We start from the raw sequence: 54,222 nt of genomic DNA, 5'->3' as shown, positions 1-54,222 counted from the left end.
GGCAGCGGCGTCGAATACCTCTATGGCGACTCGATCGCGGCGCTCCACCAGGACGGTCAGGGGGTCCAGGTGACGTTCGAGAGCGGCGTGCGGCGGCGCTTCGACTACGTGGTCGGCGCCGACGGCCTGCACTCGAACGTGCGCGGGCTGGTGTTCGGCGAGGAGTCGCAATTCATCCACCACTTGGGCATGTACGTGGCGATCTACAGCGCGGACAACTTCCTCGACCTGGACCGCTGGCAGGTGTGGCACCGCGAGGGCGACGCCGGGTTCGGCCTCTACACCGCCCCCGGCAACGCCTCGATCCGGGTCAACATCGGCTTCGGCGGCGAGGACGTCGCCTACGACTACCGCGACGTCGAGCAGCAGAAGCGGCTCATCGAGGAGCGCTGCTCCGAGCTGGGCTGGGAGACGCCCCGGCTACTGAAGGCGATGTGGGCGGCCGACGACTTCTACTTCGACGCGATGGCGCAGATCCGGATGGAGCGCTGGTCCGAGGGCCGGGTGACGCTGCTCGGCGACGCCGGCTACTGCGCCTCACCGCTGTCGGGCCAGGGCACCAGCCTGGCGATGGTGGGCGCGTACGTACTGGCTCAGGAGCTCTCCAGGGACCCGCACGGCGCGTTCGACCGCTATGAGGCGCGGATGCGGCCGTTCGCCGAGGTCAACCAGGCCCTCGCCTTGGAGAACCCCGGCCAGGGCGCGGCTCCGGAGAACGTCCAGCGGGCCGCCAACAGCATCGCGCTCGACTGATCCAGCCTGGTCAGGAGACGCCCGTACTCCTCCAAGGAGGACGAACCGCTACGATGTGCCGCCATGACGGGTATCAGGCGCACGCTGGCCATACTGGGGGCCGTCGCTCTGTCGCTGACCGCCGTCCCCGCCACGGCGGCGGCCGGGATCACCGACGAGGTGACCATGAGCCTCGCCAAGAACGGCACACTGCACGTGGTCGAGAAGATCAGCGGCGGCTCGGGGGAGCTCAAGCGGACGTTCCTCACCAGGACCCGCTTCGACGACGACAACGACCGGCTGTACCAGATCTCGAACGTCAAGGGCGGCACGCTCGCCGGCGACGTGCTGACTATGAAGGGACCCGGCACCGTCGAGTACGACGTCAAGGGGGCCGTGACGCCCGCGGGCGCCATCGAGGAGCTGCGCTGGTTCGCGGTGAACGGCTGGAGCGAGCCGGTCACCAAGGCGACGGTCAAGGTGAGCGGTCCCGGCCAGATGCAGAACCTGTCGTGCTTCGCCGGTGAGCTGACCTCGGCCATCGGCTGTACGTCCGCCTCCATGGACCACGGCGCCACCGAGGCCGCCTTCGAGCAGCAGAACGTGGGCCCCGGCCAGGCACTGACCGTGGTCGTCGGCTACGCCAAGGGCTCCACCAGCGGCGCACCGATCCTGGAGCGGCGCTTCTCGCTGGCCGGCGCGTTCACGCTGAACGGCGTCACCGGCGGCGCGCTCGCCGCCCTGCTGGTCCTCCTGCTCGGCGGCGTCGGCCTGCTCTACTGGACGCGCGGACGCGACTCCAGGGCCGCGGGCCACGAGCGCAACTCGGTCGCCCCCGTACAGAACGGGCACTTCTCCCCGCCCGACGGCGTCCGGCCCGGCCAGATCGGCACACTGGTGGACGAACAGGCCGACGTGGTCGACGTCACCGCGACGATCGTAGACCTCGCGGTCCGCGGCTACCTGCGCATCGACGAGCAGCCGCGGCAGACCTACGACGCGCCCGACTGGACGCTGGTCAGGCTGCCGAACGCGCCGGTCAACACGCTGCTGCCGTACGAGCGGGCGCTGTACGACGCCATCTTCGACGGGCGCGACATGGTGCTGCTGTCTCAGATGTCCGGCTCGTTCGCCAGTCACCTGGGCAAGGTCCGCGACGCCCTCTACGCCGACGTGGTGACGCAGGGCTGGTTCGCCCGCCGTCCCGACACCGAGCGGACCCGCTGGACGGTCATCGGCGTGCTGCTCATCGGCGTGGGCCTGCTGGCCACGGTGGCGCTCGCCTGGTTCACCACGTACGGCCTGCTGGGCCTGGCGCTGATCATCGCCGGTGGCGCCCTGGCTGTCGGCGGCCAGTACATGCCCGCCAAGACCGCCAAGGGCTCGGCCGCGCTGGCGCACACGATGGGTTTCCGCGAGTACCTGTTCTCTGGTGACCTCGGGGAGGTGCCCGAACAGCACCGGGTGGAGCTGTTCTCCCGTTATCTCCCGTACGCGGTGATCTTCGATGGCGTGGAGCACTGGTCCCGGGTCGTCGCCTCGGTCACCGGCAACGGGCCCCAGTCCGACAACCTGTACTGGTATCACGGCCCGGCCGAGTGGGACCTGTCCAAGTTCGCCGGGTCGATGCGGACGTTCACCACGACGACCTCGGGCGCCATCTCGGCCAGTCGCCAGTTCCGCACCCTGTAGCGGCCCGGCGCCCCCAGCCGTTCAGCGGAGGCGCCGCTCAGTGGAGGCGTGACTCAGCGGAGGCGCAGTTCGCCCACGGCGCGTCCGCCGCCCATCAGCGGCGGGCGGGCCATCGTGTCCAGTTCCGGGGCGTCCAGGCCGAGCGAGCGCAGCGCCGTCACCGTGGCGGGTGTGCGGGCCCGCTGCGCGCCGTCCTCGACCTTGACGGTGCCCGCCCGCCCGTCCTCGAACACGAACGCGTTGAACCCCTCCGCGCCCACCTTGACCATCAGCCCCGGCAGGGCCCGCATCAGCTCGGCCTCCGGCCTGATCGTGCCGGAGGTCCACTCCGGATGCGCGCGCATGGTGTCGAAGATCCGCCGCTCGTACGAGCCCGCCTCCCCCAGAGCCAGCGCGCGGAAGGCCCGCGTCACGCCCACCATCGAGACGAAGAACAGCGGCGCGCCGCACCCGTCCACGCCCGAGGCCGCGACCCGCTCGCCCGTCAGCTCCTCCACCGTGCGGCGGATCGTCCGCTGCAGCGGGTGCGTCGGCTCCAGGTAGGTAGTGAGCGGCCAGTCGTTCAGCACACAGGTGGCGAGCATGGCGGCGTGCTTGCCCGAGCAGTTCATGTAGACGCGGCCCAGGTCGGTCGCCGCCCGGTCGGAGGGATAGTCCTCGGGGCAGAGCAGCGCCGACTCTGTCAGCCCGGCCTCCGCCAGGATCTTCCGCACGCCGTCCACGTGGTACGGCTCACCGGAGTGGGAGGCGCAGGCCAGCGCGAGGAGTTCACCGTCGAGCGCGAGCCCGGCGCGGAGCATGCCGACCGCCTGGAACGGCTTCATGGCCGAGCGCGGCGAGGCCGGCACGTGCACCGCGCCATGCACCGCGACCGGATCGCCCGCGGCGTCCACGGTGAGCATGCGCACGTGATGGGTCGACTCCACGAACCCGGACCGGACAACCTCGACAACCAGCGACATTCGCCTCCCCTTTCGGCATGAGTCTACGAAGCCTTTTGACCTGGGCCAGAATGAGGTCTTATGCGAGCAGTCGTACAGCGAGTCAGCACCGCGTCGGTGGTGGTCGACGGGGTGACCGTCGGAGCGATCGACGAGCCGGGCCTGCTCGTGCTGGTCGGCGTCACGCACCCGGACACCCGCGCCGAGGCGCGCAAGCTCGCCGCCAAGCTCTGGGGGCTGCGCATCCTGCACGGCGAGAAGTCCTGCTCCGACGTGTCGGCGCCGCTCCTGGTGATCAGCCAGTTCACCCTCTACGGCGACGCCCGCAAGGGCAGGCGGCCCACCTGGCAGGCCGCCGCTCCAGGACCGGTCGCCGAGCCACTGGTGGACGCCGTGGTCGACGAACTCCGGGCGCTGGGAGCCCACGTGGAGACGGGCCGGTTCGGCGCGGACATGAAGGTGTCCCTGGTCAACGACGGCCCGATCACGCTCGTGGTGGACGTGTGAACATAGTCTCCGCCGACGACCTCGAGCCCTCCTACGCGATCGGCAAGAAGGCCAAGCCGGTTCAGCGGAGGCGGCGGCGCATCGCCGGGTCGATGGTGACGTTGCGGCCCGCGTCCGGGGGGACGATGACCTCTTGGGCGGCGGCGACGCCGCCCGCGAGCAGGGGCGCGTCGACCGGCACCGTCCGCTTGACCGTGGCCAGCGCGATCGGGCCCAGTTCGTGGTGGCGGGCGGCGGAGCCGACGACGCCCACCTCCTGGCTCTCGAAAATCACCGGTGCGCCGTGCGCCGGCAGCGTGTCGACGCTGCCGTCAAGGTGCAGGAACACCAGCCGCCGCGGCGGATGCCCCAGATTGTGGACGCGGGCGACCGTCTCCTGGCCCCGGTAACAGCCCTTGGTGAGGTGTACGGCGGTGCCGATCCAGCCCACTTCGTGCGGGATCGTCTTGTGGTCGGTGTCGAAGCCGAGCCGGGGCCGGTGCTCCTCGATGCGGAGCGCCTCGTACGCCCAGAGCCCGGCCAGCGGCCTGCCCAGATGGTCGGGCAGCTCGGCGCGCGGCACCAGGAAGTCCTCGGTCGCGGACGAGAGCACCGCCAGGTCGTCGGCGCGCGAGACCTCGACGCGGAGCATGAACCGCATCCGGTCGAGATAGGCGACCAGGCTGTCGGCGGTGCCCGGCTCGACGTGCGCCAGCACGGACTCGCCGTCGTCGACCAGCGTCAGGTGGTGCAGGACCCGGCCCTGGAGATCGAGGTCGAGCGTCTGCGTCCACTCGCCGGGCGTCAGCGTGTCGAGCTTCTGCGAGGTCAGGTCGTTGAGCCATTTCAGCCGGTCGGCTCCGGAGACGCGGACCACCTCGCGGTTGCTGCGGTCGACCACCGCCTCGCCCTTGACGAGCGCCCGTTGTTCGGCGAACAGGTCACCGTAGTGGGCGGCCACGTCGGAGTCGGGGCCGTCGGCGGGAACGGCACCGGGGAGATCGAGCAGAGGGCTGCGCATGCCTTCCAGGTTATCGGCAGTTGCGACAGCGACCGAAGACGGCTGCGGTAACGTCCGAAGACGGTGCTATCGGCACTTGCTGCAGCGGCCGAAGACGGTCAGGTGGCGTACGTCGGCCACGAAGCCCATCTCGCTGTCCAGCCCCTTGACCAGCCCGTCCGCGAGCTCGGGGCGCACCTCGCCGACCTCACCGCAGCCCCGGCAGACCAGGTGCAGATGGTCGGCGTCCGCCGCCAGGTGGTAGGTGGGGGCGCCGTGGCTCAGATGGGTGTGGGTGACCATGCCGAGCTCTTCGAGCAGCTCCAGCGTGCGGTAGACGGTCGAGATGTTGACGCCACGGGCAGTCTCGCGCACCTTGACGGAGATCTCTTCCGGCGTGGCGTGCTCAAGCGACTTGACCGCCTCCAGCACGAGCTGTCGCTGAGGGGTCACCCGGTAGCCCTTGGCGCGGAGTTCCTCGTGCCACTGCGTCTCCGTCATGCCCCCGAGTCTACGACCGAGTATTAATCACTTGCCCCCTCCGCGACCGAGCACATAGCTTCTGGGGTACGCCGAAAGGAGGTGGTCCAAACAATGGTGATTCATAGTTGGACTAGCGAGGTGGTTGTCCGCTGACGACGCGGACTGTTGTCTCGCGTCTACTTGGCGAATACGAGGCAACCACCGGGGCCCCTGGCAGTCGGAGGACGGGGATGGTTTTCCTGTCCATGGTCCATCCGACCCGCTCGATCACGAGCGGAACGACGCCTGGGGCCCTTTTCATGCCCTCGATTTCATGCCCTCGCTTCCCGCGCGCGGTCAGTGCGCGCCGCGGGGCGGGAGGCCCAGCTTGTCGCAGGCTTCGCGATAGAGGCGGACGACCGCCATGCGCACCTGGGGGCGTTCGGTCAGCGTCTCTCCCCACGGCACCCTGACCAGCTCGCCGCCGTCGATCGTGAACTCGATCGCCTCGGCGTCGACCCCGCTGGTGGCCGCCGTCGTCGCGGCGGGCCGGCCGCCCAGCCCCCGCACGATGATCAGCGCGTCGCCTGAGTGGTCGTCGTTCATGTGCCGCTTGATCGCCTCGACCGCCTCGGCGGTGAACGGGGTGCTCATATGGATCAAGCTACCTTCTTCAGCTCCGCCGACATGTGCGACGTGAGCGGGTGCCCGACCGCGGCCATGTCATAGGCCCACATGAGGTTGCCCTTGACCAGCCCGTACAGGCGGGTGGCCGCGGTGTATTCCTTGGCCGAGGCGGTGCGCGCCACCACGTCGGTGCGCAGCTCGATCTTGTGGAAGACGACCTCGCCGATGTAGATCTCCACGATGCCCGTCGGGTGGGCCAGCAGCACCTCGAGCTGCCGGTCGGGCTGCGGCCGCCAGTAGCCGGACTCGGTGGCGAGCGGCCGGACCCGGTTGCCGTCCTCGTCGAGCAGCCAGGTGCGGCTCACGTACGACAGGAACGGTTTGCCGTTGTGGCTGAACTCGATCTCCTGACCGAAGTTGAAGCTCTCGATCGTCGGATATCCCCCGACACCGGCGCCCTCCCAGCGGCCGATCAGGAACGCGATGTGCTCCAGATCGGGATGCACCGGCACCTGGACCTCAGCATCTTCCATGGCACCAAACTGTACTGGCCGCCCGCGGTGAAGACGTCCGGCGGGAAGAGGTTTAGGGTGACGGACATGGCACGATCTCTGGTGATCAAGGTGACCGCCGGCGCCGAGGCCCCGGAGCGCTGCAACCAGGCGTTCACGGTCGCGGCCGCCGCGCTGGCGAGCGGCGTTCCGGTCTCTCTCTGGCTGACCGGCGAGTCCTCCTGGTTCGCGGTGCCGGGCAGGGCCAAGGAGTTCAACCTGGCCCACGCCGCTCCGCTCACGGACCTGCTGGACGCCGTCCTGGCGGGCGGCCGGGTGACGGTGTGCACCCAGTGCGCGGCCCGGCGTGACCTCACGGTCGACGATCTCATCGACGGCGTCCGCATCGCCGGCGCCTCCACCTTCGTCGAGGAGGCCGTGGCGAAGGACGCGCAGGCTCTCGTGTACTGACCGCGGAAACCTCCAGCGCGCGTGTCCGGGGTGGCGCGGTGGTTCCGACGTCTCTGGTGTACGGCACCGGGAGCGGTGCCGGCCGAGAGGAGAAATCGTGAAGTACATGATCATGATGAGCGGCACGCAGCGCGACTACGACAATCTGTCCGGAAAGCCGGACAACCCGGTCTGGTCCGGGGAGGACGTCGCGGCGCTGCACGCCTTCATGGAGGCGTGGAACCACGCCCTGGTCGAGTCCGGGGAGTTCGTCGACGCCCAGGGCCTGAGCGCGCCCGTGCTCGCCAGGAGGGTCGAACTGAAGGACGGGGTTCCGGTCGTGACCGACGGGCCCTACTCCGAGACGCAGGAGGTCCTGGCCGGTTACACGATCGTCGAGTGCGAGAGCTTCGACCGGGCCACCGAGATCGCCGCGCAACTGGCCGACACTCCCCACCCCGCGAACGCGACCCTGATCCACGACTGGCACGTGGACATACGGCCGATCGCCGGAGGCTACGAGGAGCTGTGACCGGCGGCGAGGTCTTGTTGTGACTGGCGGCCAGATCGAGGACCTGCTGCGCGGGCTGGCGCCGCAGGTTCTCGGCGCGCTGGTACGGCGTTACGGGCACTTCGCCACAGCCGAGGACGCGACGCAGGAGGCACTGCTCGCGGCCGCCCTCCAGTGGCCCGGAGAGGGCCTGCCGGACAACCCGCGCGGCTGGCTGATCACCGTCGCCTCACGCCGGCTGACCGACCTGCTGCGCGGCGAGCAGGCCCGCCGGCACCGCGAGGACACCGTCTCGCGCTGGGCACTGCCCGACCAGTGGCTGGCCCCCGCCGCGGACAGGCCGGCGTCGGAGTCCGACGACACGCTGATCCTGCTGTTCATGTGCTGCCACCCCTCACTGTCGCCCGCGTCACAGATCGCGCTCACCCTGCGGGCCGTCGGCGGCCTGACCACCGCGGAGATCGCCAGAGCGTTCCTGGTCCCGGAAGCGACCATGACCCGGCGCATAACCAGGGCCAAACACCGCATCAAGGAGAGCGGCCTCCCCTTCGGCATGCCCTCCGGCCAGGACCGCGCGGAACGGCTCGCGGCGGTCCTGCACGTCCTCTACCTGATCTTCAACGAGGGCTACGCCAGCACCTCGGGCCCGGCCCTCCACCGCACCGAACTGACCACCGAGGCGATCCGCCTGACCCGCCTGGTCAACCGGCTGCTGCCGGACGACTCCGAGGTGGCGGGCCTGCTGGCCCTCATGCTCCTCACCGACGCCCGCAGACCGGCGCGTACGGGCCCGGACGGCTCCCTGATCCCCATGGCCGAACAGGACCGAACCCTCTGGAACCCGGCCTACATCACCGAAGGCATAGCCCTCATCACCGGAGCCCTCCCCTGCGGCCCAACCGGCCCCTACCAGCTCCAGGCGGCGATCGCCGCCCTGCACGACGAGGCGCCGACCGCGGCGACGACCGACTGGCCCCAGATCAAGGCCCTGTACGAGGTGCTGATGCGCCTGTCCGACAACCCGGTGGTAACGCTCAACCACACCGTCGCGGCCGCCATGGTCGACGGCCCGGAAGCGGGGCTGGCCCTGCTGGAAAAGCTGGCACACGACGCCCGGATAGCCGAAGACCACCGGCTGCACGCGGTCCGGGCCCACCTGCTGGAGCTGTCCGGCGACCACGGAGCGGCCCGGGCGTCTTACGAGACGGCCGCACAGCGAACAAACAGCCTCCAACAGCAGCGCTACCTGCACGCCAAGGCCGGCGCACTGACCACGCGACGACCAAGAACCTGACCACGCGGGTGGCCAGGAACTTGACCACGCGGGCGGCTAAGAAGACGTCGTAACGGCGCCCGGCCCTGTGCGGGCTCAGCGGCCGTATCCCTGGAGGCGCCCAGCCATGGTCGGCGGCTGGGGCCCACCGTGCTGTGCCGTAAAACCGACTGGTTGTGAAAACCGTAGAAGTCAGCTGCCGAGTACGGCGGCCAGACGCTCTCGCCGGAGCTGCTCGTAGCGGGTGTCGTCGAGCGGGGCCAGGTCGCCCGCGCGCCAGGAGAGCAGCAGGTCGGCGAGCGCCGGGTTGCGCGCCAGCGCCGGCCCGTGCAGGTAGGTCCCGACGATGTGCCCCGCGTAACACCCCTCGAAGCCGTCCCCGTTGCCCACCCCCACGGTCGTCCGGGACAGCGCCTTGACGCCCGGTCCCAGGCGGGTGACTCCCATGTGGTTCTCGAAGCCGGTCAGCGTCGGCAGCCCCAGCTCGGCGTCCACCTCGGCGACCAGTTCGCCGACCGCCCGGGAAGGGCCGCGGGAGCTGGCGATGTCGAGCACGCCGATGCCGTCGACCGGCTGGCCCTCCTCGCCGCCGAACGTACTGCCCATGATCTGGTAGCCGGCGCAGACCGCGAGCATCGCCGCGCCCCGCGCGATCGCGCGGTGCAGGCCACCGTCCTTGCGCAGCCGCTCCGCCGCGAGGATCTGCGGGCGGTCCTCGCCGCCGCCGATGAGGTAGATGTCGCCGCTCTCCGGCACTGGGTCGGCCGAGCGCACGTAGATGGTCTCGGTCTCGATCCCCCTGCGCTGGGCGCGCTGCTCCAGGACGAGCACGTTGCCCTGGTCACCGTACGTGCTCAGCAGGTCAGGATAGATCCAGACGATGCGAAGGGCGCTGTCAGACGGCACGACCGAACTCCGATCGGATCTGCTGGAAGGCGGTGTAGTTGGCGATCACGTCGACCCGGCCCGGCGGCTGCATGGCCAGCGCTTCGTTGAACGTGCCGCAGATTGAGAACGGCACGTCGGCCACGTCGAGCCGGAGCGCCAGGTCCAGCCGCCGCTCACCGGTGACGAACACCGGGCGACCGCGCAGGATCCGGTAGTCGACGTCCCACAGCCAGGAGGTGTCACGCCCGTCGGGCCCCTGCGCGTTGACCGAGAGGATGATCGGCTGCTGGGGATCGGAGACGTCGAACGCCTCCAGCCAGCCCGCCGGGTTCTTGGCCAGCAGCAGCCGCGCGTGGCGGCCGTCGCGCTCGACCGTGGTGTAGCGGCCCGCGACCGAGGTGACCTCGCGCAGCCGGGGCAGCGCCCGCTCGACCGGCAGCCCGAACGCCTCGGCCACCGCCAGTGCCATCGCGGCGTTGGACCGGTTGGCCAGGCCGGGCAGCTGGATGTCGAGCAGCCACCGCTGCCCGCGCGGATCGACCACCGCGTCGTCGTCGAGAACCCACTGCGGCTCCGGCCGATGGAAGGTGCACTCGCGGCACGCCCAGTCGGCGTCCTTACGATCGAGCGGCCCGCCGCACTCCGGGCAGCACCAGGAGTCTTCCTTCCAGCGCTGACCGCCCGCGACCCAGGTCACCTTGGCCGCGGTCGAGGCGCCCCAGGTGACGAGCGGGTCGTCGCAGTTGGCGATGACGTGCGTCGGCTTGCCGGACAGCGCCCTGCGCCACTTCTGCGCGAGCAGCCAGATCTCGGCCGCGCGGTCCATCTGGTCGCGGCTGAGGTTCATCAGGCAGACGACGCCGGCGCCGGTGGTGTCGAGCACCTCGGGCAGGTATTTCTCGTCGACCTCCAGCACGCCGTAGGGGGCGTCCTTGTGCGTGGAGAGCGCCGAGACGTGCCCCGCGGGCATGTTGGCGCCGAACGCGTTGGTGGCCACCTCCCCCAGCTCCAGCAGCGCCGAGGTGATCAGCCGGGTCGTGGTGGTCTTACCGTTGGTCGCGCTGACCAGGGCCAGCCTGCGGTCACGGGCGAGCTGCCGGAGCAGGTCGGGCTCGAGCATCAGGCCGACCCGACCGCCGATGACCGAGCCGTCGCCGCGCCCGGTCATCCTCGACAGCGTGGCGGCACTGCGGCCCAGGGCGCTCGCGAGCTGAGCCCGCAGTGGAAGCTGGGTCATGGCACAGGATCCTAGTCGGCGTTGGGCTCTACTCTGGTGGGGCACACGAAAACGCGGCCCGGTTCGGTAGCCCGGGGCTGGAGATCGTCCAGGACGGCGAACTGCGGGCCGCCAAACTGGCCGCGCGGGCGGCGGCTCGGGTCTCTTCGAGGAGTACGGCCGCGCAGGAGGCCATGCGGCTGGAGCTGGAGAGCCGCAAGCAGGAGGCCACCGGCGACCGCAAGGACCGCCGCGAGGCCGTGGCCCGGCACAAGCGCGAAGTCGCCCATCGCAAACGCGCCGAACGCCGGCGCGGGCGTTGAGTCGTGCGGTGGGCGTGCGCGGCCCATGAGATAATCGTTCGTACGGAGCCCTCTCGGCCTCGGGTCCAGCGACCCAGGCGGGAGGGTTTTTTCATGCCCGAAATCGCAGTGACGCGTCATCCTGCGGCAGGCATTCCCCGATCAAGGAGCATTCGATGAAACTCGGTCTGACCTGCCCTCGCTTCATCTGGCCCGGCGGCGACACCGCCATCGCCAAGAGGTTCGCGGCCGTCGCCCGCGGCGCCGACGAAGCGGGGCTGCACAGCCTGTGGGTGATGGACCATTTCTTCCAGATCCCCAACTTCGGCGCCGTCGAGGATCCGATGCTGGAGGCGTACGGCGCGCTGTCCTATGCCGCCGCCCTCACCCGCCGGGTCACCCTCGGCACCCTCGTCACCGGCGCCGTCTACCGTGCGCCCGGGTTTCTGGTGAAGCAGGTCAGCACGCTCGACGCGCTCTCCGGCGGCCGCGCCGTCCTCGGCATCGGCGCGGGCTGGTACGAGCAGGAGGCCCGGGGTCTCGGCCTCCGCTTCCCTGCCCTTGCCGAACGGTTCGAGCGGCTGGAGGAGACGCTCCAGATCGCCAAACAGATGTGGAGCGACGAGGACAAGCCGTACGAGGGCACCCACTACCAGCTGGAGCGCACGCTCAACTCCCCCCAAGCCCGCCCACGGATCCTGATCGGCGGCAGCGGGGAGAAGAAGACCCTCCGGCTCGTCGCCGAGTACGCCGACGCCTGTAACTTCCTGCACGGCGCCGATGTACGGCACAAGCTCGGCGTACTGCGCGGCCATTGCGAACGCCTGGGACGGCCGTACGAGGAGATCGAGAAGACCCTCCACATGCGCATCGCCGACGGCGAGAGCGTCGAAGAGAGCGTCCAGCGCTGCGGCGACCTGGCCGCTCTGGGCATCGACCACGTCATCGTCGCCGTCCCCGACGCCGCCGCCGACTCCTCACTCGCGCACCTGGCGGCGCTCGCCACGCACATTTCCGCCATCACCCCGGCCGGACGCTGAGCACCTGCCCAGGGCGTTCCCGCCCCTGCCTGGACCTCGGTGGGCGATGATGTCCAGGTGCGGAGAGTAATCAAATCACGACGCTCAGTGCTGCTCTGGGTGAGCGGTGCGGCGTTTCTGATCGCCGTGGCCGCAGTGCTCGTGTTCTTTCTCCTTGGTTCGCCCGATCGGCTGGAGAAGGCCGACAAGCTCGCCAGTGTCGGCAGCCTGTTGTTCGGCGCGGTCTCGCTGCTGGTGTCCGTGGCCGCTCTGGGATGGGGGGCCGCAGCACCACGGCGCGACGGCGCCGCCTCCCCGGCGGACGAGGCTCGGTCGCTGGATCCGTGGGTGGCCCGGCTGGCGGACCGGATTCGCGGCCAGTGGACCGAGGAGGCGGCGATGCGGACGCTGGGCCGGCCGGATCCGCTGCAGTTGCGCTGGTCGTCCTCGGGCCGCCCCGGCGCCTCCCCGATCGCGGTGCTGGGCAAGGGGACGATACCGGGGCGGCCCACGCGTCTGCGGCTGCACGGCAGCCTGAGCGACGTGGTGGCGGCGTTCCGGAAGCTCCCGCGCAAGCAACTGATGGTCCTGGGAGAGCACGCGGCCGGCAAGACCGTACTGGCGCTGCTGTTCACCCTCGGCATGCTCCGAACCCGCGAGCCGGCCGAGCCGGTGCCCGTCCTGCTGACCGCGTCCTCATGGGACCCGGCCCAGGAACGGCTCGACGTCTGGTTCGCCAGGCGGCTGCGTGAGGAGTACCCGTTTCTGGCGGACCGGGACGTCCACGGCACCGACGTGGCATCGCGGCTGGTCCACAGCGCACGGGTGATGCTCGTCCTCGACGGCTTGGACGAGATGCCGGGCGGACTGCACCCGACGGCGATCAAAGCGATCAATCGAGCCGTCCTCGACGAGCGCCCGCTGGTGATCACCTGTCGCGGCGCTGAGTACGCCGCCGCAGTCGCGGCGGAGGGCCAGCCGCTCGCCCACGCGGCGGTCGTGGAGATCGAACCGGTCAAACCCGAGGACGCCGTCGACCACCTGCGCGCCGCCCTTCCCACCGGCGACGACCGCTGGGGGCCGATGTTCGATCATCTCCTCGCCTGCCCCGACGGTCCACTCGCCCGATCGCTGTCGTCTCCGCTGATGGTCTCCCTCACGCGCTCGGCGTACGCGCCTCCTGGCACCGACCCGTCCGACCTGCTCGACCTCGGCAGGTTCCCGGACCGCTCCGCGATCGAACACCACCTGCTCGACGCGTTCCTTCCCACGGTCTATCCGGTGCGTTCGCTGCCGCCGCCGGACCGTCCCGGATCTCCCGCGACGCCCATCCGCGCGTACGAGCACGACCAGGCTCGGGCCTGGCTCGCGCACCTCGCCCGGCATCTGAGAGCACTCGGCACCCGTGATCTCGGCTGGTGGGAGCTGCACCGGACCCTCCCCCGGGGCGGTTTCGAGCTCATGGCCGGCCTGGCCGCCGGACTGACGGCGGGGCCTGTGATGGGGTTGGTGGCGGGGCTCGTGTTCGGGCGATCGTTCCTGACCGTCGCCGGGTGCGGGACCGGGCTCGGCGTCGGCGTCGGGGCGGCGCTGGTGTCCGGATTCGGGAGAAGGCCGTCGCCTTCCCGGGTCCGGCTCCCGATCAAGGGCCGCCGCCGCCAGGTCCTCCGGGGAGTGCTCGTGGGAGTGGCCGTCGGGGTGTTCTCCGGCCTGGTGTTCGGGGTGGTCTTCTGGTTCATGACGGGCGGCTCGGGCATCGGGCTCATGGCCGGCGTGGTGGCCGGAGTCACCGGAGGGATCGGTGTCGGGCTGGGCGCGGGCCTGACCGCGCCGGTCGGGCCCGAGGAGAACATCAGCCCCCGCTCGCTCCTCGACCTGGATCGCGCCACCGCGCTGACCCAGGCGTTCGGCGGCGGGCTCGGCGCGGGGCTGATGGTCGGCGTCGCGGCGGCCATGCTCGCCCACCCTGCGGCCAGACTGGGCGCCGCGCTGGTGGCCGGCGCCGGGGTCGGCATCGGGGTCACCCTGGTCGCGGTGAGCAGCACCGCGTGGGGGCGGTGGATGCTGATTCGCTCCTGGCTGGTGTTCAGGAAGAAACTGCCCTGGCGGGTGATGGATTTCCTGGACCATGCCCACCGTCACGGCGTGCTACGGCAGGTAGGCGGCAGTTATCAGTTCCGCCACGCCCGTCTGCAAGATCACCTGATCGACTTCCCGGCGATCGGCGGAGACCGGGATTTCGCGGCCGGTCTCCGCTCGACGGGCATCGATCCATGCCCCGGTTGATCAGCTCCGCGTGCCGGTTCAGCGGCAGACTCCGACGTACCACGCATGTGCGGGGCCCGCCGCGCGATGTCGCGGGCACGCGCCCTGAGCTCCGGGAAGCCGCTGATCTCCGGCTCGATGTCCTGGCAGAGGATCGCCCGATAGGCCGAGGTCATCGCGGGGTTGTCCAGAGCCTCTGCCCGGATCTGCCCGAAGGTGACCGCGTCGCCCCGCTCCGGTCCGGCACCCTGACGTCGTGCTGCCAGCCTCAACAGGGAGGTTCACCGGCCCCGTAGGGCAAACGTTGCCCGTCATCGCGCTAACTCCCCGCCGGCGGCTGTCCCTCCGGGCCGCCGTTGTCGTCCCAATCCGGGCTGTCGACGACGACGCACGGGCCGACCTTGCCGGGGATCATCAGCGTCGCGAGTGTCCACCACGTCTTCGGCGGCTTCGCTCCGGGAACCTCCTCCTCGCTCCCGGCGAACTCCAGGACCAGCGTCTTGTCCTCATCGAGGAGCCGGGGATCGATGTCCAGCCCGCCCTCCCGCATGTGAATGGCCCCTTCCGCCAGAAGGGTGCTCGCTCCTCTGTCCTTCTCGCACTGCTTGCGGGACGGGAGATACGTGACGTCCGCTCTGACACCCGCCGCCTTCAGGTCCCGCTCCAACTTGTCGGCATCTTTGAACTCGCGGATTTCGACCCCCACCGTGCCGTCGGCTCTCTTGCTCACGGCGTACGCGGGCGACTCCGTCCCCGTCAGCAGCGGCACCGCGAACGCCGCCGCGGCGGCCAAGGCAGCCACCACGCCCCCGGCGTACAGCCTGCGGGTGACGCGGCGTCGTAGTTGGCCGCGGTGCGCGATCTCGGCTTTGAGTTCCATCAGTAACTGCTCCTCGTAGCTCATCCTGGTGCTCCATCCATGACGAAGGGCAGGCTCCGCAGTGTCCGGCGGGCGCGGTGCAGGCGTACCTTGGCGGTCCCCTGACGGATGCCGAGGGCGAGCGCCGCCTCCGCGACCGTGAGCTGGTCGATGACGACCAGCTCCAGCACGGCACGTTCACCCTCCGGCAGCCCCGCCATGGCCTCGAAGGCCCGCCTGGCGTGCCGCTCGGCATCGATGCGCTCCTCGATCCTGGCGACGTCGTCGGTGGCCAGCGTGCGCCGCCCGCTCACCCGGTCCGTCAGCTTGAGCTGCTTGTACGCTCGCCGCCGCTCTGCCAAGATCGTCTTACGGGCCACGCCGTAGAGCCACGCGATCTCGGTCCCCAACTCGGCCCGGTAGGTGTGGGCCGAGTCGAGCACCGCCACGAACACCTCAGCCACCAGATCGGCGACCGTATGCGGGTCGTCAACGCGACGTGCGAGAAAACGGGTGACCGCATCGACATGCCTTCGATAGAAGGCCTCGAAAGCCACAGGATCTGTGGCGATCTCCGCCTGTTTTCGACGCACCGGCCATGCTCCCTTCGTCGATTCGCACCCCTACTTGGCGGGAACCGGCGCAAAAGGTTACAAGCGCAGCTCATGCGTGCTTGCCGACCACCGAGACCTCCTTGGCCCAGCGGCAACCGACTGTTCGATGTTCCATTCGAGAATGTTGTGCGCCTCGGACCCGGCGGTGCGGTGGAGCCTGCCGTCAGAGGTCCTGGGTGGGGAAGACCTCGTCGACGGCATGGCGCAGCGTTTCGCGGACGATGGCCGCGTCGTCGAGTTCCGCGCCGGAAGGCGCCGTCGTGCAGCATGACGAGGACTCAACCACGAGACCAGGCTCGGTTTCCGAACCTTCGCCACCGTAGTAGAGGAAGGTCTGCCACTCGAATTCGTCATTCGTCCGCAGACGTTGCTCTGCGGGCCAGACCGCGGCCAGTAGCGCCTGGACAGACGGCGGAACCGGATATTCGCCCACGGGCGTGGTCACGACCGCTCGCGCGGCTCGAAGTCCTCGGGGATGTGGCCATGCAGCCGCTTGAGCTGGGTAAGAACGCCTGAAGACAGGTATTCGACCGGGGAGTCAGCGTCGCCCGACATCGCGCGCCTTTCACAGGGGAAGATCAACTGGGGGTGCAGGCTAGCAGCGGGCAACGACAAGGGGCCGCGTTTCCAGACTTGCTCTTGATCAACGATGCCGCCATCCCGATTCGTACCGGGCGACGACACCTTTTGCCGCAACAAGGGGTGCCGGTAGAAACGTGTCATGAGCCCCAAACGAGCGGCTCGTCGGCCCGAAGCCCTCTCCAGGGCCTGCTTTGATCTTGTGCGAAATCGATCGATACCTCCACGTCCTCCGGGCGCCCACCGGCCCTGGACGCGCACGGTGTGGGGATGGCTCGCGCGTTGTACGAGATGACGGGTGACGGCGGCAAGGTCCACGCGACGCAGCCAGATCTGTGAAGTTGCTCGACTGGGGCCGTGCCTGTGATGTCCGTCACTCCTCCGCCGGGTCGAGAACCTTGCCATGGGGTGCGGGAGACAGCAGGGTGACCGACCGACCTTAAGGAGGGCCGTTGACCGTTGAGACGGCCGAGATCGACGACGCCGAGCTGATCAGGCGATCTGTCGGTGACCCGGAGCAGTTCGCCGCGCTGTTCGACCGGTACGCACGGCAGATCCACCTGTACGCCGCGCGGCGCATCGGCACGCAGGCCGCCGACGACATCGTGGCCGAGACATTCCTGGCCGCGTTCCGGCGGCGCGGCTCGTATGACACATCATTTCCGCTGGCACGCCCCTGGCTGTACGGCATCGCCACGACGCTCGTCGCCAGACACAGGCGGCAGGAGGAGCGGATGCTGCGAGCGCTGGCGCGTACCGGCCTGGATCCCTTACCTGAACCGATTGCCGACGCTGTGGTGCGGCGGGTCGCCGCGCGGGACAAGGAGCGCGAGCTGGCGGGGGCGCTGGCGTCGCTGTCGCGCGGCGACCGCGACGTGCTGCTGCTGGTGGCGTGGGAGGGCCTCAGCTACGAGGAGGTGGCCCAGGCGCTTGGCATCCCGCCTGGGACCGTACGGTCGCGGCTGCATCGGGCCAGGAAGAAGGCACGGGCCGTATTGGGAGATGAGGAGCTGTGATGAGCACAATCAAGGACTTCCGGCGGGACACCCCGCCAATGACGGCACAGGCGGAGAGCGCCGCCCGAGCCCGGCTTCTGGCCGCGGCGCGTGAGCACGAGCCTCACCGTGAACCTCGGCGCGGGCCGCGGCTCGGCCGACGGCTGGTGCTCGCGGGCGCGCTGGCCGTGGCGGTCGGCGTCAGCGTGGTGGTGGCGAATGACCATCCGCGCGCGGTTCCGGTGGTGAGCGTGCGGGAACTGGGCGAGCGGGCCGCTCAGGCCGTCTACGACGACCGCGGACAGGCGCCGAACCCCGGCCAGTGGCTGTACATCAAGCAGTTCCAGGCCCCGCAGTCCGCGGACGGCGGCTATGGCGTCGACCTGTCCAGACGCGAGGTACGGGAGGAGTGGAACAGCGTGGACGGCCTGCAGACGGCGTCTCTGTTCCCCAACGGCAAGCTGCTGGTACAGGGCAACCACCCGGGACTGAGCGCGGACGAGTTGGCCCGCCAACCAGTCACTCCCGAGGGGCTACTCGCGAAGATCCGCCAGAAACTGGCGGACATGCACATCACGTGGGCGGGAACCGATGCGCCTCCCTCGATGGATGAGCGGCTGTTCCAGGCCGTCTACCAGATCATGGGCACCCAGGCGCTACCGCCGGAGGTGCGGGCGGCACTGTTCCGCGGCCTCACCACCATCCCCGGGGTGACCGTCAACCAGAACGCCGTGGACGCCGACGGCCGGCAGGGCGTCGCGTTCAGCTACACCGGCGGATGGACCCGCTACGACCTCATTCTGGATCCCGTCGATTTCCGCTTTCTCGGCACATACGGAGTGACCGTGCAGGACCGGACCACGGACTACACCGACGGCCCTAATTACGTCGTCAAGGCCGGCACACCGCTTACCCTGACGGCCCTGTTGGAGGCCAAGGTGGTGGACGGCCCCGGCCAGAAATGAGCCGCATCTGGCGTCGTGCCATCGTGCCTGGGCGGCGTACAGCGTGTCAGGGGTCAGTAGTGGCAGAGTCCGGCGGTTTCCGCTGGTCAGCAGGACCTGCTTCGCACACTAGAACGAGGGCGGACGTGGGTTTCACCGAACCCCGATCCTTGCCGGCGGATCTCGTCCGGAATCACTTACCCGGGGTTACCAGCTCTCGCCCATACGAACACTTAGCTGCCAAGTGTTCGTATGGGCAGTACGACAGCCTCCCAAATCCGGCCATCCGGTCAGCCGAGGGTGACGCCGTACATCGCTTTGATGATCTTGATGGGGATGTCCAGGTTCTTCGGCTCGATGTTGGTGTGGACGACGACGCTCTGCCGGCCGTCGTCGGTGCTCAGCGCGAGGGTGAAGGATCCGGGCAGGGTGCCGCTCACGCCTCGCAGAGTCAGGCCGTTGGTCCCCGCGCTGTCGAACTCGATCACGCCGAGGCCGTAGCGGGCGTGCGGCAGCCAGACGACGCTGTCGGAGGAGACCATGGTCCACATCTCATGGTGCTGGGCCGGTGGTAGCAGGCTGCCGGTCGCGATCGCCTTGAGGAAGCGGCTCAGATCGCCGGTGGTGGAGACGATGCCGCCGGCCGCCCATCCCCATGAGGTATTGAGCGCGGTGCAGTCGATGGGCGGCAGGCCTGAGTCCTCCAGGGAGGCATAGTCCTCCGGGGTGAGCGATGCCGGGTCGACACCCTCCTTGAGGGTATTGGCGACGTATGCCTGGGGGTGCGGGTCCGGGTAGCTGGTGTCGGTGATGGGCCGTACGTAGGTGCCGGTCAGGCCGAGCGGCCGGATGACCGTGCGTTCGACCTCGGCGGCGTAGCTGTTGCCGGTGACCTTCTCGATGATCGCGCCGGCCAGGTAGTAGCCGCCGTTGGCGTAGACGAAGCTTTCGCCCGGCTCGCCGACCGACGGCTGGGAAACCGCGAGTTTCAGCAGGTCGGAGGTGGTCCAGACGCGGGCCGGCTGGGTGACGATGCTGCTCTGTAGTTCTGGTGCGAGGCCGGTGAGGAACAGGCCGCTGGTGTGGTTGAGCAGCTGTCGGATGGTGATCTTGTTGCCGTCGTAGCCGCCCGCGTCCATGACACCGGCCAGCCATTTGTTCACCGGATCCTCGAGGCTCAACCTGCCTTCGGCCGCCAAGGCCAGCACCGTGGCGGCGGTGAAGGCCTTGCCGGAGCTGCCGATGTGCAGGTATTCCCCGGGCTGACGGCGCCGTCCGGTAGCGAGGTCGGCCACGCCCGCGGCGCCGAACCACGTTCCGCCGGCGTCATGGACTTCGGCGACGATGCCGGGAATGCCGTCCTCGGCCACAGCCGAGTCCAGGATCTGCTGCACCTTTTCGTAGGTGTTGTCGGTCATTTTGCTGCCTTCCGGAGGAGAACGATTCAGAAGAGAACAGGCGGTGTTCAGCGCCCTCTGCGCATGTAGGCGCGCAGCGACAGCGGGACGAACACCGCCAGCAGGACGGCCGACCAGAGCAGGACGGTGGTCGCCGGATGCGCGAGCGGCCAGGCCACGTCGCCGGAGGGGGCGCCCGGGTTGCCGAACAGCTCACGGGAGGCGGCGGTGAGCGCGCTGACCGGGTTCCAGTCGGCCAGGAAGCGCAGCCACCCGGGCATGCCGTCGGTCGGGACGAACGAGTTGGACAGCATGGTGAACGGCAGGAACAGTGGCACCACCACCTGGGCGACGATCTGTTCGTTCTTCACCACCAGGCCCACATAGACGCCCACCCAGCTCAGCGCGTACCGCAGCAGGAGCATCAGCCCGAACGCCTCGGCCGTGGGGATCAGGCCATGGTGCGGTTGCCAGCCCACCAGCAGGCCGGTGCCCACCATGATGGCCAGGAGTGGCAGGCCGATCAGGGAGTCGGCGCCGGTCTGCCCGAACGGCACCGCCAACCGCGCCATCGGCATGGAGCGGAAGCGGTCCATCACGCCGCGGGAGGCGTCGGCGGCCGTGCGCGCCATGACTCCTTGCAGGGCGGTGAAGGTCACCATCGAGAACAGGCCGGGCATGAGGTATTCGCGGTAGTCACCGCCGCCCGGCACCTGGATCGCGCTGCCGAGCACGTACCCGAACAGCACCACCACTATGGCCGGGAAGAGCAGCGCACCGACGATCTCGCCGGGCTCCTGGCGCACCCGGCCCAGCTCGCGGCCGACCAGGGTGAGCCCGTCGATGAACGTCCAGCGCAGGCGGCGGCCCATCGGCGGGGTGAGGGCGGTCATCGGACGGTCTTCTTCGGGTTGGTCTGGGCGCTCATCAGATGGTTGGTGTGGGCGGTCATCGGACGGTCTCCTTGCGGTCGGTGAGGCGCAGGAACACCTCATCGAGGGTGGGGCGGCGCAGGCTCACGTCGAGCGCGGCGACCCCGGCGCGGTCGAGCTCGCGCACGATGTCGGCGAGCCGGAACCCGCCGCCGGGCAGGGCGACGCTGAGCCGGTCGGCGTCCGTCACCGTGGGTTCGGCCCCGGCCAGGGCGTTCAGCGCGGTCACCGCCGGGCGCAGTGCGGCGGGGTTTTCGACGACGACGTCGAGGCGGTCCCCGATGGTGGCCTTCAGCTCGTCGGGAGTGCCCGTGGCGATCACCTGACCGTGGTCGATGACGGCGATGTCGTCGGCCAGCCGGTCGGCCTCGTCCAGGTACTGCGTAGTGAGCAGCACCGTGGTGCCGTCCGCCACCAGCTCGCGGACGCTGTCCCAGATCTCGCCACGGCTGCGCGGGTCCAGGCCGGTGGTCGGCTCGTCCAGGAAGAGCACCTCGGGGCGCAGGATGAGGCTGGTGATCAGGTCGAGGCGGCGCCGCATACCGCCGGAGTAGCCGGCGACCTGACGATCGGCGGCGTCCATCAGGCCGAAGCGTTCGAGCAGCTCGTCGGCCCGCCGGTGCGCCTCGCGCCGGGACAGGTGGGACAGGCGCCCGAACATGCGCAGGTTGCCGCGCCCGGTGAGCTTCTCGTCCACGGCGGCGTACTGGCCCGCGAGCCCGATCTTCTCCCGCACCTTGCCGGCCTCGCGGACGACGTCGTATCCGGCGATGCGGGCGTGCCCGGCATCGGGATCGGACAAGGTCGCCAGGATGCGCACCGCCGTCGTCTTCCCGGCGCCGTTGGGCCCCAGTACGCCGCAGACCGTGCCTTTCGGGACGCTCAGGTCGAGGCCTCGCAGTGCGTGGGTGTCGCCGAAGGACTTGTGCAGCCCTTCGGCGACCACGATCGGATCCATGATCCCCTCCATTGGGTACTTCGTACGCAGTTGCGATGCCCAGAGTAAATTACTGAGTACCGTGTACGCAACTAGGGGGTTGAGCGATGACCTGGATGCGGCCCGAGCGCCCGGCCCGCGGACCGAAGCAGACCTACAACCGCGCGCAGATCACCGAGGCGGCGGCAAGACGCGTCAGTGCACCCAGTCGATCGGACCGCCCTTGGAGACGACCAGGGCGTTTGTCGGCCGGCACCAGGTCGGTGATGTCGAGGCCGAGAATCTCTTTCGCCGCGGGCGAGCCAGGCCCAGCTGGTCAGGGAGATCCGGTAGACGCGCGCGGAAATTGCGCAATTCCACCTTGTCGACCATCTCCTGTTGGCATCGAGCACGAGGCCGAGGAAGCCGTTCACGCCGAGGCAGGGGTTCGTGGCGATCCGCTCAACGCTCTCGGGCGAGGGCAGCAGCGAGCGGGTGATCGGCCCGGCTTCGGGCAGAAACCCTTCTTGGCCGGTGGCGGGTTCTTGGGTTGCGCCTGGGCCGGCTGATCGGCGCCGGCCTGATCACCCGGGAACTCACACCTGGCGAGGAAGCTAGAGGAGAGGATTGCGGGCTGCCACCTCGCGTGCGGCTGACAGGCGAGCGAGCCCCCCGACGTCGAAGGATGGCTGGAACACGACCCGTATTTGCGGGTCAGCCTCTGGGACGCATGTGCGGCTGCCGACGGCAATCCACAAACTGGGCTTCGGCGACCGTCCGCAGGAGCAGTACGGCCGGGTACTCAAGCTCGATCAACCGGCAGCGCGGCCTCAGTCAACGAGAAGACTCCTTTGGGTTCTGAAGTCGTCCCGTCTCTTCCCAATGCGATCTCCCTCCAACAGCTATCCTCACGGTATGAGTGCTCAGCCCCTCCGCCCGCACGTTCCTGGCGAGCCCAGGGTGCCGCGTACCGTCGATGGGATCGCCGCAGCTCTCCAAGGCGGTCGACGGATGGAGTTCTACCGTGAGCTCGGCACGGCGCCGCTGGACCAGGCCGAGGCGGTCCTGCGCCGTTGGTGGTGTGAGGCGATGCTCGACACTGATCCTGAGGCCGATCAGATTCGCAAGGCCGCGCTGGAGGGCACCTTGCCTGTCACCACCCTCGCAGTCATCCTTGACCGCCGAGAGCAGCAGGGCCTGTCCCTTTAGTGAGTCCGAAAAGGAGGGATGGCCCTGCCATTTCTCCGACGGGGTAGCGGAACTCCTGGCGGACCCTCAGATCAGCCCGACGTTGTTCTCGGCAATCGTCGCATTGTCCGTTGAAATCAACGAGACGAGAGGCGACGTCTCCGGACAGACCGCCTCTGCCCAGTGGCCACAACAGCGCAGAGTTCCACTCGGCAAGAATGGGATCTTGGGCGTGGCCGAGTACATCGTCCTTGCAGACGCAACTGAGCCGCACTGCGTCATTACCCGTATCCAGCTGTATTAGCTGGCGGCGTCGGCTGCGGACAGTCCTGGACCTACTTCATCCAAATGGTATATAAAATGCTCCGGCACTCGGACGCTGATCGAGATCCTGCGACCGTATCGCGCGCATCACCCACGACCAGGTCATCGCCGGGATCGCCGCCTGAGGCAGGGGCCAGCGCTCGCCCCCGCGGCGCGGCAGCTTACGGATGGTGCACGGTCATCTGCCGGATCGGCTCCCCACCTGCGATCTTTTCGCAGATGCGCAACATGTCCAGGTTTCCCGGGTTGTGCAGCCGCAGATAGCCCTGCGGCGGATGCCACGAGCCGAGATGCTCGCGCAACTCCTCCCCCGACAGGCCCTCGAACTCGCGCACCTGCAGGATCGGAATCGCGTACGCCTGCTCCAAGTCCTGGACGTACTCCAGGACGCTGGCCCCATTACCGGGCCGCACCTGCTCGGCGATCGCGGCGATCTCCTGCGGGCTTCCCACGAATGCCGGACCCAGGTCGATGACTGCCATCAGCCGGGATACGGGCGCGTTCAGGTACACCCACCAATCTGGAAAAAAGCCCTGAAATAGTCCAGCCTTCAGAGGAAGTGCCCGGTCGCCTGCGTGGCGATCGGGCGTTCTCCTGTGCTGGCGGAGACGCAGCGAATTTTGATCATGGCTCCGGCGGCGGCTCCGCTCCGGAATGACCAGGCCAGGCGAGTAGTGGGAAGCGCCGGACAGCGCCCTTACAAGCCGATGAGCCGGAACAGCCGACGGCCGCCAGCGCGACGGCTGTTATTACGATCATGCGCGGTGCACGCATGGCGCCGCCAAATCCCGATGGTGCTGATCATGGGTGTTCGATGATCAGCACCATCGGGGAGTTCGCGCCGGGATCAGCGTGAGGAGATTCAGCGCGAGACTCGCGCAGTTCTTTCAGATGATGACCGGCGACGTAGGCATCCAGCTGCGCATCGGCGGCAGCTCGCCGCTGCGGGTCAGCCAGTTCGGGATACAACCGGTGCGCTTCCGCCTTGACCTCACGCCAATTGCGTCCGATGCTCATCGCTTGCCCTCCTCCTTCGCTTCAGAGGTTGCCTATGTCTGCCGGGTGGCCACTCGGGGTGCTGTCTCGCCGCCCCACGCGCTGGAGGTGGTGGGCCGCCAGGGACGATCGGAGGCGGCCCGACAGTCGCCGAGGTCTAGTCGGCGATCCTGGCGTATTGGTAGCCGGTCTGGCCGTTTTCGTCTCCGGAGTGCTGGCGGCCGACCATGACTTCGTAGTCGCCCGCCTTGGAGTGGCTGCTGCTTTCTCTCTGCCCGGGGGTCCAGCGGTAGGAGGTCAGTTCGACGGTCCGCCCCCACGCGCTGAGGGAGGCGGTGGCGTAGCGCGTGGGCCCCTTCTCGTCGCCGGAATGCTGCCGGCCGACCAGGACCCCATTCTGCGGAGCCGCGAAGAACGAGTTGCTCTCTCGCTGGGCGTCGCTCCAGGACGGTGCGCCGACCTTGACGCGTTGCCCGTCAATGACGATCAGGCCGCAGTAGTAGGTGGTCTCGCCGTTCTCGTCCCCGAAGTGGGCGCGGCCGAGCAGGACCTGATCGGTCGGGCAGGCGACGGGGATGCGGGCCGATTCCCTCACCGTCTTGGTGTAGCCGTCGATGATGACGATCTCCGCCGCGTGGGTGGCGGTCGCTTGTGAGACTCCGGCGATGGCCAGGATGAAGAGTGTGCCGGTGAGGGCGGCGAAGGTTGTGCGGATCTGTCGCATGGGGGGCTCCGGTGCCTGACTGGCCACGTCCATGGCTAGTCACACATAGTAGCCGGATAATTACAACACCCACAGTCGACGAACCCAGCCAGCACACGTCGCACGCTAGCGCCCATGGTCTGGCCGTGGCGAAGCGTGGGAGCGCGAGGGCTTGCCCTCGCATAGGAGGGGCCGAAGGCCCCGGGGAGCACGCCGAAGCCCCATCGGCGCGAAGCGCCTGATCGGCGAGCCCTTGCAGTGCGCGACGAGCGCCTAAAAAAGAACGCCGAGCTTCCAATGCGCGAAGCGCCGACTGCGAGCCCTTTGTAAAGCTCAGGCCGGCTCGGCGAAAGAGAGCTCCGGGGCGCCGTCCCGGTCGAACGGCAGCACGAACCGGCGCGGCCAAGACAGCACCCCCTCCAACCAGCCCGCCCCCATCGTCTGCCCCACGTGCCGCAACCGGGACGACGGGTCGACGCCGATCGCGACCGTGCTGATGTCGCGCTGGACGCCCTCGCTCTCGTCGTCGCCCAGAATGACCCGCCAGGCCAGCGCCCTGTTGTGGTCGACCTCCATCGACAGTGGGTGGTGGCGCAGTGCCTTGGCGCGGTGGCCGAGTAGTTCCGATTGCAGGAGTTCGGCCGAGCTGCCGTTGGGCGCGTTGCGGAACAGGGCGTACTCCATCGGCGGTGCCGGGCTGCGGAGGTTCGGGGCCGGCTGGCCGTACGGGAAGAGTCTGTCGACCTCGTGCAGCCAGCGCACCTGCGGGATGACCCACGAGGCGCCGGGGCGTTCGCCGCCGCTGTCCACGGCGGCGAGGAGGCGGGTGGCCGTCTCGGCGGCCTTCTCGGTGAGCAGGGCCGGGTCGAACCAGCTGCGCAGCGACCAGGCCCGGCGCTGCACCGAGCGTTCGATCAGAGTGGCCAGCAGGCACTCCCGGCGCCTGGCCGGGAGCTCGGACCAGGCGGCCGTCAACGCGCGGGGTACGCCGGGCAGCGGTCGGTTGCTCACGAAGGCCAGGACGACCGTGTCGCACCAGATGCGCAGCCAGGCCCAGTCGGGCGCGTCGGCGAGGACGTCGGCCTCGCGGAGTTCGACCAGGGTGCACGCCTGGCCGGTGCGGCACTGGCTGCCGCAGGCCGCCGATCTTCGGCCCCGGATCGGCGGGGCCGGGCTGGCCAGCAGCTTCTCGCGGGACTCGCCGAGCGGCACCCGGACGCGCAGTGGGCGGTCCATCCCGTCGGCGAACACCGCGGCGGAGCCTGGTTGCAGGGAGACGACGTGGCGGGACTGTTCCTCGCTGAGGTTCATGGCCCCGCCGACGAGTTGCCGGTCGTCCTCGGCGGGGAGCCGGTGGACGACCTTCAGCGCGGTGTTCTTGACCACGTCGGTGACGAGCTTGGTGGGGATCTGCTCGGCCACCACGATGCCCTCGCCGTACGCCCGGATCTCGGCGAGCATGCCGGCCAGCAGTTCGACCGCGTGGGTGGAGGCGCGGCCGGTGCCGCGGTCGCGCAGCAGCCGGTGGGCCTCCTCGATGACGATGACGTGGCGCAGGCCGGTGGACTTCTCCTGCCGGGCCCGCATCCGCAGGTGCTCGACGATGCGGATGATCAGCGTGCCCATCAGGAACGCCTTGTCCTCGTCGTTCGCCACGTCCTCGATCGCCAGCACCACGTTGCGTTCCAGCAGGCCGCCGATGTCGGCCGGGTGGCCGCCCTCGAAGAAGCGGCCGGCCGAGCCGACGCGGAGCGAACGCAGCCGCAGCGAGATGAAGCCCTCCACGTCGGCCTGGACCTCGCGGCCGTAGCCGATCTCCCTGATCACGTCCATGGCGTGCTGCTGGAGCAGTTCGAGGGTCGGCACGCTGGGCGGCACCTTGGAGCCCGGTACGGCGCCGCCGGTGACCACGTCCCAGCCAGTGGCCTCGTAGACGCGCTGCAGGGCCAGCGACATGATCTGCGGGAACGGCTCCTCGGCGTCGAAGGCCGCCATGAACAGCGCCCTGACCATGTCGATGTGAGCCTGGACCGGGTAGCCGGGCTCGGGTTCCAGCGGGTTGATGCTGAAGGGCACACCCGCGGGCGCCGACGGGTTGATCACAGTGACCGTGCTGGGCTCGATGCGGCCGGCCATGGCGGCGTACTCGGACTTGGCAGGCTCGATCGCCAGCCATGGGATGCCGGCCCTGCTGAGCTGCTCCAGCAGGTGCCTGACCGTCTGCGACTTGCCCGAGCCGGTGGCGCCGGTGACGAAGGCGTGCCGGTTGAGCGTGCTCAGCGGCACCCGGAACGAGCCGACGCACCGGTCCTGCCCGTCGAGGATCTCCCCCAGGTCCAGCTCGCCCTCCTCGGCCTCGGAGGTCACGTCGAAGAACCCGGAGTCGAGCACCCGTACGCCCGGCACCTCGCGCCTGGGCAGCCCGGCCAGCGCCGCGAGGGCCCCAGCGGTCGCGGCGAAGGGCGCGGCGGCGCCGTCGGCGGGGTCCTGCATCGTCAGGGCGAGCGCCTCCGACAGGCCGTAGACGGCGCCCTGGGCGCTGCGCAGCCGGTAGGGGTGGTGGCTCATCTCGACGGAGCCGACCAGGACCGGCGCGATCTGCCGGAGCTCCTCGGCCGTGGCGCCGCCGGCGAGCACGCGTACGTTCCAGAGCCCCGCCTCGCGGAAGGCGTCGAGCTCCTGCATGCGGCGTTCGGCCCGCTCGGCGTCGAACCTGCTGCGCTCGGAGGCGTCGCCGTACTGCCTGAGCACGTTGAGCTGGGTACGCAGGTGCGCGACCTCGGCGTCGAGCAGGTCGGTCGGCTCGGCCACCACCAGCCACGCGAACGGCCTCGACATGAGCGTGACCAGCGTCGCCTCGAACAGCGTCGGCCGCTTCAGCTCGTCGGGTTCGAGCCCGCCGAACTCGCGCCGGCCGCCCAGCGGTGGCGCCTGCCGTCCCGGGCACGGCGTCCACACCAGGTCGGCGAGGTCGGCCAGGTATTCCTCGTCGAGCTGCACCCCGCGCGCCCCGCCGGGGAACAGCAGCGGCTGCGGCCCGGCCGGCGCCCCCGGTGCGTCGGTGGCGCGGCGCGGCTGGCGCGGGGGCGACAGCGGCCCGGCGTTGGTGATGAGTTCGAGCGGCGCCCCGGAGCCACGGGAGAGCCACCCGATGACGAACGGCCGGTCACGTTGGGCGGCGGACAGCACGGCGGGCAGCACGGTGACGAAGTCCCACTCCGCCGACGAGCTTCGCGAGGGTGCCGCGATCGACTGGATTCGGTACCAGGGCCCGCTCAGCGAGACACTCGACTGCATTTCATTCCCCCACAGACGGTTGCTAGTAAAATCCGCCTACCGTCAGCGCGCCACGTTGACATTGACCATGTCATTGCCTGTCCTTGCGCCAGTCCAGGCGTGGCGGCGGCGGGCCGAGGTTCGGAGGCGGCTCTCCGTCGCCGTCTCCGCCCTTGCCGTCGATCGCGAGTACGGCCTCGCGGACGTCGTCCAGCTCGCCGAGCGTGGTCTTGGGAAATGTGAGGATGGCCGGGTTCGCGTCGGCCAGGCGGACCCGGCGGCCCTGCGCTGTCGCGTCGGTGACGATCACGGACGTCGTGGGCAGCTGCTGAAGCTGGTGCGGCTCGACGAGGAACTCGCGCGAGCGCTGCAGCACCCGCTCCTTCTCGGAGATCTTGTCGGCCGTCCTGCCCCACTCCGTCGACTCCACGAGGTCCTCCGCGAGGTCCGTACGGTTGTCGTCACGCTCCTCCGTGGCATCCTCGACCTGGGAGATCGTGGAGGTGTAGCCGCCGTCGAGGCCGGGGATCGAGTCGCTGATCGTCTCGGTGAGCTGGGCCAGCTCCAGCCGGTGCTCGGTGCCGACGTGCTCACTGGCCACCCGGGCGTCCTCGGCATTGCCGAGCCGCATGAACGCCACCGCCGCGTGGCCCCTGCCGAGCCGTTCCCGCACGGTCGGGGTCAGACTCCGGTACGTCAGCACCAGGCCGGTCCTGGACGTCTCACAGGCGTCCATGAGCCGGTCCAGCACGTCGCCACGGAGCTTGTCGGCCCCCGCCACGATGATCGTGTGATACCAGGGCCGGTCGGCGGCGGGCGATTGGCGCAGGATGTGGGTGAGCGCGGTGGCCACGTAGGTGCCGAGCACCCGGTTGCCGAACACCCCGGCCTGCCGGTCCATGCTCACCACCCGCAACCTGGCCGGCGGCAGCCGTACGGCCTCCGTACCGAGCGTCTCCAGCTTGCGCAGCTGGGACTCCAGCGCCCAGGCCCGCTCTATCACCACGCGGTCGCTGACACCCCGCCCGAACAGCGTGCCGATCCGTTCGAGCTGCGACGCCGTGATCAGCCCGAACCTCAGGTCGTCGCGCGGGTCGCCGACCTGGGCGAGTGCCCGCAGCGCGGCGGTGACCTGGTTGATCGTGGCGTTCTCGCCGAGCACCTCCAGCACCCGCTCCAGGATCGCGTTGTCGAAGCTGAGGTCGCGCGTGGTGCGGTGCTCCTCGCTCACGCTGACCACGTGGGCGAGCACGTCGGCGAACGCCTCGGGCTTCAGCGTCGCGCCCAAGTCCAGCCGGGGCAGGTCCGTCGGCAGCACCCAGACCAGCGGGTCGTCGCCACCCCGGCGGGCCAGCTCGATCAGGTCCTTGGCGATCGCGCCCTCGGACAGGTCGAGCACGGTGAGGTGGCCGCCACTGTAGAGGCGGGTGGCGCCGAGCAGGGTGATCAGCGCCGACCAGCCGGGCAGCGTGCCGCCCGCCACGTCGATGCGGTCGATCTCGTCGGGGACGGCGACGGCGTACCAGGTCAGCTGGCGGTCGTGGCGTTCCTTGACCTCCTGCCACTCGCGGTAGCGCTGGGCGTGCTCCTCCTGCGCGCGGAACAGCTCTTTGTCACGTTCCCGTCGCTGCCGGTCGTCGCGGGCCTGCTGCTCGCTCACCCGGTAGCGGACCGCCCGGTCACCCTGTACGAGCGCGTAGCTGCAGATGATCGCCACGCCGCCGGCCGCGACCAGACCCAGCAGCGCGAACGACCACTGCAGATAACCGGCGACGGCCAGCCCGAGTATCAGCACGGTGAGGATGACCATGAACACCCTGAACACCCGCACGGGCCGGTTGAGCAGGTCTTGCTGGAAGCGTTCGCGGCGCAGCAACTCCTGGTCGACCGCCGCGGAGGCAGCCTCCCCTTCGCCGGGCGAGGGGCGCTTGGGCGGCGGTCCCGGATCGGGGTGCAGCAGGATGTACTGCCAGCCCAGGTAGATGCGGTCCGCCTGGAGCTGCGCATGCTCGGGATGCACGTCCGCCACGTGACCCTCCGGCCGCGATATGTCGTTAGTGGGGGCTGACCCTCCGCTCCGTGACAGCGTATGAGCTAGACCCCCTGCTGCGGCAGGGTTCTCGGCAATTAGACCAGCCAGATGGGAGGCTAGCGGCAGATGGGGCAAGCGTGACCTATTACCATCCTTACCCATGACGGAACCCTCCGGCGGCAGCAACAAGCCCAAACGCCCGGTAGTGGTGCCGGCAGTGGCCCTGGTGGCAGTCACCGCCCTCGGCATCACCGCCCTGCTCGGCGGTTTCGCCGAGGTTCCCGATCCGGCGCCGCCCCAATACGGGGAGGGGGCGGTGCTCGACCAGGGGCAGTTCAGTACGCAGTTCGTGACGGCCAAGCTGGCCACGCAGAAGGCCAAGGCCGACTGGGATACCGACAAACGCTTCGTGGAGCTGACCTTCAAGGTGACGAACCAGGGCAAGGCCACGGCCATGGTCGGCCTTCCGCCTAGCAAGCCGGAGGGCTCGATCTCGGCGACGAGCTTCGCCGGGTCGCTGGTCAAGGTGACCCCGCAGGTTCAGGCGAAGGGTGTGCCGACGATCTACAGCCTGTCGAAGAACGCGCAGAGCGGCCAGCTTCAGCCGGGCGTCCCGACCACGGTCGTCCTCCGCTACGACCTGGACGGCGCGGCCAAGCCGCCGCAGAAGGTGACGCTGGACGTGGCGGGCTTCGAATACGAGCCGGGCTTCAACGACCCGTCCTTCCACTGGAGCCTGATCTCCGAAGAGACCGACTCAGAAGGGTCCGGCTCGGGAGTGCCCGGCTCGGGAGTGCCCGGCAACGGACGGCGTCCCGTCGTCCAGGCCCAGGTGACGCTCCCGGTGCACGGCGCGGAGGCGACATGACCGCCACCGCGTCCCGCCGCCCGCCCGGCCGCCGCTCCCGCGCCCGCCGGCAGGGTGGCTCCCGTGTGCTCGGCGCCCTCGTCGGCCTGGTGCTGCTGGGCGGCGCCGTCGGCCTCCAGACGCGCAACCTGACCCCGAACGAGATGGACGCCCCCATCACCACCGTCGGCGCGAAGGGCCAGGAGGTGAACACGGGCCGATTCGCGGTCCGCGTCAACTCGGTCGCCGTGGCGCGGGCCGTTCAGGGCGCGAGCGGGAAGGTGGAGACCGAGCAGCTCTTCCTGATCGTCCAGGCGTCCGCGACCTCCGCCACCAAGCCCATACACCTGGGCACCCCCGCGCTGCTGACCTCGGACGGCGTCAGCTACGACGCCACGGACAAGATCGAGGCATCCGAGACGCTGGCCAACCCCTGGGTACAGCCGGGCTTCTGGGTCAGCGGCAACTTCGTCTTCGAGATCCCCGCTTCGGCGCTCGAAGGCGCGCGGGTCGTGTTCAAGCTGCCCGGATCGGCACTGGTCGAGCCGTTCGAGCCGGAGGCCGAGGTCGATCTGGGCCTCGACGGCCCGGCGGCGGCCCAGCTCAAGTCCGCGCCCAGCGACGTCTACATCCTGAAGAAGAGCTGATGAGCACAGACGACCGCGGCTGGTTCTCCCCTCCGGCCGGCCAGAACACGGACCAGCCCCAGCCCCAGGCGCCGCCTCCGTCCCAGCCGCAACCTCGATCTCAGAGGCCGAGGCCGCGGCGGCGCCGTTCTGCCGCGACGCGGGTGGTCCCTCCCGATCAGCAGGTGTGGCCGCCCAAGCGGACGGAACCCTCGGTGGACACCTCCACCCAGCCGATCCCGGCCATCCCCAGCGCCGGGCCACTTCCCCGGCCGTCCGTCCCGCCCCTCCCCGTCGTCCCACCCCTTCCCGTCGTCCCGCCCCCTCCCGAGGAACCGGCGGTTCCGGTCGCCGCCGAGGTGCCGGTCGCCGTGACTCCGCCGCCGCCGCGCCGCCGCCGGCCCGTGCTGACGGCGCTTGGAGCCGTGGCCGCGCTGGTCGTGGCGGTCGGGGCGACGACGTACGACCGCTATCACGTCTATCTGGTCAGGTCTGGGCAGCTTCCGGCGAAGCAGGAGCAGGTCGTACCGGCGGGGCAGTCCGTCACGGTCAAGCACGTCAGCTGGAAGTCCACGATGGAGACCGTGCCGCAGGTCCCCGGCAGCAAGCCCCAGCCGGGATCGGCCTACATCAAGATCGACATCACCCGGTCGGCCGTCGACGCGGACGGAGCGGTCAAGACGGCCAAGCCCAAGGACCTGTTCGTGACGGATCGACAGGGCCGTACGTGGGTGGCCCTGGTCGGTAACGACACGACACCGGCCGAGAAGATGGAGATCGGCGAGTCGTACCAGATGACGGCCTACGCCCGCGTGCCGCCCGCGCAGGCGGCCGAGGTCGAGCTGCTGCTCACGCCGAGCAACTACCGCTCGGACATCCCCACGGCCCAGCTCATGACCGCGAAGACGGAACCGGAGCTGGACGTGCTGCGCTTCAAGCGCTGACGCCCGTCCGGCCATCTCGTACGGCGGGCGGTTCCGGCGCTTCGGGCGCCGGCGCCGTCCGGCGGCCCCGCGTGGCAGCGATGTCGAACGCGGCGGCCAGCAGGGCCATGGTCAAGACCGTGACGAGCAGGTTCTTGACGAAATCGACGGGAGTGCCGACGAGCATCCAGAGCCACTCCACCTTCGACCCGATCAGCGTCCGCACGCCGCGCATCGCGTACTCCGCGCCGACGTGCAGCGACACGTAGCACAGGCACATCATCCCGAACAGCGCAACGCCGCCCGTCAGCGTCTGCCTGAAGGAGTTGGCCAGGGGGACCCAGCGTTCCTGGAAGCCGCCGGTGATCCGCTCGACCGACTTCTGCGTGATCGAGTGGGTCGAGTAGAGCTTGTCGATCCCCTTCTCGAAGCGGGTGTCGCGGAGCATCGTGCGGGCGTCGTCCGCGTACGTACCGAAGACGAGCACCGCCACCGTCAGCCAGGTGAGCGGGATGAAGACACCGTCCACGATGTACGGCCAGATTTCACCGACCGCTCCCCAGAACGCCTCCCAGCCGGGGATGCTCTGCTCGGCCTGGGTCACCAGCTCGCCTGAGGCGGAGATGGCGAGGCGGTGCGAGACCCAGTCGGAGCGCGCGTTGGCCAGCACGAAGGTGGCGTTCAGGCCGAAGAACACGAAGGCGAACTCGGACAGGGCGGTGCCCAGCCCCGAGACCTTCCCGTCGCCCCGCTCCACCATTTTGCTGAACAGCGCGCGCAGCAGGAACGCCACGGCCATCAGGCCGAGCGAGATCCGCCAGTCGAGGTCGATGAGCCCCCGCCCGACCGTGCTGCTCCTGCCGAGGAAGCTGTCGCCGAGGAAGTCGTCGACGTTGTGCAGGTAGTCCGTCTGTACGAAGTCCCGGGCGTCCTCGACATGGAACCCCCAGGTCAGGTAGATGACCGCGAAGGCGGGGGCGACGCGGTTCATGGAGACCCAGTAGCGCTCGTCCTCCTCACCCCCCGCCCGCCGGGCGTTGATCTCCCAGAGCGCGCCGCGTACCGACCACAGCATGCCCGCGGTGACCGTCATCGACGCCATGACGATGAGCGTCAGCACCGCGATGGTCGCGACCAGGCGGAGCTGCCGAGCGTCTCCATGAGAGATCTCCGTGCCGAGGTAGAGCAGCCCGAAGCGCACTGCCTGACCGGCCGAGAACCAGGCGATCAGCGGTAGCGCGCACTTCCCGGCGATGCGTAGCGCGTGCAAGGGCAGTGAGAACGGCGACGGCATCGGTCCCGGTGCGGACACGGGCCGGGACGGGGCCATCACTCCTGACATCGCGGACACCCACGGGATCCTACCGACATGTCGAGACATGCGACTACCAGGCGTGATGATCGCCGCGCATTCATGGCGAACCTGAAGGGAGATACCCACAACAGACCAGAGCGCCCGGCGCAATCCGGCGAGATGTGGGGGAACATGGCGACATGGAGGCACGGCCCGCGCTGGACACAGATCCGGTCATCGTCGGGCGACGAGTGCGACTGCTGCGCCAGGCGGCGGGCGTCTCGCTGTCCGAACTGGCCAGGCGCGCCGACATCGACAGGACAACGCTGCTCGAAGTGGAGACCGGCCTGGCCAAGGCGACGGCGGAGATGCTCTGGGCCATCACCGCGCAGCTCGGCGTGCCGATCGGCGCGATACTCGACACCCCGCCATCGCCGCAGGTCGTGCATGGCACGGCGATCGAGGCCGCGCTGCTGGAGGTGTTCGAGGACGAGCGGGTGACCTATGAGTTCTATCGGCTGCGCATCCCGCCCGGCATCACCCAGACCTCCGCCGCGCATCTCGAAGGGGTGACCGAGCACCTCACGGTTTACGCGGGCACCCTGGTCGCGGGGCCGATGGACGCGCCGCTGACGGCGGGCCCCGGCCACCACATCTCGTGGCGCTCGGACGTCCCGCACGGCTACCGTGCGGTCCCCCCGGACGAGGTCAGAGCCTCACTGCTGATGCGCTACCCGACGGACACCAAGACCTGACGGGCACCCGCATCCGACCGGACACCCGTACCTGACGGACGCTGACCGGACAGCCGTAACTGACGGGCGCTCAGGACGCGCCCCCAGGACGCGCCCAGGACGGGCGCCTCAGGCGGCCAGGGCGGGCCGGCAGGTGCGGCAGGGCCGGTAACCGGCCTCCTGGGCCTGGGCGATGCTGCGGAAGCCGTGCCGGTGCGCGGCGGTGATGCGCCGGGCGTTGTGGCAGGTCGGGAAGCACACCACGCCGGTGGTGTCGCTGGCCAGGTAGAACACCCGCGCCCGCGCCAGCCGCCGCACCGCGTCCAGATCCACGCCCTCGGCCACCAGCAGCCGCTCCTTGGCCGCCGCCCCGAACACGTAGTCGCCCGCCACCCCGTCTGACCTGGTCACCCGGTGGCACGGGACGAGCAGCGGCACCGGGTTCGCGCCCAGCGCCGCGCCCACCGCGCGTACCGCCTTGGGCCTGCCGACCTGGGCCGCGATCCAGGCGTAGGGCCGTACCTCGCCCCTGGGGATCGTCCGGGCGGCCAGCAGGACGTCGCGCTGGAAGTCGCTCAGCCCCCGCAGGTCGAGCGCGACCCCCGAGGAGCGGCCGGTGCGCAGCGCGGGCAGCAGTCCGGCGGGCGGCCGGTCGGCGGGCAGCAGCGGACGTCCGGCCCGCGCTCTGAAGGCGGCGGCGAACCCGTCGCCCTGATGAACGTAGGCGATGCCCTGGCCGGTGAACGCGACGGACAGCTCCCCGAGCGGGCTCGGCGCCGTCACCCAGCGCGCGGCGATCCGCTCGAGCAGCCCGTCGGGCGCGTCCGTGGCGAGCGCCGCGAGTCCGGCGAGCAGCGGGTCCTGGGTCATCGGGCACCTCCAAGTGTGCGCAGTCGCTGCAGACCCCGTGACACATGCGATTTGACCGTGCCCTGCGGAATCCTGAGGACTGTGGCGATCTCACTGACCGGTAGATCGACGACATGCCTGAGCACAACGGCCACCCGCTGATCCTCCGGCAGCATGCCGAGCATTTCGGCGAGTTCGTCACCGGTCTCGTGCCGCACCGCCGCGTCCTCGACACTCTCGCGTGGATCAACGGTATCGACCGGCTCCTCGCGCAGATCGGGGGGAGGCTTCCGGGACTTGGTACGGGCGCAGTTGCGCCAGATGTTCAGCAGGATCGTCAGGAGCCAGGCCCGCGGTTGCAGGGCGGCGATCCGTTCTCGGTCATAGCCGGCGACGGCACGGTAGGCACGCAGGAACGTCTCAGCGGTGAGGTCCTCGGCATCGGCCCACCGCCCGCTCAGCCGCAGGGCGGTCGAGAAGACCACGCCGCGATACGCGCCGAACAGCTCGGCGAACCCTCCGTCGAGGTCGTCGAGCAGCGCCTTTCGCACCGGGTCGAGGCAGTCGATGTCACTCACACCAGGTACAACACCGCCGGCCCGTAATCCGTTGCACCCTTGACCGGCCATGGTCTCACCGTCTCGTCACGGCGCCCGGCCCCGTGCGGGTCAGAGGCCGTATTCCTGGAGGCCACCGGCCCTGTGCGGCGCGTGGCGGCCTGCCGGGCTTGCCGTAACAGAAAGAAGCCTTTCTGCAGCGGGCAGAAGGCCCGCCGGGGTATCCCTCCGAAGGCACCAGCCACCACGGATCCGGAAAGCAGAAGGCCCACGTCCGAGATCGGACGCGAGCCTTCTTCCAGATATTCGGGTCAGACGGCGACGGCCAGCTGAGCCACTTCGCCCAGCTTCGCCTGGACCTTGACGTCACGCGTGACGCCGCCGCCGGCGATGATGCGCACCGTCCAGTCGCCAGGTGCGGCGAAGAAGCGGAACACGCCCTCGTCGGACACGACGACCTCGCCGGTGAACTCGCCGGAGTGGTCGAGCAGCCGCGCGTAGGCGGTGCCGGCGCCCGTCACGACGCCCTGGATCACGGACTGGGTGGACAGGTCGATCCCCGCGGGCAGCGCGATGGTCTGCTCCGGAGCTCCGCAACCCGGTGCGGTCTGTACGTTCTGAGCGGTCTGAGTGGTGGTCATCAGCGGGCCTCCCCCAACTCGATCGGCACGCCCACGAGCGAGCCGTATTCGGTCCACGAACCGTCGTAGTTCTTCACGTTCGCCTGGTCGAGCAGCTCGTGCAGGACGAACCAGGTGTGCGCGGAACGCTCGCCGATGCGGCAGTAGGCGATCGTGTCCTTGTCGAAGTTGACCCCCGCCTCGCCGTAGAGCGTGCGCAGGTCTTCGTCGGTCTTGAACGTGCCGTCGTCGTTGGCCGCCTTGGACCACGGGATGCTGCGAGCGGTGGGCACGTGGCCCGCGCGCTGCGCCTGCTCCTGCGGCAGGTGGGCCGGGGCGAGCAGCTTGCCGGTGAACTCGTCGGGCGAGCGGACGTCGACCAGGTTGAGCTTGCCGATCGCGGCGACCACGTCGTCACGGAAGGCGCGGATGGACGTGTCCTGCTCCTGGGCCACGTAGGAGGTCTTGGCGCGCTGCGGCACGTCCTTGACCAGCTCGCGCGAGTCGAGCTCCCACTTCTTACGCCCGCCGTCGAGCAGCTTGACGTTGTCGTGGCCGTAGAGCTTGAAGTACCAGTAGGCGTAGGCGGCGAACCAGTTGTTGTTTCCGCCATAGAGCACGATGGTGTCGTCGTTGGAGATGCCGCGCTCGGACAGCAGTGTCTCGAAGCCGGTCTTGTCCACGAAGTCACGGCGGACCGGGTCCTGAAGGTCCTTCTGCCAATCGACCTTCACGGCGCCACGGATGTGGCCCTTGTCATAGGCGCTGGCGTCTTCGTCAACCTCGACGAGAACGACGCCGGGGGTGTCGAGGTTGGCCTCGACCCATTCGGCATCCACCAGGACGGCGGAGCGGCTCATTGGGGAACCTCCAATTTGGCGGCGGGCAGTAGTCGGCGAATCAGCAGGTACGTTTCGCAGCCGAGGCAGAATCCGAAGGCTGCGTTGAGGAAGGCGGCGAGGAGTGCCGCGGCCGTGGCCACGAGGGCGAGCGGCGTGATCCCGGCGAGGTATCCGACCAGACCCACGACCGCGAAGCCGAGCCCGACACCCTGCGCGAAGCGGGGTGGGCGGGCGTCCTCCGTCTCCCTAGGAGCGCTCTTGACGAGCGCCTTGAAGAGCACCACGTAAGGCGAGCGCCCTGCCACGCCGAGTGCGAACACCAGCGCCTGGGCGGCCAGCACCACTTGGGCAGCCAACGGCCAAGCGCTCCCCGTCACCAGGACGATGGCGAGGATCGCAGTCGTGATGGCCGCGCTGAAACGCAACGCTCTAGGGTCGGCACGCATCGAAGGATGCTCCTGAAGGGGGTCGGGTTGGGGCGGATCGGAAGTCCGCGCGAGACCGTCCTCAGGCAGCGCGACAGAGCGCGGTGGCTACGCGGCAGAAATCAACCGCGCGCCGCTTCGTCAGCAGCTCTGTCGATGGGTTCATGGCAAGGACACTACTCGCCGTCTCGGCATCTGTCACATCTCGTCCGCGTTCTGAGACGAAACGTGGGACACTGCCCCGGCCAAGGCGGCGAGGACGTCCGCTTTGCGCGGCTGGCCAGCCGCCTTTTTCACGATATTTCCGGCGCTGTCGAGGATCAGGACCGTCGGCGTACGCATGATGTCGAGCCGCCGGACGAGATCAAGCCGCGACTCGGCGTCGATCTCGACATGCGCCACACCGGGCACGAGCCCACTGACGTCGGCCAGCACTCGCCGGGTCGCCCGGCACGGCTGGCAGAAGGCGGTCGAGAACTGCACGAGCGTCGCCCGTTCCCCCAGGTCAGCACCCAGGTCGGCGGTGGCCAGACGGCCGTCCGCCCGAGCCGTGTCGCGCACCCTGCCGTCGCGGCGCAGTCGTACCACCCCGATCACCGAGCCGAGCGCCAGCGTCGCCAGCGCCACCCACAGTCCTGTCATCTCGTGGTGCAACCCCGGAGGGGACGCTTTACTTCCCCCTCGGGGCCGGGATCTTGACGAGCACCTTTCCGCCCGAGTCGACGACCTCGAACCTGGCGATGTCGTTCATCGGGATCCGGGTCTGGCGCGGGAAGACGGCCTTGTTCTCGTAGGTCTCCCGGCTGACCTTCCAGCTCGCGGTGGAGTCGTACGCGCCGTTCTTGGCGAACACCACCAGCCGGCACGTCGTACCGAGCGGCAGGCCACTGACCCGCACCGACAGTTTCGTCACGTCGCCCCCTGGGAAGGCCGTCACGCTCGCGTGATAGCCCTTGGCCGCGTTCTCGCCGGGGAACTCGCGGCCGGGCGCCGTCTGGCTCGCCGACGGCCGCGGAGTCGGCCGCGCCTCGGACTTCTTGAGCCGCGCGTCATTCGGCGCGGTGTCCTGCGCCGCGTACGGCGCGACCGCCTTGGACTCGACCTCCCCGGAGATGACGGCGGGCTGAGCGGCGGACTGGGTGTGGTTCGCCTGCTGGGAGCCCATCCACACCGTGACGCCGACCGCCATCACCGCGACGGAGGCGGCCACGGTCAGCAGCGCGCGTCCTCTCCGGTGGCGCCGGGCACGGGCGTTCAGCAGCCGGTCGAGCACCTGACGCGGGGGGCTGGAGACCAGCTCGACGTCGCGCTCCGACACCTTGCCGAGGAACGACGCGACGCCCTCCAGGTCGAGCAGCTCGGCACCGCAAACCTCGCAGGTCGCCAGGTGGGTGTCGATCTCCATCGCCTCGTCGGGGTCCAGCGCGCCGAGCGCGTGGGCGCCCAGTGCCAGCCGTACCTCCTCACACGTCATCACGGCGCCAGCCCTCGCTCCTCGAGCGCGAGCCGGAGCGCGCGCAGCGCGTAGTAGGTGCGTGACTTGACCGTGCCCGGCGGGATGCCCAGCGTGGCCGACGCCTCCTTCACCGATCTCCCCCGGTAGTAGACCTCCATCAGCACCTCACGGTGCTCGGGCCGCAGCGCGGCCAGCGCCTCGGCCACGGCCCATGACTCGACCGCCCGCTCCAGCTCGTCGTCCGCGGGCAGCACGGCGAGCGCCTCGTCGCCGGTCTCCTGCGGGCGCGCCTTGCGGGCGCGGTGCTGGTCCACGACGAGATTACGGGCGACGGTGAACAGCCAGGCACGTATCGGGCGGCCGGTGAGGGCGTCAGGATGCCGCCAGGCCCGCAGCAGCGTTTCCTGCACGACGTCCTCCGCTCGTCCCGAATCGCCCGTGAGTCGCAGCACGTATCCGTAGAGTGGCCCAGCGTGCTCGTCGAAGAGGGTCCTGACCAGTTCCTCGTCGGCGGTGTCGGCTGCAGTCACACCCTCATCACGTACGGCGGGACCGACCGGTTCGATGTCATCCACGGAGTGGCACGTCAGACGCTTCGGCCGCGATCTCCAACCCGTCGGCCACGCTCCTCACTCCGGTCACCTTCACATCGAACGGGAGCTTCCCCTTGAACGGGATCGGGAAGGTCACGAACTTCGCGAGCGCGTCGGGCACGCCTTGGATCTTCTCCGCCTGGAGCTTGATGCCGCCGTCGGTCACCTGGACGCGCATCTCCGCGTTGAACTTCACCTTGTTCACCCCTACCGTCACCTCACCCGACGCGACGAGCCGCTGGCCGTTCCCGGAGATCTTGACGCCCTGCGGTGCGTACTTGTCGATCGTCGCCCTGGTCAGAGTGCCGTGGACGGTCAGGCGCCCGGCCCGGACGTTGGCTCTGTTCTGGAGCACGTCGGCCAGCGGGGCGGTCACGTCGTAGGCGACGCCCTGCAGGTCCTTCACCGGAACTCCCCCGTAGGTGAGAGTGCCGAGATTGAACCGTACCTCTGGATAGTGGCCGGAGACCGCCTGTGTGAGAAATGGGATGCCCTCGATGGTCACCGTCGGCTGGCTGTTGAGGTCGGCCGCGGCGGAGATCCTGTTGGCGAGGTCGCGCTGCACTCCGGTGACCGCCACCCGGTCGACGACAGCGAGGAGAACGACCAGCACGATCAGGAAAACGATCAGTTTGCGCATCGGACATCCTGTCTCACGGGGGATCATGAGCTTATCGACTGGAATGCCTCATGCCCTGGCCGAGCGCTCGATCACCCCCCGGCGAAGGGCGGCAGCACCTCGACCGTCGCTCCGTCGCCGAGGATCACCTCCTCATGTGCCCGTTTGCCCACCGGAGAGCCGTCGACCAGGAACGACGAACGGCTGACCACGCGGGCCAGTTCGGCACGATTTTGTGTGATTTTGGTCATGAGTTCACCAAGTGTGGCCGCGTCGAACGGCTCCTCGGCGACTCCGGCCGCCTCTTTCGCAGCGGCCCAATAACGTACCTTTCCCGTGGCCATGGCCACCTCACATTCTTCCAGACTCCATTGTGCGACCGCGTTAACATCGGCGTTCCACGGTTTGCGCTGTTCATCTGGTGGACGCGCAATGGACGCGAACGTCGCGTGAGATATCCTCGCCTACAGGACCTGGGCGACGAAGCCCCCGGGTCCTTGCGTGTTTGAGGAGGCCGATATGAGCAACCTGCTCCTGCTGACCAACGCCCTTGAGCCGTCGGCCGAGGTGCTACCGGCCCTGGGGTTGCTGCTCCACTCGGTCCGCGTCTCGCCCGCCGAGGCGTCCGCGCTGATCGACACACCGCCCGCCGACGCCGTTCTGGTCGATGCCCGAAAGGAGTTGGTGCAGGCCAAAAGCCTGTGCCGGCTGATCCGTACGACGGGCATCGACTGCCCGCTGCTGGTGGTCGTCACCGAGGGCGGGCTGGCGGCCATGACCGCCGAGTGGGGCGTCGACGACGTGCTGCTGGAGAGCGCGGGGCCGGCCGAGGTGGAGGCGCGGCTGCGGATGGCCGTCGGCCGTACGACTCAGGCCGAGGATGTTCCGGACGAGATCCGTAGTGGCGATCTGTCCATTGATGAGGCGACATATACGGCGCGGCTGCGGGGGCGGGTGCTCGATCTGACGTTCAAGGAGTTCGAGCTGCTGAAATACCTCGCGCAGCATCCGGGCCGCGTGTTCACCCGCGCCCAGCTGCTGCAGGAGGTGTGGGGTTACGACTACTTCGGGGGCACCCGGACCGTCGACGTGCACGTCCGGCGGCTGCGCGCGAAGCTGGGCACCGAGTACGAGTCGCTGATCGGCACGGTCCGCAACGTGGGCTACCGCTTCGTCCCCGACCGCACCGACCCGGCCCACGTCTGACCGTTCATATCCCGCACATCGCGACCTGCTCGGAGCGGCGCACAGTTGACATGTGACGCCCTCAAGGTTCCACTGATGTGACAGGACGGCCCTCGGCCGTCGTGTCGCTGTCATGTCGTGTGGGCTGTTTCGGTCGTGGACACCGCCGTCCCGAGAGGGGTGGTGTCGGGGTGGGGATCTTCCGGTCGCTGGTCGAAGAAGGCGCGCGGCCCCGAATTTTTCGGCGCAACGAGAGCATTTGTTCTGCGTTTCGGCCGAGCAACCGGGTATTTGTGATCGATTATGGCTATGCGCGGGAGTATTTAGCGGGCGGCGAGCGCGACGGCATTCACGATCTGCGGGCCGGCGGCGATCTCGTTGGGGAATTGGCGTTCTGGAGTCCTGGCGAACGGGTTCGGATCGACGCGCTGACCGAGGTACGCGCCTGGTCCATCGACGTACGGACATTGCGCGAGCACGCCGCGGCCAATACGGCGGTGGCCATGGCGCTGGTGCGGGAACTGTTCGCCAGGGACGTCGCCGCTCGCCGGCATGAGGCGCTGGCCCGCGCGCCCGTCGCCGCGCGACTGGCCGTCTGGTTGCTGCACCTGGACGAGCGCTACGGGCTCGCGGGCGAGTCGGCGCCGCCCCTGTCCATGGAGACGCTGGCCGATCTGGTGGGCAGCGCGCCCGATGTGGTGCAGCGGCAGCTCACCCGGTGGGTACGGCAGGGGTGGCTGGTCCGGCCCGGCTATCGGCGGCTGCGGATCGCCGACGCGGCGGCGTTGCGGGGCGTCGCCGGGGCCTGGGAGCACTTGTCCGCTCCCTGGGAGGGGCGGGTCACACCGTTCCTGACCCGGCCGGGCGCGCCGGCCGAGCCGCTGCCCGCCGGGGAGGTGCCCCGGCCCGCTCAGCTGCCCGCCGACGTGTCCGACTTCACCGGGCGGCAGCAGAGCCTCGATCTGCTCACCTCATGGTTGGACCGGCCGCGCCGCCCGAACACGATGGTCGTACAGGGGCTTCCCGGTGTGGGGAAGACGGCTCTCGTGACGCGCTGGGCGCACCAGCAGGCGGCCCGGTTCCCCGACGGGCAGATCGTGATCGACCTGCGCGGGCAGTCCCCCAGCCAGCCACCCATGACCCCGGCCGAGGCGCTTGGGCAGATCCTGCGCTCGCTCGGCATCGGCGAGCACATGCCCGCCGCCGACGAGGCCGAGTTGATGCTGCTCTATCGCAGCCGGCTGGCCGGGCGGAAGCTGCTGCTCATCCTGGACAACGCCGCCGACCCGGCCCAGGTGCGGGCGCTGCTGCCCGGCAGCAAGGACTGCGTGGTGCTGGTGACCAGCAGGACCAGGATGGCGCCGCTGCGCGCGACCGGGCACGCCGACCTGATGGACCTGTCCGTCCTCGATCCGGGCAACGCCGTCGCGCTGCTGGTCGCGGTGCTCGGCGAGGAGTCGCCACGGGCCGCCGACCGCGACGCGCTGGCCGAGCTGGCCAGGGTCTGTTCGTACCATCCGTTCGCGCTGCGCATCTCGGCGGCCAAGCTCGCCGAGGACCCCGGGCTGAGCGTCGAATCGCGCGTACACGAGCTGCGCGGTCCGGACCAGCGGCAGCCGCTGTCCGGCGATCCGGAGGACGCCTTCCGTTCCGCGCTCGACCTGGCCTACGAGTCGCTGTCTCCGCCGCAGCGGCGCGCGTTCCGGCACGTCGGGCTGCTGCCCGGCCGGGACTTCACGCCCGAGGTGCTGGCCGCCGCCCTGGGCGGCTCCGTCAGTGAGGCGGTGATCGCGGTCGAGGGGCTGCACCGGGCGTACCTGGTGGAGCCGATGGCCGAGACGCGCTATCGCGTGCACGACCTGGTCAAGCGGCTGGCCAGGGAGCTGGGCCGGCACGCGGAGGCGGGCGTGCGCGAGGCCAGGGTCCGGCTGCTCGACCACTACCTGGGCATGGCGACCGATCCGGCCACGCCGCGCGCGTGGTTCGAGGCCGAGCGCCGTTCACTGGTCTCGGTCGTACGGCTGGCGGAGGAGAGCGGCGCGCACCACGCCGCCTGGCGGCTGGCCGAGGCGGTGTTCGAGCCGTTCAGGCGGCTGCGCTACTACCAGAACGACCTGGAGATCCAGCAGATCGGGCTGGACTCGGCGGCGCGGATCGGCGACCGGCGGGCGATCGCGCTGATGCGCAGCCATCTCGGCTCGATCTACCGCGACATCGGCCCCTCCACCCGGGCCGCCCGCCACATCGGCGAGGCGCTGTCCGACTTCACCTCGCTCGGTGACCGCGAGGGCCGGGCCCGCGCCCTGAACGACCTGGCCGAGGTACACGGCATCGCCGGCAACAGCGGCGACGCGCTCACGTGCGCGGGCGAGGCCCTGGAGCTCTACCAGGAGATCGGCGACCTGGCCGGGGTCGCCGACTGCCTGCACTCCCTGTCGCGCCTGCACCTGTCCCAGGAGCGGCACGAGCTCGCGCTGCACCACGCCGGGCAGGCGCTGGAGGTACGCGAACAGCTCGGCGACCTGCACGGCACCGCGCAGAGCCTGATCATCCTGGCCCGCGTACAGCACCACCTGGGCGAGCCGAACGCGGCCCTGTCGGAGGGGCTGGAGGCGCTGGCGATCTGCCACGACCTGGGCGACGAGCACAGCGAGGCCGAGACGCTGCTCTGCCTGGCCGAGATCTACGACTCGCTCCGGCTGCCGGACGACGCGCAGCGGGACGCCGAGCGGGCTCTGGCCGGGTACACGGCCACCGGCGACCAGCACGGTTGCGGCCGGGCGTTGTGCACGCTGGGGCGCATCGCGCGCAACGGCTCCCGTTACGACGAGGCCCTCGAACACTACGAGCAGGCGCTGGCCGTACAACGAGAGCTCCACCACGAGCAGGGGCGGGCGGAGACGCTCGGCGACATCGGGCTGGTGCACTGGCGGCTGGCCGACTACCTGCGCGCCGACGACTACCTCAACCAGGCCCTCGCGATCAGCCGGGAGATCCACGACCTGCCGGTCGAGGCCCGGATGCTCAACCGGCTGGCGCGGGTACGGCGCCGCCAGGGGTTGCCGCAGGTGGCGTTCGTGCACGCGCTGGAGGCGCTGGACCTGGTCCAGGGCATGGGCAACCGCCGGGCCGAGGCGGACGTCCAGGAGACGCTGGCCTACACGTACCTGTCGCTGGACCGGCACCAGGACGCGCTGCGCGCCGCCAAGGCGTCGCTGGCGATCAGGGAGGAACTGCGCGACAACAAGGCCAGCTCGCTGCTGTCGATCGCGCAGGCCATGCACGTCGCGGGCAAGACGGCCGCCGCGCTCGGGTACGCCAGGGAGACGGTCGAGCTGCAGAACGAGAGCGGCACCCGGGACCGCTGGGCGGCGGCGCTCACCACGCTGGCCATGATCCTGCTGGACCTGGACCGGCCGGTGGAGGCGCTGACGTTCGCGTCGCAGGCCAGGGACGTGCATCTCGTCTCCGGCACCCGGCGCGACCTGGGCTGCGCGTTGCGGGCCATCGGCCTGATCGCCCACCGGGTCGGGGACCGTGCGGAAGCCGTGGCCCACCTTAGGGAGGCGGTACGCATCCTGGAAGAGGTGGGCGACGTCTTCGAACTCAAGAAGGCCACCGCAGAACTCCGCCAAATGTCGTAAATTTCGCGACCTGAGGTCGCAGATCTTGACCGGCTCCCTGCCGTTAGCTGGTGCTACCAGCTACTCCAACGGAGGTGAACCGGATGCTCAGAAACCAGCCGCGTCGAGACCTGCGCTGGCTCAGTCGGGACCTGCACTGGCTCAAGCGACAAGGACGTAAAGACCGGCGGATCACGCTCTCCGTGCTCGCCGGAGTGCTCGCCGCCTGGATCCGCCAACTCTCCCCCACCGACCCGATGCCCGGGTCGGGCCCCCTGCTGGCCATCTCCCTGGGGCTGGTGACCGCGTCGGGGGCGGCCTGGCTGGTGGCGGCGGGCTTCCTCGCCATCACGGCTCGGCCGCGGCGGGAGCCGGCCGAGGTGCTGCGGTGGGTGTCGCATATCGCGCGGGCCAAGGAGTGGGCGTTCTGCTCGCTCAGCGCTTATGTGGCGTGGCACCTGCTGCAGTTCGTCACCGCGCTGTTGGTGAGGTAACCGCCGGGGGTCCTGGGCCGCGCGGTCTTGGGCCGCGTGGTCCTTGCGCGGCAGTGGGGGGCTGTGCGTTGGTGAGGGCGGGGGGGCGTCGACGCGGCGCGGGGGGGCGCGCTGACGCCCCCTCAGAGCGCGGCCGACTCCAGCGTGTCGAGCCGCACTCCGGTCCCAGTGTGGACGGCCTGGACGATCTCGGCCGTGGTGAGCTCCGCGAGGCCGATCGGCAGGTCGGCCCGCTCATCACACCACCCGACGATCGCCCCGGCCGTCCTCACCGACACGGGCTCGGCGAAGTGGACGAGGCTGACGTACCAGCGATCACGCACCCGGCCACGCTCGAAGTCGCGCACCCCACGAGCGGCCAGCCCGTGCGCGAACCGCTTCTGGAGGGTGACCAGCGCGTCGTCGACCGGATAACCGCAGGCGAGCACCCCACCCGCGTGGGGACTCACGCCCCGCAGCACCACCCGGACCGGCGGCAACCCCTCGACCGCCTCCCGCAGAGCGTCGGCCCAGGCAAGCCGTAGCGGATCGTCCACGGGGATGACCGACCGGTAATGCTCCAGGGACCGCAGCGTGACGTGCAGGCAGTCCGCGCCGTGCGCCCAGTGCCCGGGTCCGGCGACCGTACCCGCCTCACGGGCCAGCTCCACCAGCCGATCGAGCACCGTACCGGCGGGCCGCAGGACCGCGGCGGCTCCCCAGCGAGCGCCACCCTCCACCATCGGCCGGTCGTGGACGGCGCGCCCTGACAGGAGAGCGTCGCGTCCGGCGGCAAAGAAGGCAGCGAAGTCGGACATCCGGGCAGTATGCCAGGATCCCTGGTATCTAGTGATCTGTGGATGTATGGCATGGTGCGGTGGCTCCAGCTGCACGCCGTACACGACTGGGACAGCGTGGTGTGCCTGCCCGAGCCGCCATAGCGGGAGCGGCGGCGGCCGTGTTCACGGAGACGGGCGAGCCGTTCGAGGCCGCGACGATCGACGAGACGGACCGCTTCCTGGAGGCGTACGCGGAAGGGCTCGGCTGGGGGACGGAGGAGCACGAGGTCGCCTGGGCGGCGGGGTTGTGGGTGCGGGCGTTCAACGCCAAGAAGGCCTCTGTGACGGCGGACGGGGCGCGAGTCCTGGACCGGTTGACGCACGAGGCGAGGCCCCGGCTACGGCGCGCGGGCGCCTGATCAGAGGGGCGGCTATCAGGACTGCCGTCAGCCGCGGCCACCGGGGTCGGGCAGCAGGTGCGGAGCCTCCGTCTTGACCGCCCCCAGCAGCTGATCCTTCGACGGGTTCACCATCGTCTTTCCGGCCACTGTCACGGTCGGCACGGTCTCATTCCCGTTCGCCACCGAGCGGACGAACGCCGCCGCCTCAGGGTCTCGCCAGATGTTCACCTCGGTGTGCCGCAACCGGGTGAAGCGCAGACGCATACGCAGCCTCATGCAGTACTTGCAGCCGGGCCGCCAGTAGACGACCACGCCCGTTCGATCCGCCAGCGCGTGCGATGTCGCCCGATCTCGGCGGGGCAGGTTCGCGATGATCATCCACGCCGCATAGAGGACGAGAAAGGAGATCGCGATCACAGAGAGCGCACTGGAGATCACGGAGGACATATGGGAAGTATCTCAAGCGAGTCCGACGATGACAGTGGCGGGCGGGACGCTGACAGAGATCTGGCAGTACGGACCGGCATGGTCGCACCATGACCGAGAAGACGAACGTACTCATCGTCGGCGGCGGCCCGACCGGGCTCACTCTCGCCGTGGATCTGGCCAGGCGCGGAGTTAACTGCCGCATCGTGGAGCAGGCGCCGGAGCCCTTGGGCGGCTCCAAGGGCAAGGGGCTGCAGCCCCGCACACAGGAGGTCTTCGATGATCTGGGGGTGATCGACCGGGTTCTGGCGGCTACGACGCTCTATCCGCCGCTTCGGGGGAGGATCGGCAGGGTGCCGGTGTACCAGGGCCGCATGCACAAGCTCGTCACCCCCACCGACGCGGTGCCGTACCCCATGGTGATGATGCACCCGCAGTGGCGTACCGAGGTGGTGCTGCGCGAGCGGCTCACCGAGCTGGGCGGAAAGGTGGAGCAGGGCACCGGGTTGACCGGTTTCGAGCAGGACGCGCGCGGAGTGACGGCCAGGCTGAGCACGGGGGCGACCCTGCGGGCGGACTACCTGGTCGCGGCGGACGGCGGCAAGAGCTTCGTACGCAAGGCGCTCGGCATCGGTTTCGCCGGGGAGACCCGCGAGGAGGAGCGGATGGCCCTCGGCGACGTACGGGTCGAGGGGCTCGGCCGGGACCACATCCATGTCTGGTACCGGCCGGGCAAGGGAATGGTGGTGCTCTTCCCGATGGCCGGCACCGACACCTTCCAGATGCTCGCCCCGCTGAAGCCGGGCGTGGTGCCGGACCAGACGCTCGCCGGCTTCCAGCGGATCTTCGGGGAACGGTCGATGCTGGGCGGGGTTCGGATCACCGAGCTGCTGTGGTCGTCCCTGTACCGGGTGAACATCCGCCTGGCCGACAGCTACCGGACCGGCCGGGTCTTCCTCGCCGGGGACGCCGCCCACGTGCACTCGCCCGCCGGCGGGCAGGGGCTCAACACCGGCGTACAGGACGCCTACAACCTGGGCTGGAAGCTCGCCCGGGTGCTGGCCGGGGCGCCGGAGGCGCTGCTCGACACGTACGAGGAGGAGCGGCGGCCCGTCGCCGCCCGCGTACTCGGCCTCAGCACCGACCTGCTCGACAAGAAGACCCACAAACGCGACGAGGAGACCCACCAGCTGATGGTGAGCTATCGGGGCGGCTCGCTGGCCCGGCGGGGCGGGGACCGCGTGCCGGATGGTCGGGTGCGGCCGGCCGACGGGTCTCAGGTCCGGATGTTCGACCTGTTGCGGGGGACGCACTTCACGCTGCTGTCGCCTGATCCGGCGCCGCGCGTGGTCGGCGGGCCGGAGGTGCGGGCGTACGAGCTGGCTGAGCCGTATGGCGCCGAGCGCCACACGCTGATCCGGCCGGATGGATATGTCGGGATCTCGACCTCGTCAGCGGAGGAGCTCGCCGTCTATCTGGCCATGGTGTGACTCAGCCTTGTCGTGATCAGCGCGACGAGGCGCTTGGCAGCCGGCTGGCCCAGCAGGATGCCGGAGAGCACCAGGACCAGCCCGCAGACCTGTTGCGCGGTGAGCGTCTCGCCGGCGAGCACGGTGCCGAGCAGTACGCCGGTTACCGGGTTGAGCAGCCCGATCAGGCCCACCGTCGCGGCGCTCAGGTGCCGCAGCCCCGCGAACCAGGCGGCGAACGCCAGCGCGGTCGCGACGACCGTGACATAGCCGAAGCCGAGCAGCGCCGGGCCGTCCAGGGACGGCGGCGCGCCCTCCACGGCGACGGCGACGGGTAGCACGGCGATCCCGCCGGCGATGAGCTGCCAGGAGGTCAGCGAGAAGACGTCGACCCCCGCGCTCCACCGTTTGGCCAGCACATAACCGGCCGACGACATGACCATGGCCAGGACGGAGGCCAGCACGCCGGAGGCGTCGACCGAAGCCGTACCGTCGAGCAGCAGCAGGCAGACGCCCGCGATCCCGATCCCGGCCCCGGTCACGTGCGCCACCCTCGGGCGCTCGGCCAGCGCCGCCCAGGCGAACAGCATCATCATCACCGGGGAGGTCGCCATGATCGTCGATGCCATGCTCGTCGGCAGCTTCTGGGCGGCCAGGTAGACCAGCGCGAAGAACGCTCCCATGTTGAGCGTGCCGAGCACCAGCGAACGCCACCACCACGCTCCCCGGGGGAGCTTCCGAGCGAGAAGCAGGAGGAGTAACCCGGCCGGCAGGGCCCGGATCACCGCCCCGTACAGCGGATGATCGGGCGGCAGGAACCGGTGGGTGACCAGATACGTGGAGCCCCAGGCGATCGGCGCGAGCGCGGTCACAGCCGCCCACCGAAAAGTACCTTCCATGGAAGCAAATATAGCTTCTGTGGAAGCTATATTGGAATCGTGACGAACGACTTCGACCACGTCGCCCGCATCCAGCAAGCGTGGGCCCGTGAGCGGCCCGACCTGGACGTGAGCCCACTGGGCGTGATCGGACGACTGCACCGCCTCGCCGGTCACCTGACCGAGCGGCTGTGCGTGGTCTACCGCCAATACGGGCTGGGCGAGGGAGACTTCGACGTACTCGCCGCCCTCCGGCGCGCCGGGGCGCCCTACGAACGCGCGCCCGGCGAGCTGGCCGCGCACACCATGGTCACCACGGGCGCCATGACCAAGCGCATCGACCGGCTCGAACGCGCCGGCCTGGTCACCCGCCAGCGCAGCGCGAGCGACGGGCGCGGCCGGGTCGTCGCGCTCACCCGAGCCGGCCGGCAACTGTTCGACCAGGCGTTCACCGAGCACGTGGCGAACGAGCGCCGTCTGCTCGATGGCCTGACGCCCGAGCAGGCCGCCCAACTGGAGTCACTGCTCACCACCTGGCTCGCCTGCTTCGAGACGCCGCGGTCCGCGAAGCTCGATGATCAGACCTGAGGCGACAGCACTCTGATAGCTGAGCGGCGATCCGTCGAGGACGAGAAACCCGGTCAGAGGCCGAAGGCGCCGCCTTGGATGAGGATGAGCAGGCCGATCCCGGTCAGGACGATGGGCAGGAGAATGTGCCCCCATCGGCTGAGAGCCTTGGCGATGACGGGTCGGGTGGCGAAGAACCTGCCCGCCAGGCACCAGACGGCGACCAGGACGAGGAAGACGACGGCATAGACGCTCATGCCGCCGATGCCGGCGGTGGCGAAGACAGGGACGTAGACGCCGATGTTGTCGCCGCCGTTGGCGAAGGTGACCGCGGCGACCTCCAACGCCTTGGGTCCACCCGTCGCGGCCTGCTCGTTGTCGGTGTCCTCGCCGTTGACGTGGTCGCGCCACGCCTGCCAGCCGGCCTTGAGACCCAAGGCCAGCGGTAGCAGGCCGAGGTACGGGATGACGGGCTCGGGCAGGAAGGTAGCGCCGAAAGCGGCGGCGATGGCGACGACGAGGATGGCGGCGAACCCAAGATATTGCCCCAGAATGATCCGCGAAGTGGTGCCGCGGTGCCCGGCCCCCTGGGCGAAGAACAGCGCCAGGATCACGATGTCGTCGATGTTGGTGACGGCGAACAGGCCGGCGGCTTGCCCGATGATGCCGACGTTCACGAGGGGCGTGGTTCCTCTCCAGGAGGCGGCAGTACCTGAGGAACGTATCGGGCGTGCCGATAACGCTGGTAGTCCCCGCAGCGTCTACCGTGAAGCCCGCGAGTATGCCGCGCCGCCGGGAGTCCTCACGTGATCCAATCCAGCAAGGTCCTCTACATCATCGTGTGCGCCGCAGGAGCCGCCGCCGACGTCGGCCGCCTGGTCACCGACGCCCAGGACGAGGGCTGGACGGTCCAGATAGTCGCCACCCCGTCTGCCCTGGACTTCATCGACGTTCCCGAACTGGAGCGGCAGACCGGCCGCCCCGTCCGCAGCCAGTACCGCAAGCCGCACGAGCCAAAACCCCCCAGAGCCGACGCGATCATCGTTGCTCCCGCGACCTACAACACCATCAACAAGTTCGCCCAGGGCATCGCCGACACCTACGCTCTCGGCCTCCTCGCCGAGGCGCCCGGCCTGGGCATTCCCGTCGTCGTCCTGCCCTTCGTCAGCAGCGCTTTAGCATCCCGCGAGCCCTTTCTCCGAAGCGTAGAAAGCCTGCGCGCCGAAGGCGTTCCCGTCCTCCTCGGCCCTGGCCAATTCGAGCCACCTCCCGCTGAAACCGGAGGGGAGAATCTGGACACTTATCCCTGGGCATTGGCGCTCAAGGAGATCGGGCGGCACCATCCCCGCAAATGATGTGGAGGCTGTCCACCACGGCGGCGTCACCCGAAAGATGTAGTCCGATCTCCTCAACGCGCAGGAAGCCTCCGACCTGGCTCCGCGGCGACGGCGCGGAGCCGCGCTGACGCTGTGCCCGGCGGCGGCGACCGCTGGGGCGTCACTATGTAACCTGCCAATGATCAGCCAGGAAACCTCTTCCAGGCGCGTCGCCCCGCTGAGCGAGATGCCGTCCTGGCTAGAACAGGACCCTCATTACGCAATACGGGGGTTCGTTGGTGAGACGTCAGACGAGAGAGGCGGCAGGGGATCGCCGCAGGCCACCCTCTGACAGACGAGATCGGCCAGTGCGGCCGTCCCGGATCTGGATGTTGGCGGCGGGGGTTGTCGTCGCAGCGGGGTTGGCGGTGCCCATGGCCGAATCCGCGCCGGCGACCGCCGGCCCACGACTGACCCAGTCCGCGGCGGCGGCCACAGAGCCACAACTGACCAAGTCCGCGGATCCACAGCTTCAGGACTTCCTCTACGTGGCCAACAGCGGTTCGGACAACGTCTCGCTGGTCGACACGTTCTACAAGACCGTCACGCCCGTCGGTGTCGGCAGAGCTCCCAGCCAGGTGGCGATCAACCTGGCCGGTACCCGCCTCTACGTCACCAACAGCACCTCGGCCAACGTGTCGGTGGTGGACACCGAGACCAAGGCCGTCACCACGATCGACGTCGGTCGTTTGCCGACCGGTGTGGCGGTCAACCCGGACGGCACCCGCGTTTACGTCGCCAACAGCGGCTCGGACAACGTGTCAGTGATCGACACCACCGCCACCCCGCCCTCTGTCACCACGATCGCCGTCGGTCGTTTTCCGACCGGTGTGGCGATCAACCCGGACGGCACCCGCGTTTACGTCACCAACTACGGGTCGAGCAACGTGTCGGTCATTGATACCGCCACCAACAATGTCACCACCATAGGCGTCAAGCCCTGGCCCAAGAGCGTGGCCGTTACGCCCGGCGGCACCCGCGCCTACGTGACGCACTATGGGGCGGCCAACCCCAATCTCGTGTCGGTGATCGACACCACCACCAGCAAGGTCACTGACACCATCCGCGCCGGCGACCATCCGATCGCGGTGGCGATCAACCCTGCGGGCACCTTCGCCTACGTCGCCAACCACTTCTCGGGCACCGTTTCGGTAATCGACACCGCCACCAACAAGGAGACCACCACCATCCAGGTCGGGCAGTCACCGAGTGGTGTGGCGATCAACACCGCGGGCACGCGCGCCTTCGTCACCAACAACCGGTCGGACACTGTGTCAGTGATCAACACCGCCACCAAAGAGCAGGCCACCACCATCAACGTCGGTCGGTCTCCGGTCGGTGTGGCCGTTCTCGACAGACCTGTGGACCGGAGCGCCATCGTCTCCCTCGGTGACAGCTACATCTCCGGCGAGGCCGGCCGCTGGAAGGGCAATGCTGTCCCGGCGAGCAACCGGGGTGACCGCTGGGGGACCGACCGCGCGGCCTACAACTGCAGTGCGAACGGTTTGCGGTGCGGTCACGACGGCCGGCGCGTCTACGGTGAGTCCTTCGACAACGGCTGCAACCGCTCGGACTCGGCCGAGATCCAGAGCGCGGCCATCAACGTCCTGCGCCGGATCAACCTCGCCTGCTCCGGTGCCAGAACCGTCAACGTGATCGGGGCCGACGCGGGCGGAAAATCCTTCAAGGGCGAGTCTCCCCAGGCCGACCAGCTCCGCCAGGCCGCCAAGCGGTACAAGGTCGAGTTGGTGGTCCTGTCCATCGGCGGCAACGACCTCGGCTTCGCCTCCGTCCTTGAGAAATGCGTCAAGAGATGGCAGAAGCAGCATGGGATCGAGCACTGCCACGTGGACCAGGAGCCCGTCTTCCGTGACGGCCTGGCAAAGACGAAGCCCAAGGTCGAGCAGGCCGTCCAGGAAATCAAGCGGGCCATGACCGATGCCCACTACGCCGATGGCTCCTACCGGCTCGTCCTGCAGTCCTACCCGTCTCCCGTTCCGCTGGGCGACCAGAACCGCTACCACGAGTTCAGCGACTCGCGCTTCAACGTGGGCGGCTGCCCGATGTTCAATGACGACTCCGACTGGGCTCGTAACACCGTCATTCCCGCGATCTCCGACATGCTCAAGGACGTCGCCCGCACCCAGAACGTGGAATTCCTCGACCTGCGCAACCTGTTCGACGGCCACGAGGTCTGTGCCAAGCGCGCGCAGCAAGCCACCGCCGCCAACTCTCTTGAGAACCCGCTACCCGGCGACATCAGTGAGTGGACCCGTTTCCTTGTCGTCCTGGAATCCCAGGGCCAGAGTCAGGAATCAATTCACCCCAATTACTACGGCCAGCGGGCCCTCGGCACCTGCCTGACCAAACTTCGGGACCACTCGGGAACCGAGAAGGACCACGTCTGCACCGGCACCCCCGGCCGCGCCCCGGAGGAGGTGAGCCTCACCAGTAGCAACTGGTGAGCCGGGCGGGCGGTGTCCCTTGCCAGGCCCGCGAGCGCCTCCCCGCTGTCGCCCGGCCCGAAGGCGGCGCCGGGGGACAGGCGCG

Annotated in this window: 58 protein-coding genes (1 of these 58 only partly in view); 24 read left to right on the top strand and 34 right to left on the bottom strand. The window is 69.4% G+C overall.

Features of this window, described 5'->3' with window-relative positions; all coding sequences use genetic code 11:
• Positions 1 to 753, top strand: partial view of an FAD-dependent monooxygenase gene (locus AB0L53_RS54105; protein ID WP_364013212.1) — the 3' portion only. The gene continues 342 nt to the left of window position 1, outside the view; the window shows 753 of its 1,095 coding nt (coding positions 343–1,095); its start codon lies beyond the left edge, outside the window; the stop codon is at positions 751 to 753.
• A gap of 63 nt (positions 754 to 816) precedes the next feature.
• Positions 817 to 2,424 carry a DUF2207 domain-containing protein gene (locus AB0L53_RS54100; protein ID WP_364013209.1) on the top strand — a complete coding sequence of 536 codons (1,608 nt, stop codon included), beginning with the start codon at positions 817 to 819 and terminating at the stop codon, positions 2,422 to 2,424.
• A gap of 53 nt (positions 2,425 to 2,477) precedes the next feature.
• Here AB0L53_RS54100 and AB0L53_RS54095 read toward each other — a convergent pair whose 3' ends face one another.
• Entirely contained in the window at positions 2,478 to 3,386 is a 909-nt protein-coding gene (locus AB0L53_RS54095) for an asparaginase (RefSeq protein WP_364013206.1), read from the bottom strand.
• Positions 3,387 to 3,446: 60 nt separating this feature from the next.
• Between AB0L53_RS54095 and dtd the strand changes: the two genes are divergently transcribed.
• Positions 3,447 to 3,872, top strand: coding sequence for a D-aminoacyl-tRNA deacylase (gene dtd / locus AB0L53_RS54090; RefSeq protein WP_357958090.1), 426 nt, complete (start codon positions 3,447 to 3,449; stop codon positions 3,870 to 3,872).
• A gap of 61 nt (positions 3,873 to 3,933) precedes the next feature.
• Here dtd and AB0L53_RS54085 read toward each other — a convergent pair whose 3' ends face one another.
• The 4 genes from AB0L53_RS54085 to AB0L53_RS54070 all read right to left on the bottom strand — a co-directional run bounded on the left by AB0L53_RS54085 (position 3,934) and on the right by AB0L53_RS54070 (position 6,473).
• Positions 3,934 to 4,872: a folate-binding protein gene (locus AB0L53_RS54085; protein WP_364013203.1), complete on the bottom strand. Its 939-nt coding sequence runs from the start codon at positions 4,870 to 4,872 to the stop codon at positions 3,934 to 3,936.
• A gap of 66 nt (positions 4,873 to 4,938) precedes the next feature.
• Positions 4,939 to 5,352: a Fur family transcriptional regulator gene (locus tag AB0L53_RS54080; protein ID WP_357958094.1), complete on the bottom strand. Its 414-nt coding sequence runs from the start codon at positions 5,350 to 5,352 to the stop codon at positions 4,939 to 4,941.
• A gap of 318 nt (positions 5,353 to 5,670) precedes the next feature.
• On the bottom strand, positions 5,671 to 5,967 hold the full coding sequence (locus AB0L53_RS54075) for a DUF2470 domain-containing protein (protein ID WP_364013200.1): 297 nt from the start codon (positions 5,965 to 5,967) through the stop codon (positions 5,671 to 5,673).
• A gap of 5 nt (positions 5,968 to 5,972) precedes the next feature.
• Positions 5,973 to 6,473 carry an FABP family protein gene (locus AB0L53_RS54070; RefSeq protein ID WP_357958097.1) on the bottom strand — a complete coding sequence of 167 codons (501 nt, stop codon included), beginning with the start codon at positions 6,471 to 6,473 and terminating at the stop codon, positions 5,973 to 5,975.
• A gap of 66 nt (positions 6,474 to 6,539) precedes the next feature.
• Between AB0L53_RS54070 and AB0L53_RS54065 the strand changes: the two genes are divergently transcribed.
• The 3 genes from AB0L53_RS54065 (at position 6,540) to AB0L53_RS54055 (ending at position 8,686) form a co-directional block, all read left to right on the top strand.
• Positions 6,540 to 6,902, top strand: coding sequence for a DsrE family protein (locus AB0L53_RS54065; protein ID WP_358432118.1), 363 nt, complete (start codon positions 6,540 to 6,542; stop codon positions 6,900 to 6,902).
• 106 nt (positions 6,903 to 7,008) lie between these two features.
• A complete protein-coding gene (locus AB0L53_RS54060; protein ID WP_364013267.1) occupies positions 7,009 to 7,413 on the top strand; it encodes a YciI family protein in 405 nt (134 codons plus the stop codon).
• 19 nt (positions 7,414 to 7,432) lie between these two features.
• The gene (locus AB0L53_RS54055; protein ID WP_364013196.1) at positions 7,433 to 8,686 is read left to right on the top strand and encodes a sigma-70 family RNA polymerase sigma factor; all 1,254 of its coding nucleotides are present in this window, start codon (positions 7,433 to 7,435) and stop codon (positions 8,684 to 8,686) included.
• A gap of 171 nt (positions 8,687 to 8,857) precedes the next feature.
• Here the strand turns inward: AB0L53_RS54055 and AB0L53_RS54050 are convergent, their stop codons facing one another.
• Both AB0L53_RS54050 and AB0L53_RS54045 read right to left on the bottom strand, forming a co-directional pair.
• Entirely contained in the window at positions 8,858 to 9,571 is a 714-nt protein-coding gene (locus AB0L53_RS54050; protein ID WP_357958102.1) for a glutamine amidotransferase, read from the bottom strand.
• Positions 9,561 to 10,790, bottom strand: a complete 1,230-nt coding sequence (locus AB0L53_RS54045; protein ID WP_364013193.1) for a MurT ligase domain-containing protein — start codon at positions 10,788 to 10,790, stop codon at positions 9,561 to 9,563. Before AB0L53_RS54045 ends, AB0L53_RS54050 begins: the two co-directional genes overlap by 11 nt.
• Here AB0L53_RS54045 and AB0L53_RS54040 point away from each other — a divergent pair.
• From AB0L53_RS54040 to AB0L53_RS54030, 3 genes are all read left to right on the top strand, one after another.
• A complete protein-coding gene (locus tag AB0L53_RS54040; protein WP_364013190.1) occupies positions 10,775 to 11,092 on the top strand; it encodes a DUF2992 family protein in 318 nt (105 codons plus the stop codon). The genes AB0L53_RS54045 and AB0L53_RS54040 overlap by 16 nt on opposite strands.
• A gap of 155 nt (positions 11,093 to 11,247) precedes the next feature.
• Complete coding sequence (locus AB0L53_RS54035) at positions 11,248 to 12,111, top strand: LLM class F420-dependent oxidoreductase (protein WP_364013188.1); 864 nt, start codon at positions 11,248 to 11,250, stop codon at positions 12,109 to 12,111.
• A gap of 57 nt (positions 12,112 to 12,168) precedes the next feature.
• Entirely contained in the window at positions 12,169 to 14,376 is a 2,208-nt protein-coding gene (locus tag AB0L53_RS54030) for a hypothetical protein (protein WP_364013185.1), read from the top strand.
• 298 nt (positions 14,377 to 14,674) lie between these two features.
• Here AB0L53_RS54030 and AB0L53_RS54025 read toward each other — a convergent pair whose 3' ends face one another.
• The 3 genes from AB0L53_RS54025 to AB0L53_RS54015 form a co-directional block, all read right to left on the bottom strand.
• Positions 14,675 to 15,259, bottom strand: a complete 585-nt coding sequence (locus AB0L53_RS54025; protein WP_364013182.1) for a hypothetical protein — start codon at positions 15,257 to 15,259, stop codon at positions 14,675 to 14,677.
• Positions 15,256 to 15,771 (bottom strand): sigma-70 family RNA polymerase sigma factor, encoded by a 516-nt coding sequence (locus tag AB0L53_RS54020; protein ID WP_364013264.1) that lies wholly within the window; start codon positions 15,769 to 15,771, stop codon positions 15,256 to 15,258. The genes AB0L53_RS54025 and AB0L53_RS54020 overlap by 4 nt, the downstream gene beginning before the upstream one ends.
• Positions 15,772 to 15,991: 220 nt before the next feature.
• Complete coding sequence (locus AB0L53_RS54015) at positions 15,992 to 16,273, bottom strand: hypothetical protein (protein WP_364013179.1); 282 nt, start codon at positions 16,271 to 16,273, stop codon at positions 15,992 to 15,994.
• Between the two features lie 586 nt (positions 16,274 to 16,859).
• Here AB0L53_RS54015 and AB0L53_RS54010 point away from each other — a divergent pair.
• A complete protein-coding gene (locus AB0L53_RS54010; RefSeq protein WP_364013176.1) occupies positions 16,860 to 17,423 on the top strand; it encodes an RNA polymerase sigma factor in 564 nt (187 codons plus the stop codon).
• Complete coding sequence (locus AB0L53_RS54005) at positions 17,423 to 18,367, top strand: CU044_5270 family protein (protein ID WP_364013173.1); 945 nt, start codon at positions 17,423 to 17,425, stop codon at positions 18,365 to 18,367. Before AB0L53_RS54010 ends, AB0L53_RS54005 begins: the two co-directional genes overlap by 1 nt.
• A gap of 269 nt (positions 18,368 to 18,636) precedes the next feature.
• Here AB0L53_RS54005 and AB0L53_RS54000 read toward each other — a convergent pair whose 3' ends face one another.
• Genes AB0L53_RS54000 through AB0L53_RS53990 form a run of 3 tightly spaced genes read right to left on the bottom strand, consistent with a single transcriptional unit; the run spans position 18,637 to position 21,633 of the window.
• Positions 18,637 to 19,764, bottom strand: a complete 1,128-nt coding sequence (locus tag AB0L53_RS54000; protein ID WP_364013170.1) for a serine hydrolase domain-containing protein — start codon at positions 19,762 to 19,764, stop codon at positions 18,637 to 18,639.
• 47 nt (positions 19,765 to 19,811) lie between these two features.
• Positions 19,812 to 20,636 (bottom strand): ABC transporter permease, encoded by an 825-nt coding sequence (locus AB0L53_RS53995; RefSeq protein WP_364013167.1) that lies wholly within the window; start codon positions 20,634 to 20,636, stop codon positions 19,812 to 19,814.
• A gap of 55 nt (positions 20,637 to 20,691) precedes the next feature.
• The gene (locus AB0L53_RS53990) at positions 20,692 to 21,633 is read right to left on the bottom strand and encodes an ATP-binding cassette domain-containing protein (RefSeq protein ID WP_364013164.1); all 942 of its coding nucleotides are present in this window, start codon (positions 21,631 to 21,633) and stop codon (positions 20,692 to 20,694) included.
• 873 nt (positions 21,634 to 22,506) lie between these two features.
• Between AB0L53_RS53990 and AB0L53_RS53985 the strand changes: the two genes are divergently transcribed.
• Positions 22,507 to 22,800 carry a hypothetical protein gene (locus AB0L53_RS53985; RefSeq protein WP_364013161.1) on the top strand — a complete coding sequence of 98 codons (294 nt, stop codon included), beginning with the start codon at positions 22,507 to 22,509 and terminating at the stop codon, positions 22,798 to 22,800.
• Between the two features lie 464 nt (positions 22,801 to 23,264).
• Here the strand turns inward: AB0L53_RS53985 and AB0L53_RS53980 are convergent, their stop codons facing one another.
• The 5 genes from AB0L53_RS53980 to AB0L53_RS53960 form a co-directional block, all read right to left on the bottom strand.
• Positions 23,265 to 23,585, bottom strand: coding sequence for a hypothetical protein (locus AB0L53_RS53980; RefSeq protein ID WP_364013159.1), 321 nt, complete (start codon positions 23,583 to 23,585; stop codon positions 23,265 to 23,267).
• Positions 23,586 to 23,904: 319 nt separating this feature from the next.
• The gene (locus AB0L53_RS53975) at positions 23,905 to 24,120 is read right to left on the bottom strand and encodes a hypothetical protein (protein ID WP_364013157.1); all 216 of its coding nucleotides are present in this window, start codon (positions 24,118 to 24,120) and stop codon (positions 23,905 to 23,907) included.
• Between the two features lie 136 nt (positions 24,121 to 24,256).
• Positions 24,257 to 24,823 carry a hypothetical protein gene (locus AB0L53_RS53970; protein WP_364013154.1) on the bottom strand — a complete coding sequence of 189 codons (567 nt, stop codon included), beginning with the start codon at positions 24,821 to 24,823 and terminating at the stop codon, positions 24,257 to 24,259.
• Between the two features lie 312 nt (positions 24,824 to 25,135).
• Positions 25,136 to 28,099 carry an ATP-binding protein gene (locus tag AB0L53_RS53965; RefSeq protein WP_364013151.1) on the bottom strand — a complete coding sequence of 988 codons (2,964 nt, stop codon included), beginning with the start codon at positions 28,097 to 28,099 and terminating at the stop codon, positions 25,136 to 25,138.
• A 70-nt stretch (positions 28,100 to 28,169) separates the two neighbouring features.
• Positions 28,170 to 30,107, bottom strand: a complete 1,938-nt coding sequence (locus AB0L53_RS53960; protein ID WP_364013148.1) for a hypothetical protein — start codon at positions 30,105 to 30,107, stop codon at positions 28,170 to 28,172.
• A 163-nt stretch (positions 30,108 to 30,270) separates the two neighbouring features.
• Between AB0L53_RS53960 and AB0L53_RS53955 the strand changes: the two genes are divergently transcribed.
• From AB0L53_RS53955 to AB0L53_RS53945, 3 genes are all read left to right on the top strand, one after another.
• Positions 30,271 to 30,978 (top strand): hypothetical protein, encoded by a 708-nt coding sequence (locus tag AB0L53_RS53955; protein ID WP_364013145.1) that lies wholly within the window; start codon positions 30,271 to 30,273, stop codon positions 30,976 to 30,978.
• Positions 30,975 to 31,604 (top strand): hypothetical protein, encoded by a 630-nt coding sequence (locus tag AB0L53_RS53950; protein ID WP_364013142.1) that lies wholly within the window; start codon positions 30,975 to 30,977, stop codon positions 31,602 to 31,604. Before AB0L53_RS53955 ends, AB0L53_RS53950 begins: the two co-directional genes overlap by 4 nt.
• A gap of 194 nt (positions 31,605 to 31,798) precedes the next feature.
• Positions 31,799 to 32,527, top strand: coding sequence for a hypothetical protein (locus AB0L53_RS53945; RefSeq protein WP_364013139.1), 729 nt, complete (start codon positions 31,799 to 31,801; stop codon positions 32,525 to 32,527).
• Here the strand turns inward: AB0L53_RS53945 and AB0L53_RS53940 are convergent.
• Positions 32,517 to 33,857 carry a hypothetical protein gene (locus tag AB0L53_RS53940; protein ID WP_364013136.1) on the bottom strand — a complete coding sequence of 447 codons (1,341 nt, stop codon included), beginning with the start codon at positions 33,855 to 33,857 and terminating at the stop codon, positions 32,517 to 32,519. The two genes, AB0L53_RS53945 and AB0L53_RS53940, sit on opposite strands and share 11 nt — an antisense overlap.
• A gap of 143 nt (positions 33,858 to 34,000) precedes the next feature.
• Here AB0L53_RS53940 and AB0L53_RS53935 point away from each other — a divergent pair, with 143 nt between their 5' ends.
• Positions 34,001 to 34,555, top strand: coding sequence for an XRE family transcriptional regulator (locus AB0L53_RS53935; protein ID WP_364013133.1), 555 nt, complete (start codon positions 34,001 to 34,003; stop codon positions 34,553 to 34,555).
• 108 nt (positions 34,556 to 34,663) lie between these two features.
• Here the strand turns inward: AB0L53_RS53935 and AB0L53_RS53930 are convergent, their stop codons facing one another.
• The 11 genes from AB0L53_RS53930 to AB0L53_RS53880 all read right to left on the bottom strand — a co-directional run bounded on the left by AB0L53_RS53930 (position 34,664) and on the right by AB0L53_RS53880 (position 40,839).
• On the bottom strand, positions 34,664 to 35,404 hold the full coding sequence (locus tag AB0L53_RS53930) for a methylated-DNA--[protein]-cysteine S-methyltransferase (RefSeq protein WP_364013130.1): 741 nt from the start codon (positions 35,402 to 35,404) through the stop codon (positions 34,664 to 34,666).
• Positions 35,401 to 35,961, bottom strand: a complete 561-nt coding sequence (locus AB0L53_RS53925) for an RNA polymerase sigma factor (RefSeq protein WP_364013127.1) — start codon at positions 35,959 to 35,961, stop codon at positions 35,401 to 35,403. Before AB0L53_RS53925 ends, AB0L53_RS53930 begins: the two co-directional genes overlap by 4 nt.
• A gap of 290 nt (positions 35,962 to 36,251) precedes the next feature.
• Positions 36,252 to 36,581 carry a DUF1416 domain-containing protein gene (locus AB0L53_RS53920; RefSeq protein ID WP_357958161.1) on the bottom strand — a complete coding sequence of 110 codons (330 nt, stop codon included), beginning with the start codon at positions 36,579 to 36,581 and terminating at the stop codon, positions 36,252 to 36,254.
• Entirely contained in the window at positions 36,581 to 37,420 is an 840-nt protein-coding gene (locus AB0L53_RS53915; RefSeq protein WP_357958163.1) for a sulfurtransferase, read from the bottom strand. The genes AB0L53_RS53920 and AB0L53_RS53915 overlap by 1 nt, the downstream gene beginning before the upstream one ends.
• Complete coding sequence (locus AB0L53_RS53910) at positions 37,417 to 37,848, bottom strand: DUF4395 domain-containing protein (RefSeq protein WP_364013124.1); 432 nt, start codon at positions 37,846 to 37,848, stop codon at positions 37,417 to 37,419. Before AB0L53_RS53910 ends, AB0L53_RS53915 begins: the two co-directional genes overlap by 4 nt.
• Before the next feature lie 61 nt (positions 37,849 to 37,909).
• Positions 37,910 to 37,993, bottom strand: a complete 84-nt coding sequence (locus AB0L53_RS53905) for a putative leader peptide (protein WP_350668905.1) — start codon at positions 37,991 to 37,993, stop codon at positions 37,910 to 37,912.
• A gap of 32 nt (positions 37,994 to 38,025) precedes the next feature.
• Positions 38,026 to 38,469 carry a thioredoxin family protein gene (locus tag AB0L53_RS53900; RefSeq protein WP_364013121.1) on the bottom strand — a complete coding sequence of 148 codons (444 nt, stop codon included), beginning with the start codon at positions 38,467 to 38,469 and terminating at the stop codon, positions 38,026 to 38,028.
• Positions 38,470 to 38,497: 28 nt separating this feature from the next.
• On the bottom strand, positions 38,498 to 39,301 hold the full coding sequence (locus AB0L53_RS53895) for a zf-HC2 domain-containing protein (RefSeq protein WP_364013261.1): 804 nt from the start codon (positions 39,299 to 39,301) through the stop codon (positions 38,498 to 38,500).
• Positions 39,301 to 39,813 carry a sigma-70 family RNA polymerase sigma factor gene (locus tag AB0L53_RS53890; protein ID WP_358552124.1) on the bottom strand — a complete coding sequence of 171 codons (513 nt, stop codon included), beginning with the start codon at positions 39,811 to 39,813 and terminating at the stop codon, positions 39,301 to 39,303. Before AB0L53_RS53890 ends, AB0L53_RS53895 begins: the two co-directional genes overlap by 1 nt.
• Positions 39,814 to 39,850: 37 nt before the next feature.
• A complete protein-coding gene (locus AB0L53_RS53885; RefSeq protein ID WP_364013118.1) occupies positions 39,851 to 40,516 on the bottom strand; it encodes a DUF2993 domain-containing protein in 666 nt (221 codons plus the stop codon).
• 71 nt (positions 40,517 to 40,587) lie between these two features.
• Positions 40,588 to 40,839, bottom strand: coding sequence for a MoaD/ThiS family protein (locus AB0L53_RS53880; RefSeq protein ID WP_357958303.1), 252 nt, complete (start codon positions 40,837 to 40,839; stop codon positions 40,588 to 40,590).
• 175 nt (positions 40,840 to 41,014) lie between these two features.
• On the opposite strand from AB0L53_RS53880, the gene AB0L53_RS53875 reads away from it, so the two are divergent.
• The 3 genes from AB0L53_RS53875 to AB0L53_RS53865 all read left to right on the top strand — a co-directional run bounded on the left by AB0L53_RS53875 (position 41,015) and on the right by AB0L53_RS53865 (position 45,797).
• On the top strand, positions 41,015 to 41,701 hold the full coding sequence (locus AB0L53_RS53875) for a response regulator transcription factor (RefSeq protein WP_357958170.1): 687 nt from the start codon (positions 41,015 to 41,017) through the stop codon (positions 41,699 to 41,701).
• A 272-nt stretch (positions 41,702 to 41,973) separates the two neighbouring features.
• On the top strand, positions 41,974 to 45,324 hold the full coding sequence (locus AB0L53_RS53870; protein WP_364013115.1) for a tetratricopeptide repeat protein: 3,351 nt from the start codon (positions 41,974 to 41,976) through the stop codon (positions 45,322 to 45,324).
• Positions 45,325 to 45,407: 83 nt separating this feature from the next.
• Positions 45,408 to 45,797: a hypothetical protein gene (locus AB0L53_RS53865; RefSeq protein WP_364013112.1), complete on the top strand. Its 390-nt coding sequence runs from the start codon at positions 45,408 to 45,410 to the stop codon at positions 45,795 to 45,797.
• A 122-nt stretch (positions 45,798 to 45,919) separates the two neighbouring features.
• On the opposite strand, the gene AB0L53_RS53860 is transcribed toward AB0L53_RS53865, so the two are convergent.
• Entirely contained in the window at positions 45,920 to 46,594 is a 675-nt protein-coding gene (locus AB0L53_RS53860; protein ID WP_364013109.1) for a hypothetical protein, read from the bottom strand.
• A 101-nt stretch (positions 46,595 to 46,695) separates the two neighbouring features.
• Between AB0L53_RS53860 and AB0L53_RS53855 the strand changes: the two genes are divergently transcribed.
• The gene (locus AB0L53_RS53855) at positions 46,696 to 46,974 is read left to right on the top strand and encodes a hypothetical protein (RefSeq protein ID WP_364013106.1); all 279 of its coding nucleotides are present in this window, start codon (positions 46,696 to 46,698) and stop codon (positions 46,972 to 46,974) included.
• 27 nt (positions 46,975 to 47,001) lie between these two features.
• On the opposite strand, the gene AB0L53_RS53850 is transcribed toward AB0L53_RS53855, so the two are convergent.
• Entirely contained in the window at positions 47,002 to 47,403 is a 402-nt protein-coding gene (locus AB0L53_RS53850; protein WP_364013103.1) for a glutaredoxin domain-containing protein, read from the bottom strand.
• Between the two features lie 89 nt (positions 47,404 to 47,492).
• Between AB0L53_RS53850 and AB0L53_RS53845 the strand changes: the two genes are divergently transcribed.
• Complete coding sequence (locus AB0L53_RS53845) at positions 47,493 to 48,872, top strand: FAD-dependent monooxygenase (RefSeq protein WP_364013100.1); 1,380 nt, start codon at positions 47,493 to 47,495, stop codon at positions 48,870 to 48,872.
• Here AB0L53_RS53845 and AB0L53_RS53840 read toward each other — a convergent pair.
• On the bottom strand, positions 48,854 to 49,750 hold the full coding sequence (locus tag AB0L53_RS53840; protein WP_364013097.1) for a DMT family transporter: 897 nt from the start codon (positions 49,748 to 49,750) through the stop codon (positions 48,854 to 48,856). The genes AB0L53_RS53845 and AB0L53_RS53840 overlap by 19 nt on opposite strands.
• Before the next feature lie 39 nt (positions 49,751 to 49,789).
• On the opposite strand from AB0L53_RS53840, the gene AB0L53_RS53835 reads away from it, so the two are divergent.
• Positions 49,790 to 50,317, top strand: a complete 528-nt coding sequence (locus AB0L53_RS53835) for a MarR family transcriptional regulator (RefSeq protein WP_364013094.1) — start codon at positions 49,790 to 49,792, stop codon at positions 50,315 to 50,317.
• Positions 50,318 to 50,370: 53 nt separating this feature from the next.
• Here the strand turns inward: AB0L53_RS53835 and AB0L53_RS53830 are convergent, their stop codons facing one another.
• Positions 50,371 to 50,973 carry a cadmium resistance transporter gene (locus AB0L53_RS53830; RefSeq protein ID WP_364013091.1) on the bottom strand — a complete coding sequence of 201 codons (603 nt, stop codon included), beginning with the start codon at positions 50,971 to 50,973 and terminating at the stop codon, positions 50,371 to 50,373.
• Positions 50,974 to 51,102: 129 nt separating this feature from the next.
• On the opposite strand from AB0L53_RS53830, the gene AB0L53_RS53825 reads away from it, so the two are divergent.
• A complete protein-coding gene (locus tag AB0L53_RS53825) occupies positions 51,103 to 51,651 on the top strand; it encodes a flavoprotein (protein ID WP_364013088.1) in 549 nt (182 codons plus the stop codon).
• Between the two features lie 395 nt (positions 51,652 to 52,046).
• Positions 52,047 to 54,137 (top strand): beta-propeller fold lactonase family protein, encoded by a 2,091-nt coding sequence (locus tag AB0L53_RS53820; RefSeq protein ID WP_364013085.1) that lies wholly within the window; start codon positions 52,047 to 52,049, stop codon positions 54,135 to 54,137.
• Positions 54,138 to 54,222: the final 85 nt, after the last annotated feature.

It is taken from the genome of Nonomuraea sp. NPDC052129 (assembly GCF_040680095.1).
GTDB lineage: Bacteria > Actinomycetota > Actinomycetes > Streptosporangiales > Streptosporangiaceae > Nonomuraea.
Note: the sequence above shows the minus strand (reverse complement) of the source record. Positions and strands in the feature narration are given on the sequence as shown.

What these genes read in the sequence shown, in the direction of transcription:
- AB0L53_RS53915 (WP_357958163.1), bottom strand. Translation starts at nt 37,420, where the DNA reads ATGAGCCGCTCCGCCGTCCTGGTGGATGCCGAATGGGTCGAGGCCAAC.
- AB0L53_RS53975 (WP_364013157.1), bottom strand. Translation starts at nt 24,120, where the DNA reads ATGAGCATCGGACGCAATTGGCGTGAGGTCAAGGCGGAAGCGCACCGG.
- dtd (WP_357958090.1), top strand. Translation starts at nt 3,447, where the DNA reads ATGCGAGCAGTCGTACAGCGAGTCAGCACCGCGTCGGTGGTGGTCGAC.
- AB0L53_RS53840 (WP_364013097.1), bottom strand. Translation starts at nt 49,750, where the DNA reads ATGGAAGGTACTTTTCGGTGGGCGGCTGTGACCGCGCTCGCGCCGATC.
- AB0L53_RS53885 (WP_364013118.1), bottom strand. Translation starts at nt 40,516, where the DNA reads ATGCGCAAACTGATCGTTTTCCTGATCGTGCTGGTCGTTCTCCTCGCT.
- AB0L53_RS54070 (WP_357958097.1), bottom strand. Translation starts at nt 6,473, where the DNA reads ATGGAAGATGCTGAGGTCCAGGTGCCGGTGCATCCCGATCTGGAGCAC.
- AB0L53_RS53875 (WP_357958170.1), top strand. Translation starts at nt 41,015, where the DNA reads ATGAGCAACCTGCTCCTGCTGACCAACGCCCTTGAGCCGTCGGCCGAG.
- AB0L53_RS53905 (WP_350668905.1), bottom strand. Translation starts at nt 37,993, where the DNA reads ATGAACCCATCGACAGAGCTGCTGACGAAGCGGCGCGCGGTTGATTTC.
- AB0L53_RS54085 (WP_364013203.1), bottom strand. Translation starts at nt 4,872, where the DNA reads ATGCGCAGCCCTCTGCTCGATCTCCCCGGTGCCGTTCCCGCCGACGGC.
- AB0L53_RS54075 (WP_364013200.1), bottom strand. Translation starts at nt 5,967, where the DNA reads ATGAGCACCCCGTTCACCGCCGAGGCGGTCGAGGCGATCAAGCGGCAC.
- AB0L53_RS53850 (WP_364013103.1), bottom strand. Translation starts at nt 47,403, where the DNA reads ATGTCCTCCGTGATCTCCAGTGCGCTCTCTGTGATCGCGATCTCCTTT.
- AB0L53_RS54025 (WP_364013182.1), bottom strand. Translation starts at nt 15,259, where the DNA reads ATGAGCTACGAGGAGCAGTTACTGATGGAACTCAAAGCCGAGATCGCG.
- AB0L53_RS53910 (WP_364013124.1), bottom strand. Translation starts at nt 37,848, where the DNA reads ATGCGTGCCGACCCTAGAGCGTTGCGTTTCAGCGCGGCCATCACGACT.
- AB0L53_RS53895 (WP_364013261.1), bottom strand. Translation starts at nt 39,301, where the DNA reads ATGACGTGTGAGGAGGTACGGCTGGCACTGGGCGCCCACGCGCTCGGC.
- AB0L53_RS53880 (WP_357958303.1), bottom strand. Translation starts at nt 40,839, where the DNA reads ATGGCCACGGGAAAGGTACGTTATTGGGCCGCTGCGAAAGAGGCGGCC.
- AB0L53_RS54035 (WP_364013188.1), top strand. Translation starts at nt 11,248, where the DNA reads ATGAAACTCGGTCTGACCTGCCCTCGCTTCATCTGGCCCGGCGGCGAC.
- AB0L53_RS54100 (WP_364013209.1), top strand. Translation starts at nt 817, where the DNA reads ATGACGGGTATCAGGCGCACGCTGGCCATACTGGGGGCCGTCGCTCTG.
- AB0L53_RS54065 (WP_358432118.1), top strand. Translation starts at nt 6,540, where the DNA reads ATGGCACGATCTCTGGTGATCAAGGTGACCGCCGGCGCCGAGGCCCCG.
- AB0L53_RS53965 (WP_364013151.1), bottom strand. Translation starts at nt 28,099, where the DNA reads ATGCAGTCGAGTGTCTCGCTGAGCGGGCCCTGGTACCGAATCCAGTCG.
- AB0L53_RS53820 (WP_364013085.1), top strand. Translation starts at nt 52,047, where the DNA reads ATGGCCGAATCCGCGCCGGCGACCGCCGGCCCACGACTGACCCAGTCC.
- AB0L53_RS53970 (WP_364013154.1), bottom strand. Translation starts at nt 24,823, where the DNA reads ATGCGACAGATCCGCACAACCTTCGCCGCCCTCACCGGCACACTCTTC.
- AB0L53_RS53990 (WP_364013164.1), bottom strand. Translation starts at nt 21,633, where the DNA reads ATGGATCCGATCGTGGTCGCCGAAGGGCTGCACAAGTCCTTCGGCGAC.
- AB0L53_RS53950 (WP_364013142.1), top strand. Translation starts at nt 30,975, where the DNA reads ATGACCGCCACCGCGTCCCGCCGCCCGCCCGGCCGCCGCTCCCGCGCC.
- AB0L53_RS53995 (WP_364013167.1), bottom strand. Translation starts at nt 20,636, where the DNA reads ATGACCGCCCTCACCCCGCCGATGGGCCGCCGCCTGCGCTGGACGTTC.
- AB0L53_RS53935 (WP_364013133.1), top strand. Translation starts at nt 34,001, where the DNA reads ATGGAGGCACGGCCCGCGCTGGACACAGATCCGGTCATCGTCGGGCGA.
- AB0L53_RS54045 (WP_364013193.1), bottom strand. Translation starts at nt 10,790, where the DNA reads ATGACCCAGCTTCCACTGCGGGCTCAGCTCGCGAGCGCCCTGGGCCGC.
- AB0L53_RS53860 (WP_364013109.1), bottom strand. Translation starts at nt 46,594, where the DNA reads ATGTCCGACTTCGCTGCCTTCTTTGCCGCCGGACGCGACGCTCTCCTG.
- AB0L53_RS53920 (WP_357958161.1), bottom strand. Translation starts at nt 36,581, where the DNA reads ATGACCACCACTCAGACCGCTCAGAACGTACAGACCGCACCGGGTTGC.
- AB0L53_RS54005 (WP_364013173.1), top strand. Translation starts at nt 17,423, where the DNA reads ATGAGCACAATCAAGGACTTCCGGCGGGACACCCCGCCAATGACGGCA.
- AB0L53_RS54060 (WP_364013267.1), top strand. Translation starts at nt 7,009, where the DNA reads ATGATCATGATGAGCGGCACGCAGCGCGACTACGACAATCTGTCCGGA.
- AB0L53_RS53900 (WP_364013121.1), bottom strand. Translation starts at nt 38,469, where the DNA reads ATGACAGGACTGTGGGTGGCGCTGGCGACGCTGGCGCTCGGCTCGGTG.
- AB0L53_RS53845 (WP_364013100.1), top strand. Translation starts at nt 47,493, where the DNA reads ATGACCGAGAAGACGAACGTACTCATCGTCGGCGGCGGCCCGACCGGG.
- AB0L53_RS53985 (WP_364013161.1), top strand. Translation starts at nt 22,507, where the DNA reads ATGAGTGCTCAGCCCCTCCGCCCGCACGTTCCTGGCGAGCCCAGGGTG.
- AB0L53_RS53955 (WP_364013145.1), top strand. Translation starts at nt 30,271, where the DNA reads ATGACGGAACCCTCCGGCGGCAGCAACAAGCCCAAACGCCCGGTAGTG.
- AB0L53_RS53865 (WP_364013112.1), top strand. Translation starts at nt 45,408, where the DNA reads ATGCTCAGAAACCAGCCGCGTCGAGACCTGCGCTGGCTCAGTCGGGAC.
- AB0L53_RS53930 (WP_364013130.1), bottom strand. Translation starts at nt 35,404, where the DNA reads ATGACCCAGGACCCGCTGCTCGCCGGACTCGCGGCGCTCGCCACGGAC.
- AB0L53_RS54095 (WP_364013206.1), bottom strand. Translation starts at nt 3,386, where the DNA reads ATGTCGCTGGTTGTCGAGGTTGTCCGGTCCGGGTTCGTGGAGTCGACC.
- AB0L53_RS54080 (WP_357958094.1), bottom strand. Translation starts at nt 5,352, where the DNA reads ATGACGGAGACGCAGTGGCACGAGGAACTCCGCGCCAAGGGCTACCGG.
- AB0L53_RS54000 (WP_364013170.1), bottom strand. Translation starts at nt 19,764, where the DNA reads ATGACCGACAACACCTACGAAAAGGTGCAGCAGATCCTGGACTCGGCT.
- AB0L53_RS53980 (WP_364013159.1), bottom strand. Translation starts at nt 23,585, where the DNA reads ATGGCAGTCATCGACCTGGGTCCGGCATTCGTGGGAAGCCCGCAGGAG.